Source organism: Undibacterium sp. MH2W, from assembly GCF_049340215.1.
Classification (GTDB): Bacteria; Pseudomonadota; Gammaproteobacteria; order Burkholderiales; family Burkholderiaceae_D; genus Undibacterium.
This window is the reverse complement of sequence record NZ_JBMPPA010000013.1, coordinates 1-53,922: the sequence shown is the minus strand read 5'-3', so window position 1 is coordinate 53,922 and position 53,922 is coordinate 1. Positions and strand designations below refer to the sequence as shown.

General features: G+C 48.7%; 48 protein-coding genes and 2 tRNA genes. 36 read left to right on the top strand and 14 right to left on the bottom strand.

What is annotated here, in order from left to right; genetic code table 11:
• The first annotated feature begins 282 nt into the window (after positions 1 to 282).
• Both ACO0K2_RS19460 and ACO0K2_RS19455 read left to right on the top strand, forming a co-directional pair.
• Positions 283 to 358 (top strand) — tRNA-Val (locus ACO0K2_RS19460).
• A gap of 36 nt (positions 359 to 394) precedes the next feature.
• Positions 395 to 471: transfer RNA gene (locus tag ACO0K2_RS19455), tRNA-Asp, on the top strand.
• 369 nt (positions 472 to 840) lie between these two features.
• Here the strand turns inward: ACO0K2_RS19455 and ACO0K2_RS19450 are convergent.
• On the bottom strand, positions 841 to 1,749 hold the full coding sequence (locus ACO0K2_RS19450; protein WP_423021719.1) for a recombination-associated protein RdgC: 909 nt from the start codon (positions 1,747 to 1,749) through the stop codon (positions 841 to 843).
• 174 nt (positions 1,750 to 1,923) lie between these two features.
• Here ACO0K2_RS19450 and ACO0K2_RS19445 point away from each other — a divergent pair, with 174 nt between their 5' ends.
• From ACO0K2_RS19445 to ACO0K2_RS19420, 6 genes are all read left to right on the top strand, one after another.
• On the top strand, positions 1,924 to 2,439 hold the full coding sequence (locus tag ACO0K2_RS19445; RefSeq protein WP_423021718.1) for a DUF6622 family protein: 516 nt from the start codon (positions 1,924 to 1,926) through the stop codon (positions 2,437 to 2,439).
• 100 nt (positions 2,440 to 2,539) lie between these two features.
• Positions 2,540 to 4,252, top strand: coding sequence for an arginine--tRNA ligase (gene argS, locus ACO0K2_RS19440; RefSeq protein WP_423021717.1), 1,713 nt, complete (start codon positions 2,540 to 2,542; stop codon positions 4,250 to 4,252).
• Between the two features lie 116 nt (positions 4,253 to 4,368).
• Positions 4,369 to 5,052 (top strand): SPOR domain-containing protein, encoded by a 684-nt coding sequence (locus tag ACO0K2_RS19435; RefSeq protein WP_423021716.1) that lies wholly within the window; start codon positions 4,369 to 4,371, stop codon positions 5,050 to 5,052.
• Positions 5,053 to 5,067: 15 nt separating this feature from the next.
• Positions 5,068 to 5,781 (top strand): thiol:disulfide interchange protein DsbA/DsbL, encoded by a 714-nt coding sequence (locus ACO0K2_RS19430; RefSeq protein WP_423021715.1) that lies wholly within the window; start codon positions 5,068 to 5,070, stop codon positions 5,779 to 5,781.
• A 63-nt stretch (positions 5,782 to 5,844) separates the two neighbouring features.
• Entirely contained in the window at positions 5,845 to 6,633 is a 789-nt protein-coding gene (locus ACO0K2_RS19425; RefSeq protein ID WP_423021714.1) for an SDR family oxidoreductase, read from the top strand.
• Positions 6,633 to 7,427, top strand: coding sequence for a helical backbone metal receptor (locus ACO0K2_RS19420; RefSeq protein WP_423021713.1), 795 nt, complete (start codon positions 6,633 to 6,635; stop codon positions 7,425 to 7,427). Before ACO0K2_RS19425 ends, ACO0K2_RS19420 begins: the two co-directional genes overlap by 1 nt.
• A 113-nt stretch (positions 7,428 to 7,540) precedes the next feature.
• Here the strand turns inward: ACO0K2_RS19420 and ACO0K2_RS19415 are convergent, their stop codons facing one another.
• The 6 genes from ACO0K2_RS19415 to ACO0K2_RS19390 form a co-directional block, all read right to left on the bottom strand.
• Positions 7,541 to 7,960, bottom strand: coding sequence for a response regulator (locus ACO0K2_RS19415; protein ID WP_423021712.1), 420 nt, complete (start codon positions 7,958 to 7,960; stop codon positions 7,541 to 7,543).
• Positions 7,961 to 7,989: 29 nt separating this feature from the next.
• On the bottom strand, positions 7,990 to 12,798 hold the full coding sequence (locus ACO0K2_RS19410) for a response regulator (RefSeq protein ID WP_423021711.1): 4,809 nt from the start codon (positions 12,796 to 12,798) through the stop codon (positions 7,990 to 7,992).
• Positions 12,799 to 12,950: 152 nt separating this feature from the next.
• Entirely contained in the window at positions 12,951 to 13,619 is a 669-nt protein-coding gene (locus tag ACO0K2_RS19405) for a methyl-accepting chemotaxis protein (protein WP_423021722.1), read from the bottom strand.
• Between the two features lie 771 nt (positions 13,620 to 14,390).
• On the bottom strand, positions 14,391 to 15,296 hold the full coding sequence (locus ACO0K2_RS19400; protein WP_423021710.1) for a DMT family transporter: 906 nt from the start codon (positions 15,294 to 15,296) through the stop codon (positions 14,391 to 14,393).
• Positions 15,297 to 15,370: 74 nt separating this feature from the next.
• On the bottom strand, positions 15,371 to 16,147 hold the full coding sequence (locus ACO0K2_RS19395; protein WP_423021709.1) for an alpha/beta fold hydrolase: 777 nt from the start codon (positions 16,145 to 16,147) through the stop codon (positions 15,371 to 15,373).
• Positions 16,144 to 17,154, bottom strand: a complete 1,011-nt coding sequence (locus tag ACO0K2_RS19390; protein ID WP_423021708.1) for a M14 family zinc carboxypeptidase — start codon at positions 17,152 to 17,154, stop codon at positions 16,144 to 16,146. Before ACO0K2_RS19390 ends, ACO0K2_RS19395 begins: the two co-directional genes overlap by 4 nt.
• Before the next feature lie 251 nt (positions 17,155 to 17,405).
• On the opposite strand from ACO0K2_RS19390, the gene ACO0K2_RS19385 reads away from it, so the two are divergent.
• A complete protein-coding gene (locus tag ACO0K2_RS19385) occupies positions 17,406 to 17,681 on the top strand; it encodes a hypothetical protein (RefSeq protein WP_423021707.1) in 276 nt (91 codons plus the stop codon).
• Positions 17,682 to 17,807: 126 nt separating this feature from the next.
• Here the strand turns inward: ACO0K2_RS19385 and gshA are convergent, their stop codons facing one another.
• Positions 17,808 to 19,400, bottom strand: a complete 1,593-nt coding sequence (gene gshA / locus ACO0K2_RS19380) for a glutamate--cysteine ligase (RefSeq protein ID WP_423021706.1) — start codon at positions 19,398 to 19,400, stop codon at positions 17,808 to 17,810.
• A gap of 428 nt (positions 19,401 to 19,828) precedes the next feature.
• On the opposite strand from gshA, the gene ACO0K2_RS19375 reads away from it, so the two are divergent.
• From ACO0K2_RS19375 to ACO0K2_RS19365, 3 genes are all read left to right on the top strand, one after another.
• Positions 19,829 to 20,578 (top strand): ABC transporter ATP-binding protein, encoded by a 750-nt coding sequence (locus ACO0K2_RS19375; protein ID WP_423021705.1) that lies wholly within the window; start codon positions 19,829 to 19,831, stop codon positions 20,576 to 20,578.
• 1 nt (position 20,579) lies between these two features.
• Entirely contained in the window at positions 20,580 to 22,178 is a 1,599-nt protein-coding gene (locus tag ACO0K2_RS19370; RefSeq protein ID WP_423021704.1) for a hypothetical protein, read from the top strand.
• Between the two features lie 352 nt (positions 22,179 to 22,530).
• Positions 22,531 to 23,625, top strand: coding sequence for a catalase family protein (locus ACO0K2_RS19365; protein ID WP_423021703.1), 1,095 nt, complete (start codon positions 22,531 to 22,533; stop codon positions 23,623 to 23,625).
• Between the two features lie 29 nt (positions 23,626 to 23,654).
• Here the strand turns inward: ACO0K2_RS19365 and ACO0K2_RS19360 are convergent, their stop codons facing one another.
• The gene (locus ACO0K2_RS19360; RefSeq protein ID WP_423021702.1) at positions 23,655 to 24,140 is read right to left on the bottom strand and encodes a PH domain-containing protein; all 486 of its coding nucleotides are present in this window, start codon (positions 24,138 to 24,140) and stop codon (positions 23,655 to 23,657) included.
• 362 nt (positions 24,141 to 24,502) lie between these two features.
• Between ACO0K2_RS19360 and ACO0K2_RS19355 the strand changes: the two genes are divergently transcribed.
• Together ACO0K2_RS19355 and ygiD are read left to right on the top strand one after the other, a co-directional pair.
• Entirely contained in the window at positions 24,503 to 25,198 is a 696-nt protein-coding gene (locus tag ACO0K2_RS19355) for an aspartate/glutamate racemase family protein (RefSeq protein WP_423021701.1), read from the top strand.
• Positions 25,199 to 25,324: 126 nt separating this feature from the next.
• A complete protein-coding gene (gene ygiD / locus ACO0K2_RS19350; protein WP_423021700.1) occupies positions 25,325 to 26,170 on the top strand; it encodes a 4,5-DOPA dioxygenase extradiol in 846 nt (281 codons plus the stop codon).
• Positions 26,171 to 26,226: 56 nt separating this feature from the next.
• Here ygiD and ACO0K2_RS19345 read toward each other — a convergent pair whose 3' ends face one another.
• Positions 26,227 to 27,303: an MBL fold metallo-hydrolase gene (locus tag ACO0K2_RS19345; protein ID WP_423021699.1), complete on the bottom strand. Its 1,077-nt coding sequence runs from the start codon at positions 27,301 to 27,303 to the stop codon at positions 26,227 to 26,229.
• Positions 27,304 to 27,502: 199 nt separating this feature from the next.
• On the opposite strand from ACO0K2_RS19345, the gene ACO0K2_RS19340 reads away from it, so the two are divergent.
• The 22 genes from ACO0K2_RS19340 to ACO0K2_RS19235 all read left to right on the top strand — a co-directional run bounded on the left by ACO0K2_RS19340 (position 27,503) and on the right by ACO0K2_RS19235 (position 50,882).
• The gene (locus ACO0K2_RS19340) at positions 27,503 to 27,937 is read left to right on the top strand and encodes a MerR family transcriptional regulator (RefSeq protein ID WP_423021698.1); all 435 of its coding nucleotides are present in this window, start codon (positions 27,503 to 27,505) and stop codon (positions 27,935 to 27,937) included.
• A gap of 269 nt (positions 27,938 to 28,206) precedes the next feature.
• A complete protein-coding gene (locus ACO0K2_RS19335; protein WP_423021697.1) occupies positions 28,207 to 29,391 on the top strand; it encodes an isovaleryl-CoA dehydrogenase in 1,185 nt (394 codons plus the stop codon).
• Between the two features lie 95 nt (positions 29,392 to 29,486).
• Positions 29,487 to 30,416, top strand: a complete 930-nt coding sequence (locus ACO0K2_RS19330) for a pyridoxal-phosphate dependent enzyme (RefSeq protein ID WP_423021696.1) — start codon at positions 29,487 to 29,489, stop codon at positions 30,414 to 30,416.
• 9 nt (positions 30,417 to 30,425) lie between these two features.
• Positions 30,426 to 32,195: a bifunctional isocitrate dehydrogenase kinase/phosphatase gene (gene aceK, locus ACO0K2_RS19325; protein ID WP_423021721.1), complete on the top strand. Its 1,770-nt coding sequence runs from the start codon at positions 30,426 to 30,428 to the stop codon at positions 32,193 to 32,195.
• Between the two features lie 127 nt (positions 32,196 to 32,322).
• Positions 32,323 to 33,504 (top strand): acetyl-CoA C-acetyltransferase, encoded by a 1,182-nt coding sequence (locus ACO0K2_RS19320; protein WP_423021695.1) that lies wholly within the window; start codon positions 32,323 to 32,325, stop codon positions 33,502 to 33,504.
• A 148-nt stretch (positions 33,505 to 33,652) separates the two neighbouring features.
• Positions 33,653 to 34,324 carry an SDR family oxidoreductase gene (locus ACO0K2_RS19315; protein WP_423021694.1) on the top strand — a complete coding sequence of 224 codons (672 nt, stop codon included), beginning with the start codon at positions 33,653 to 33,655 and terminating at the stop codon, positions 34,322 to 34,324.
• Between the two features lie 36 nt (positions 34,325 to 34,360).
• Complete coding sequence (locus ACO0K2_RS19310) at positions 34,361 to 35,497, top strand: acyl-CoA dehydrogenase family protein (RefSeq protein ID WP_423021693.1); 1,137 nt, start codon at positions 34,361 to 34,363, stop codon at positions 35,495 to 35,497.
• Positions 35,498 to 35,583: 86 nt separating this feature from the next.
• Positions 35,584 to 36,189: a 2-hydroxychromene-2-carboxylate isomerase gene (locus ACO0K2_RS19305; protein ID WP_423021692.1), complete on the top strand. Its 606-nt coding sequence runs from the start codon at positions 35,584 to 35,586 to the stop codon at positions 36,187 to 36,189.
• Positions 36,190 to 36,226: 37 nt separating this feature from the next.
• Positions 36,227 to 36,622 (top strand): rhodanese-like domain-containing protein, encoded by a 396-nt coding sequence (locus ACO0K2_RS19300; protein ID WP_423021691.1) that lies wholly within the window; start codon positions 36,227 to 36,229, stop codon positions 36,620 to 36,622.
• A 2-nt stretch (positions 36,623 to 36,624) separates the two neighbouring features.
• Positions 36,625 to 37,056, top strand: coding sequence for a YchJ family protein (locus ACO0K2_RS19295; RefSeq protein ID WP_423021690.1), 432 nt, complete (start codon positions 36,625 to 36,627; stop codon positions 37,054 to 37,056).
• A 127-nt stretch (positions 37,057 to 37,183) separates the two neighbouring features.
• Positions 37,184 to 38,791, top strand: coding sequence for a carboxyl transferase domain-containing protein (locus ACO0K2_RS19290; protein ID WP_423021689.1), 1,608 nt, complete (start codon positions 37,184 to 37,186; stop codon positions 38,789 to 38,791).
• 12 nt (positions 38,792 to 38,803) lie between these two features.
• Entirely contained in the window at positions 38,804 to 39,727 is a 924-nt protein-coding gene (locus ACO0K2_RS19285; RefSeq protein WP_423021688.1) for a dienelactone hydrolase family protein, read from the top strand.
• A gap of 7 nt (positions 39,728 to 39,734) precedes the next feature.
• Entirely contained in the window at positions 39,735 to 40,517 is a 783-nt protein-coding gene (locus ACO0K2_RS19280; RefSeq protein WP_423021687.1) for an enoyl-CoA hydratase/isomerase family protein, read from the top strand.
• 249 nt (positions 40,518 to 40,766) lie between these two features.
• Positions 40,767 to 42,098 (top strand): adenosylmethionine--8-amino-7-oxononanoate transaminase, encoded by a 1,332-nt coding sequence (gene bioA, locus ACO0K2_RS19275; RefSeq protein ID WP_423021686.1) that lies wholly within the window; start codon positions 40,767 to 40,769, stop codon positions 42,096 to 42,098.
• A gap of 38 nt (positions 42,099 to 42,136) precedes the next feature.
• Positions 42,137 to 43,348, top strand: a complete 1,212-nt coding sequence (gene bioF / locus ACO0K2_RS19270) for an 8-amino-7-oxononanoate synthase (protein WP_423021720.1) — start codon at positions 42,137 to 42,139, stop codon at positions 43,346 to 43,348.
• Positions 43,348 to 44,103, top strand: coding sequence for a dethiobiotin synthase (bioD, locus tag ACO0K2_RS19265; protein WP_423021685.1), 756 nt, complete (start codon positions 43,348 to 43,350; stop codon positions 44,101 to 44,103). Before bioF ends, bioD begins: the two co-directional genes overlap by 1 nt.
• A 32-nt stretch (positions 44,104 to 44,135) precedes the next feature.
• The gene (bioB, locus tag ACO0K2_RS19260; RefSeq protein WP_423021684.1) at positions 44,136 to 45,164 is read left to right on the top strand and encodes a biotin synthase BioB; all 1,029 of its coding nucleotides are present in this window, start codon (positions 44,136 to 44,138) and stop codon (positions 45,162 to 45,164) included.
• Positions 45,165 to 45,417: 253 nt separating this feature from the next.
• Positions 45,418 to 45,978 carry a hypothetical protein gene (locus tag ACO0K2_RS19255; RefSeq protein WP_423021683.1) on the top strand — a complete coding sequence of 187 codons (561 nt, stop codon included), beginning with the start codon at positions 45,418 to 45,420 and terminating at the stop codon, positions 45,976 to 45,978.
• A gap of 63 nt (positions 45,979 to 46,041) precedes the next feature.
• On the top strand, positions 46,042 to 48,039 hold the full coding sequence (locus ACO0K2_RS19250; RefSeq protein ID WP_423021682.1) for an acetyl/propionyl/methylcrotonyl-CoA carboxylase subunit alpha: 1,998 nt from the start codon (positions 46,042 to 46,044) through the stop codon (positions 48,037 to 48,039).
• A gap of 251 nt (positions 48,040 to 48,290) precedes the next feature.
• Positions 48,291 to 49,031 (top strand): pyridoxine 5'-phosphate synthase, encoded by a 741-nt coding sequence (locus ACO0K2_RS19245; protein ID WP_423021681.1) that lies wholly within the window; start codon positions 48,291 to 48,293, stop codon positions 49,029 to 49,031.
• 8 nt (positions 49,032 to 49,039) lie between these two features.
• The gene (locus tag ACO0K2_RS19240) at positions 49,040 to 49,972 is read left to right on the top strand and encodes a 2-hydroxyacid dehydrogenase (RefSeq protein ID WP_423021680.1); all 933 of its coding nucleotides are present in this window, start codon (positions 49,040 to 49,042) and stop codon (positions 49,970 to 49,972) included.
• A 1-nt stretch (position 49,973) separates the two neighbouring features.
• The gene (locus ACO0K2_RS19235) at positions 49,974 to 50,882 is read left to right on the top strand and encodes a hydroxymethylglutaryl-CoA lyase (RefSeq protein ID WP_423021679.1); all 909 of its coding nucleotides are present in this window, start codon (positions 49,974 to 49,976) and stop codon (positions 50,880 to 50,882) included.
• 66 nt (positions 50,883 to 50,948) lie between these two features.
• On the opposite strand, the gene ACO0K2_RS19230 is transcribed toward ACO0K2_RS19235, so the two are convergent.
• The 4 genes from ACO0K2_RS19230 to ACO0K2_RS19215 all read right to left on the bottom strand — a co-directional run.
• Positions 50,949 to 51,239: a DUF427 domain-containing protein gene (locus ACO0K2_RS19230; RefSeq protein ID WP_423021678.1), complete on the bottom strand. Its 291-nt coding sequence runs from the start codon at positions 51,237 to 51,239 to the stop codon at positions 50,949 to 50,951.
• 29 nt (positions 51,240 to 51,268) lie between these two features.
• Positions 51,269 to 52,486 (bottom strand): ergothioneine biosynthesis protein EgtB, encoded by a 1,218-nt coding sequence (gene egtB, locus ACO0K2_RS19225; RefSeq protein WP_423021677.1) that lies wholly within the window; start codon positions 52,484 to 52,486, stop codon positions 51,269 to 51,271.
• Between the two features lie 12 nt (positions 52,487 to 52,498).
• Positions 52,499 to 53,464, bottom strand: coding sequence for an L-histidine N(alpha)-methyltransferase (gene egtD / locus ACO0K2_RS19220; protein ID WP_423021676.1), 966 nt, complete (start codon positions 53,462 to 53,464; stop codon positions 52,499 to 52,501).
• 197 nt (positions 53,465 to 53,661) lie between these two features.
• The coding region (locus ACO0K2_RS19215; protein ID WP_423021675.1) for a hypothetical protein at positions 53,662 to 53,922 on the bottom strand (261 nt) is incomplete at its 5' end.

Here is a 53,922-nt window from a genome sequence, read left to right as displayed (position 1 = left end):
CCATCCCGAACAGGACCGTGAAACGACTCTGCGCCAATGATAGTGCTGCAACCAGTGTGAAAGTAGGTTATCGTCAGGCTCCCTATTGCTACCCCTCTCTGCTATCGCAGTGAGGGGTTTTGCTTTTAAGTGAGAATGCTAGATTTTTGTAAGTAGTATCCGGGAAATAAACGAAATTACTTACAAAGGTACTAGACAAATAGCAGTAAGCGTACTATAATATTGCTTCTGTTGATGTTGGTGACACAGCATCGTAGTAATTATCTGACTAAGCAAGAATATGGGTGCTTAGCTCAGTTGGTAGAGCGGCGCCCTTACAAGGCGTAGGTCGGGAGTTCGAGCCTCTCAGCACCCACCACAGATAATTACATGCAGAACAAGGTTTTTAGGTTTAGGAGTGGTAGTTCAGTTGGTTAGAATACCGGCCTGTCACGCCGGGGGTCGCGGGTTCGAGCCCCGTCCGCTCCGCCAGTAAAAGAGAAAACGAGTTACTTAGGTAGCTCGTTTTTTTTCGTCTATTGCTTTGTTATCCTACGGTCAGGCACTTCCGTGCTTTAAGACCTTAGCTCGCCAGCAAGCGCAGTCCAAAATTCCAAATTCTTGAATTCTCAGAATCTTAGAATCTCAGAATCTCAGATGCCAACACCCAACACCCAACACCCAACACCCAACACCCAACACCCAACACCCAACACCCAACACCCAACACCCAACACCCAACACCCAACACCCTCCGACTATCTCTTATCCTGCCCCATATGCTCAACCGCAGGTAAAAAAAGAGACGGTCATCGCCGTCTCTTTTTAGCATGCCAGCTAAGTTTGCTGAATGGTCGTAATCTATGCCACTTTCCCCGGCTCGATTTCACCGTCTAACGCAAAAACGATGTCATCCAGCATTTTAGTGAGCTCTGCTGTCATTAACATGAAGTCTGCATCAAAGCGCTCTTCCTCATTCGTCCCTTTATCTTTTTCTTCGTCAAGGATATCAAGTGGCTTGATGCGTTTGATCGTCAAGGTGTCGGTGAGGACAAAGCTGATACGGTCATCCCATGTCAGGGCGAGCTTTGTGCATTGTTTGCCTGCGGCGATGTGTTTTTGAATGTCATCTGGCTCTAGGGTATAACGAACGTAGCGTACGGTCGCTTTATCTTCAGTCGATGATTTCAATTCAGTATCTTGGTCGATGGTGAAGCCTTTTGGCGCTTCGTTCCCAGCCAACCACGATGTCATTGCCGCTTGTGGGGAAGATTTTACACGCAGGCCTTCAAGCGGTAATTTGTCGCAGCATTTTAAAAGCAGCTTTACCACTTCGTCAGCGCGCGCAGGACTGGACGCGTCGATCACTACCCAACGATTGATCGGGTCAATCCATACTGATGTATGACGTTTGACTGCAAAGGCACGTGGCAAGAGCTCATCGGTTACGCGCTCTTTGAGATCCTTCATGGCTTTACGCCCCGGTGCGAACCCTTGCTGCTCTTCTAACTCTGCGGCGCGTGCTTTCGTCACTTGGTTGATCACGCTGGAAGGTAACAATTTTTTTTCAGTCGCTAATGAAATTAAAAATTGTTTATTGACGCTGTGGACCAACAGTTCGTTGTTCCGCGGTGGTGCCCATCCTTGGCTTTGCATTTCATTGGAAGCGCATTGTGAAAACGAAAGACGTGAGAGTTGAGTGTGTAATTCGTCAGCAGTAATTTGCCATGGCGTGCTTAAACGGAAAATCTGTAAATTCTTGAACCACATAGCGTTTCCAAACAAAGAAAACCTGACATTCTACACGCCTCATTACTGCAACTCACGCTACGGGATACTCCTTTTACGACTTTAATTGACGCTCCGTCGCAAAGTCAGTTTCTTCCTGTGCCGCGTTTGACATACTAGGGACTTGATCTACTGTGTCTATCGAGGGAGAAGATAATGTTGCAAGAAATATTGACGCACACACCTATTTGGGTCTGGTTCATCTTATTGTTCTTGATCTCGCGGGGGATCAAGGCGAGTCAAGATCGCTATGTCAGTTTGAAGACCATCCTTATTTTGCCCGTCTTGATGCTTCTGTGGTCGCTGCAAGGACTATTACAGCATTTTGGTGCCACCATCGACGTGTTGATGGTCTGGTTATCTGGCATCGGATTAGGTTTAGGGGCGATGATGAAGTTTGGAAACAAGAATGCGGTCACCTTCGCTGATGACGGTCAATTTCATTTGCGAGGAAGTTGGATACCGATGATCTTTTTGGTGAGCTTGTTTCTGATGAAGTACGCAGAAAACGTGTTGGTTGTCATGCTTCCAGCGTTAAAAGTTGATCTCCGCTTTGTCATCGTGGTCAGTGTGGTCTATGGGATCATGAATGGTGTATTTTTAGCTAACTTTGTGAGAGCAATCGTGCTGCTGAAAAAGAAGAAGTTGAATACCGTGCCAGAAACTGTGTGATAAGGACAATAAGCTAACGGACATGGCGCAGGGGAGACAGTATAATGAACGCTGTCCTTATTAAGATTTGTTGCGCGAAACGCAATGAAACCGATGCGCTATGTTAGCTGAACAAAAACAAGAAATTCTCAATCTCCTTAAAAATGCCGTTGCACCGTTACTCGAAGGCAGCGACTTAACGCCGACCATTCTGCTTGAGCGTCCTCGTGACCCGGCCCATGGTGATGTCGCTTGCAACATTGCAATGCAGATTGCAAAACCTTTGCGTAAAAATCCACGGGATATCGCAACAGCGATTGTGGCTAGCCTCCAAGCTCAGCAGGATCCGCTCATTGCTGCAGTGGAGATTGCAGGCCCCGGCTTTATCAATATTCGCGTAGCAACCGCGGCGAAACAAGCCGTAGTAAAAACAATCCTGCAACAAGCAGCGCAGTACGGTAAGAGCCAACGCGGCGTTGGTCAAAAAGTCGTGGTGGAATTTGTTTCTGCAAACCCGACTGGACCATTGCACGTCGGTCATGGTCGCCAGGGTGCACTGGGTGACGCATTAGCCGCCTTGCTGGATGTTCAGGGATATGACGTGAGCCGCGAGTTCTATTACAACGACGCAGGCGTTCAAATTGGTAATCTCGCGTTGTCTGTTCAGGCACGTGCGAAAGGTCATGCACCAGGCGATGCAGCGTGGCCTGAGTCGGCCTACAACGGTGACTATATTGCTGAAATCGCACGAGATTTTCTGGATAAGAAAACAGTTTCTGCGAGCAACGGTTCTCCGGTGACAGCCAGTGGCGATGTCGATGACTTGGATTCGATTCGTGAATTTAGTGTCACTTATCTTCGCCGTGAACAAGATACCGATTTGTTAGCGTTCGGTGTCAAATTTAATAACTATTATCTCGAATCTTCGCTTTACACCGACGGTAAGGTCGAATCGACAGTGAATGCGCTGACTGCAGCGGGTAAAACCTACGAGCAGGACGGTGCGCTCTGGTTGCGTACGACCGAGTATGGGGATGACAAAGACCGTGTTATGAAAAAAACGGACGGCACTTATACCTATTTTGTGCCTGACGTTGCATACCATGTCACTAAATGGGAACGTGGCTATCGCCAAGCGATCAATATTCAGGGTAGCGATCACCATGGAACAATCGCGCGGGTACGCGCTGGTCTTCAGGCACTGAATGTCGGTATCCCACAGGGTTATCCTGATTATGTGCTGCACAAAATGGTCACCGTCATGAAAGACGGCGCGGAAGTGAAGATTTCTAAACGTGCAGGCTCTTATGTGACAGTGCGTGATCTGATTGAGTGGTCTGGTAACGGTGATATCGTTAAGGGCCGTGACGCAGTCCGCTTTTTCTTGATTTCACGTAAAGCAGATACAGAGTTTGTATTTGATGTGGACGTCGCGTTGGCACAGTCCGACGAGAATCCAGTGTACTACGTGCAATATGCGCATGCCCGTATTTGCTCCGTGCTGGCCCAGTATGCAACAGATGAGGCACAGTTTGCCCCACTGACAGAGGTCGATTTGTCACCGTTGGTCGCACCGCGTGAAGCGTCGTTGTTAGCGAAACTGGCAGAATATCCAGAAACACTGGAACGTGCGCTCGATGAATTGGGGCCACATCAGGTTGCTTTCTACCTGCGTGATCTCGCCGGTGAGTTACATAGCTATTACAACGCGGAACGTGTCCTGGTCGACGATGAGGCGACCAAGTTGGCGCGTCTGGCGTTGATGCTGGCGACACGTCAAGTGATTCGTAATGGCTTGGCATTGATCGGTGTGTCAGCGCCAAATAAAATGTAAGGATGCAAACACCAAGCCTTTCTGCCCTGATTGAATACCGGTAGAAAGGCTTAGCTTGTTGAATAATGTTTCATTTAGTAATGACGACAGCGTAAACATATCTTATTCGGAAACGCATGAAATCTCACTCTTCACGGCTGCAGCGCCAACACGGAAACACCTTAACAGGATTGGTTATTGGTCTGGTTATTGGACTAGCGATTGCCGTTGCCGTCGCCCTCTTGATTACCAAGTCGTCCACGCCTTTCACCAATAAAGGGATGAAATCGGATAAGCCCGACCAGCCTACGACACAACTGCAAGACCCGAATAAGCCGCTATATGGCAATAAGGATGCGACGAAAGAGGCAGCGAAAGAGTTTGCAAAAGACCCGAATGCACCTCAAAAAGCGGCTGATAACGTGACGGCAGCGGTAGCGCCAGCTCCGGCACCCGCGCAAGTCGTAGCCCCTGCCACACCAACGCCAAAAGCAGCTGAGGTCAAAGCTGAGACGAAGCCAGCGCAAGAAAAAGTCGCCGCAGACAAGGCCGCCGATAGCACAAAGAGCGATGTGGCAGACGAAAAGTACATTTATTTCTTACAAGCAGGCGCCTTCAAAGATCAGGCTGATGCCGAAAGTGCACGCGCAAAACTTGCCTTGATTGGCTTTGAGGCGAAGGTCACCGAGAAAAATTCGGATACGGGTACTATGTACCGTGTTCGCGTGGGACCATTTAATAATGCAGAAAGTATGAACCGAATTCGTTCAAAATTGTCTGACAATGGCGTTGATGTTGCGGTGGTACGCACCGTTAAGTAATTGAAAAGGAAAATTATGCGTTTATTGAGTCGTATTGTAGGTAGTGTCATGTTGCTTGGCTTAGGTCTGATGGCAACAGGTGCTGGTGCATCTCCAGCAGCGCCGCAAAATGGAACCGAATACCGTGTCTTGAGTCGTCCGCAAGGAACAGACAGCGGGAAAAAAATCGAAGTTCTGGAATTTTTCGGTTATTTTTGTCCGCACTGTAATGCCTTAGAACCTGTCATCGAGGCATGGGCGAAAAAGCAAGGTGATAACATCGTATTTAAACGTGTGCATGTCGATTTTCATGATCTGGTGACACAACAGAAGTTGTTCTTCACCTTAGAAGCGATGGGGAAAGTCGATGAGTACCAATCTAAAGTTTTTGCCGCTTACCATGTCGACCACAATAGCTTGCGTACAGACGACGACGTGATGCGTTTTGTTGCGAAATCCGGTTTGGATAAGCAGAAGTTTTCTGAAATTTATAATTCTGTATTTTTCACACAAAGCAAACTCACACGTGCTAAACAATTGATGGAAGCCTATCAGATCGATGGTGTTCCAACGATTGCAGTGGATGGGCGCTATGTCACATCGCCATCACAAGCAGTGAGTTCCATGGGGCGTACTTCTGAAGATACACAGAATGCCGCGGTCACGCAGGTGCTGGACTTTTTAGTTGCTAAGGCACAGAAAGAAAAAGGCATTACCCCTGCAATGAACGACGCGTCGAAAAAGAAATAATCCGACGCATCAACTGACAAAGTCCGCCGCGCTTTTTTACGGCGGATTTTTTTATTGGATTCTATGAAAAACGTTTTTATCACCGGCGCATCGTCTGGCATTGGTGCCGCACTAGCGAAAGTCTATGCGCAACAAGGAGCAAGCTTAGGCTTGGTCGCACGACGCAGAGAGCATCTCGAACAACTACGTGCCAGCTTACCGCATCCGGAACGTCATTCGATCTATGTCGTTGACGTCACCGACCACCAAGCATTGGCAGCGGCTGCCGCTGATTTTTTAGCCCGTTGTTCCAAAGTGCATATTGTGATTGCCAATGCAGGTATTTCTGTTGGAACCTTAACCGAACATTTGGACGATTTGCCAGTTTTTGAGCGTGTACTGAGTACCAATGTGACCGCAACGGTCGCCACTTTCGCGCCATTTATTGCTGCGATGAAAACCTATGCAGATACCGATGGATGTCGGCTTGTCGGCATTGGTAGTGTTGCAGGTATCCGCGGTTTGCCCGGGGCAGAGGCATATAGTGCGTCAAAGGCGGCCGTCATTAGTTATTGTGAATCCTTGCGTGTGGAACTTAAAAAGACCGGCATTCGTGTGGTGACAATCGCACCAGGATATATTGATACGCCGATGACACAGGTCAATAGCTACCGTATGCCGTTCTTGATGCCTGTTGAGACATTCGCCACCAAAGCGGTTGCCACCATTGCTTCGGGTCGTTCGTACCGCGTTATTCCGTGGCAGATGGGCGTCGTCGCGAAATTATTGCGCCTGCTACCGAACACACTGTACGACCTATTTTTTTCTCACGCACCGCATAAAGCCCGTGCAAAATCGACGGAAAAAGAGTGATGAACGCTTCTTTGATCGACGCCGCTGGACAACATCACGTACCTGCAGACATCACTGCGACGCGCATTGTGAGTCTAGTTCCTTCTATCACGGAATTGTTGTGTGATCTTGGTGTGGAGCACTTAGTGGTGGGACGGACAGGGTTTTGCATTCATCCCGCTGAGACCGTGGCTACGATTCCCAAAATTGGCGGCACCAAAGATGTGAACATCGAGAAAATCCGCCGATTAGCGCCCACCCATCTGATCGTCAATATCGACGAAAATGAGAAGCCCACAGTCGATTTATTAGCTGAATTCATCCCTCATATCATCGTCACTCACCCAATTGAACCCACGGACAATATTGGGCTATATCGTTTGTTGGGGGCTATTTTTGATGCGAAGGACAAAGCGGAGAAACTCGTGCAGGCGTTGAATGACGCCATGAATACACTGGCGAGCAACCCCTTTCAGTCAGAGCGCGTGCTCTATTGCATCTGGCAAGATCCTTGGATGACCATTTCTAAAGAGACCTATATTTCGCGTATGTTGCGTTTGATTCATTGGCATACTTGGGCGCCGACGGACACCGAAAAACGCTATCCGGTTTTTACATGGAATGACGCACTGTGCGATCAGATCGACCGCATTTTGCTCTCTACTGAACCCTATCGGTTCACTGAAGCACATGTGGATGCATTAGAACGACAAACGGGGAAACCAGTGCAGTTAGTTGATGGTGAAATGATCTCTTGGTATGGCAGTCGTGCGATTGCTGGGATACGTTACCTGACAACGCTTGCCCAAAAGTAGGAAATTTTTTTATCAGCAAAAAAATATCCCTCCATCAAAACAGCAAGGAGGGATCTGGGGAAAATCGGTTGTGTGGAACGAGAAGACGACAGAAGAAAGAATCCGAGAGCGGACTAAGTTTTGCCTAACATTTTCTCAATCGCGGCAAGTAAGGCATCTTTTTGTAATGGCTTCTCAATGGTGCCTAAAAAGTTTTGCCGTGCTAACTGCGCAACGAGCGAGGCCGAGTACAGCACTTTCGCACCTTGTCCTGACATGAGAATGACCCCGCCGGTATAGTGTCGATCGCTGAGTTTTTTCATCAACGCAAAACCGTCAATATCTGGCATCTGGATATCACATAACAATAAATCTGGTTTCTTTTGACTACGGTCGAATTTAGATAGACCGATCTCGCCACCGAGTGCAGTGGTGATATGTGTGATCCCTAATTCATTGAGTAGATCAGACACGAATTCAATTTGAAAATCATCATCATCGACAATCATCACATGTAAATCTTTGATCTCAGTCGGTGTTAAAGCGGTATCCATTTCTTTTCCCTATGTCATGACAAGTAAGCTTAATGAGGTTGCTGCGCGTCCTGCTTGAGTTGAAGGTCCCACGCTAACTTCCATTCGATAAATTCTTTCGCTGCCATGGGCTTCGCAATGAAGTAGCCTTGTACCTCGTCGCATCCCGAACTCGCGATCAGATCCCAGTCTTGTTGTTTCTCGACGCCTTCAGCAACGAGATTCAATCTGAAAATTTTGCCTAATTGAATACTTGATCCGAGAATCGCACGTGCTGCCTCATCCTTCGTTGCACCATTAACGAAAGCACGATCCACTTTTAGCTCAGTAACAGGAAGTTGCTTTAGGTTTTCCATGGTAGAGAATCCTGTGCCAAAGTCATCAATCGATAGACCAAACCCCTTTAAGCGTAATCGCGTGAGGATTTCTAGGCTGACTGTGAGGTTTTCCATCAGCCGACTTTCAGTTAATTCGAGCGTAATCTGTTGCGGTTGCACGCCCGCGTGGCAGACAATGCGCTCAAACTCTTCGGGTAGATCTAACTGATCGAGATCATCCATGGAGACGTTAACAGACAACTTAAAATCGTGCCCCTCTTTTAACCATTCACCTAATTGCTGAGACCCTTTTTTTAAAATTTCATGTGTGAGAACATCGATCATTCCATGGGCTTCCATCACGGGAACAAAGGATCCCGGACCGATAATGCCACGTTCATGATGACGCCAGCGGGCAAGGCATTCTGCGCCCACAACTTGCTTATTAAAGACGGAAACTTTGGGTTGGTAAAACACCTCGATACATTCATCAGCGATCCCTTGTTGCAGCTCTGCGAGGGTCAACATCGCTTCTTTTTTATACTGAACCCGCTCAGGTTTAGAATGTCGTTGATGCGCAAGTGCTAGCTGAAGTGTGTCTGGAAGTAATGGCTTTTTGATCGCAGCGAGTAAGTTTAATCCGTATGCTTTCACTAAACTTTCTGCGGCCTTCAATAGATTATGATCGACAGCACTGAGTAATATGACCGACCCACTGTAGCCATGTTCGGCGACTAACCTCAAAAAGGTGATACCGTCCATTCCGTGCAGGTGGAGATCGCACAACAACAGATCTGGGTTGTAGGTACGGATCATCGTCAATGCTTGGTTACCGTCCATGCAAGACATGATTCTGGTCACACCGAGTTTGCGCAAAGTGGTACTCGCAATTTCAATATGACTTGGGTCATCTTCAAGTACCAAGACATGAAGATCCGTGTGATTCATCGCTTGTTGATGTTCACTATGGACTGGTGGTGAGTACGGCAGCGGATTTTCTTTCGCGTGAAGATACGCGGTGACAAAGGCATCGATTTTGTCGAAACAGTCATGTAACTCTTCGACGATCTCCACTGAGCGATGGATATCCGGGGACAGCTTTAAATCTTCTAATGTTTGGCAATGCGCAGCAAACAGATTCGCCCCGACCGTCCGCGCGCTCGATTTAAGCCGGTGACCAATTGCCGATATCGTGATCTGATCTTGCTTAGCGCATGCTTCATCTAACTCGACTAAACCTTTGCGTGCGGAATCGACAAATTTTGCAGCAAACTTACCGATTTTTTCGGGCACGGCGCCGAGCTGTTTTTCTAAAACACGCAGATCGATACACGCATTGTCATCCGAGGGCAGTGGTTGCTCTGGTGAATGCGATACTTCGTTGTCAACGTGATCATGGGTATTGGTCAGCCAACGAATCAGGGTGTTGTAAAGTACTTCCGGAACGAAAGGCTTTGCCATAAAATCGTTCATACCCACACCAAGACATTGCAACCTATCCTCGTTCATCGCATTGGCAGTCATGGCAATGACAGGCAGACGTGCAAACTTTTCCATGCTGCGTAACTTACGTGTGGCCTCTAGACCATCCATAACAGGCATTTGAATGTCCATCAAGACACAGTCGACCGGCTTTTTCTTCAATACATCGATGCCTTGTTTACCATTGTCCGCAAGTAAGACAGTGATGCCAGCAGCCTCTAATAATTCAGCAGCAATCTGTTGATTAAATTGATTATCGTCCACGACAAGCACAGTGATGCCGCCACGCTCTTTGGCCAGTAATTGGAGGTGCGTGTTATTGAGTGATTCGATTTGCGCTTCGGGAAGGCTTCCGGCTTCTTTTGCTGCTGACAAATGGACGGTGAACCAGAACGTACTGCCTTTTCCTAATTCACTGCTGACGCCCACATCGCCGCCCATCAGTTTGGCGAGCTGCTTACTAATGGCGAGTCCCAGGCCTGTTCCACCATATTTTCGTGTCGTCGAATTGTCTGCTTGTTGAAACGATCTGAACAATTTACTTTGCTGCGCAGCGGACATACCGATCCCCGAATCCTGCACCTCAAAGCGGACCAACCATCCATCTGCTGCATCGTGGACTTTGCGTACACGAACAATAATTTCACCGTGCTCTGTAAATTTAATCGCGTTGTTGGTGTAATTGATCAGGATCTGGCTCAAGCGATGCGGATCACCATGCAGATGATTTTGCAGATCAGGGTCTACATCAAAATTGAGGGTAATGTTGCGACCAACCAGTTTGTTACTCATCATGCTAGAGAGATTATTTAAAATCTCCTCAAGCCAGAAATCCACCGATTCCAAGGTCATTTTTCCGGCTTCTATCTTAGAAAAATCCAGAATGTCATTAACGATATGGAGGAGGTGCTGTCCAGAGAGCTGAATTTTTTTCAAATAATCTCGTTGCTTCGGATCGCTGGTGGAGGCCATGGCAAGATAAGTCATGCCTAAGACACCATTCATTGGCGTACGTATTTCATGACTCATGTTGGCAATAAAACTGCTCTTTGCTTCGTTTGCCGCTTCAGCCAATCGTTGTGCCTCGACTAATTGCGCAGTGCGGCTGACAACCAGTTCTTCGAGATGATGACGATGTTTATCGAGCTCTTCTCCTAGTCGTTTTTTGTCCGTTATATCTTCTTGTACTGCAACGTAATGACTAATGGTGCCATCTGGTTTGCGTAGCGGAGTAATGATTGCATATTGGATGATGGGCGTGCCATTTTTACGCTTATTGTAGAACTCCCCCTTCCAGATCTGACCTTGCGAAATCACGGGGACCAGTGATGATAGATGCTCATTCATCTTGTTATCATCACGGATAATTTTTGGATCTTGACCGAGAATTTCCTCGCGTGTGTAGCCGAATGTTTTTAAGAAAGACTCATTGACATATTCAATATGGCGATTGACGTCGGTAATGATGATGGTTTCTGGACTTTGCTCGACCGCCAGCGACAATTTATGAAGCTGTGTCTCGGCAAGTTTGCGCTCGGTAATATCCTGAATCTGAAAAACAAAATGCAATGCCTTACCAACTTTGTCGCGGACAACACTGACATTTAAGTGTGTCCACACATCGTGTTGTAAGCGATGTAAATAGCGTTTTTCAAGTTGATATGTTTGGCGTTCTCCGTTGACAATTTCAGCGATGATTTGCTGGTCGAATCGCAAGTCTTCGATCGGCGTAAAAAGATCAAAGCCCTGCTCGAGTATCTGCTTTTCTGACCATCCGAGCATGTCGCAAAAAGCATGATTCACTTTGAGAAATGAGAGATCGAGTCCGACGAGTGCCATGCCAATTGGTGAGGCGACAAATGTTTGCTCTAGTCGCTCTTCACTTTCATGCCGAACGGCTTCGGCTTGTTTTCGTTCTGTGATGTCTTGAACAATGCCGGTAAGGCGAACAACCCGACCGCTGGCGTTCACAATACGGTTTCCAGGTCTTGCCCAGATGTGACGTATGCTCATATCAGGTAAGATAATCCGATATTCAAACGCTGATGCGAGTCGATGCCGTTTAAATGTATCTTCCTGACGAAGGATAATCAGTTCCTGATCGTCCGGATGAACTGTATCCAGAATCATTTGCGTGATGTTGCTTCCATAAAGGGTCAAATCACGTTGCCATATCCTCTGCATTTCATCGGACCATGTTACTTTATTGAGATCCGGTTCCCACACCCAATGTCCCACATGCGCAAGGTTTTCGGCTTCGCGTAAGTCGAGTTCGCTTTGCCGTAAGGCTTCTTCAGCGCGCCGTCTTTCGGAAATATCCCGAGTCACGCCCAGCATCATGACATTGGCGTTGGTATTGTCACGGATCGGAACGGCATGGGTTTCTAGCCATCGTCTTGTGCCGCGTAATCCAGTGATTTCAAATTCCATCGTTCCACTGTTACCAGCGATCACCGACTCAAAGAGTTCTTGAAATCGCTCTCGGTACGTTGGATGAATGAACGATACCAGACCATGTTGGCGTACTTCGTCGATGTCTTTGGCTTCTAACATGCGAAAGCCCGCATAGTTCATCTCTACAACATGACCGTGCTTGTCGAGTACTTTGACACATTCGGGTTCTGCCTCAAAAATGGCCCGCAAGCGTTGTTCACTTTGGCGGAGCTTTTCTTCAGCACTGTGTTTGTAGAGGGCGAGTTCCAGACCTGCGCGTAATTCTCGATCGGTGAATGGTTTAATGATGTAACCAAATGCTTCTGATTCTTTGACGCGATTGAGAATGTCGTCTTCCGCTTGCGCGGTCAAAAATACTACCGGGATGCCAGTATTTGCGTGGATATGATGCGCGGTGGTAATTCCATCCATTTTGCCTGCTAGCATGATATCCATTAAAACGATATCAGGTGCTAAATCGAGGGCGAGTTGCACTGCTTCTTCGCCATACGCGGTGGCGGCGACTGCCTGATAGCCAAGTATCTCCAGCTTGATCTGGATTTGCAAGGATACCAGTTCGTCATCTTCGACGACCAGCACCCTTGATTTTTGTTGATTTGAAAGCATTTTTTACTCCACTTCACAAATAGCAGGGGCTAGCAAACAACTGCCAGCCCCTATGCTAAGGACGGATGCAAAACTGCGAAATTCAGCTATCGGTGTTAATTAACGTAATACAAAGGTGGTCAGTAACATCGTTCTATTGGCGGTGTTCATGATCAGAAGAAGGTGATTTCTGACGCTTGGTTTTCACTGGCTTTTGAATCCCCGCCATGATTTTGATACTCATCATGCATCGTATAGGTTCTTTGTAGTTCTTCTAGCCATTGTTGGGTCAAGGGCAACTCCGTGTCATCTCCTGCAAAAGCGACGTTTTCATGGAGTTTACTGATGTCGCCGCGGACGACATCCAACATTTGTGCGATACGGTCTTGGAACTGCAAACTGACGAGTAACTCTTCGATATCTTTTCGGATGATGTTACCGTGTGCTCGCATCTGGGCAGCAGAGTCGCCCATTGTTTCAACGTGAGACAAGACGTCACGCACCACCGCACCAGAGATTTCCAGTACCTTACTGTCTTGGACCGAGGCGCGGTCGGCAGTGGCTAATGCCGTTTTCATGACACTGGAGACATTTTTTACCCGTTCGCCCATACGTCGCCCCGTCTCTGCGGACATTTGTGACAGCTTGCGTACTTCTCCAGCCACCACGGCAAAGCCACGTCCGTGTTCACCCACCCTGGCCGCCTCAATCGCAGCGTTAATGGCTAACAGGTTTGTTTGGGCTGCAATCTGACCGACCTCCTGTGCCATTGTGTTCAGTTCGTTGGTTGACGCCGCTAAATCACGAATGCAGTGCAATAGTTCGTCTTTACTTTGAATCATTGTTCCGAGTGAATCAATGACGGGCGTCAGCTCTTTTTTGCATAGCTGCAGCAGCGAAATGGTGGCGTCTGCATCTTTGGACTGGTTGATATCAGTGACGCTGCCAAAACCGGCGGCGTCAAATTCGTTCACCATCGATGAGAAACTACGGATGAGCTCGTTTGCTGCTTGCTCTGTTTGTTCTTTGACAGAGCTAACATGGGCGCTCCAGAGGGGTAATACATGATGCAGTAAATTCGGCAGCTCGGTCGTGATCGACGCGTCGCTAGTCTGCTCTTTTTCAGCTGCCGCCTCCGCTTCACGGACACGGATTTGCGATACTTCCCACAGGAGATATACCCCAACGGACAAAATGACAACTACTGCAATCAGGGTCGATATGCTGAAATTGCTCCATACGATCACCACGATGCTTAACAGCAGCAAGAGGAATGACAGAAGCAAGTCGCGATGTGTACGTAGAGAAATATTCAGCATGTTACATATCCCAAATGAATTGCAGCATGGACTTCTAAACTTATAAAAAAAATACTTTTGTAAGTTAATGTTAATACACAATGACTATTTTGGACGGATTATGATTAATTGCAATGATTTTGTTATAAAAATGCGCATATAATTGCAATTTTGCAACTATTTGTTTTATCTTGTTATAACCGTAACCAATTTTTGTTCAGAATCACGTTTTTTTGAAAAATACCCCCATTGTTATCAAAAAAATGTCGAAACGTATACATTTTCCGCTGTTTTAAACAAAAACATTGTTCGGATTTACCGATTCGTCAACAAGACGCCCCCAATCACCAAGATACCCCCTGCTACCATGGAGATGAGGATCGGTTCGCCTAAGAGCAAAGCGCCCAGACCAATACCAAACACGGGAATAAGATTATTAAAGACAGCAGTACGAGCAGGTCCGATTGCTTTGACGCCCTCGTAATACCAGACGAAACCAATGACCGTTCCGACAGCACCGAGGTAGAGCAGGGCGGCAAGTACTTGCCAACTTAGATGGCGTGGCTCGAATTGATGCCATTCAGTAGACGCGCCGCACATCAGTAGTAATAAGCCCCAGAGCGACGCATAGGTTGTTGCCGCAATAGGCGATAAACCTTTTAAAGCGTGTCTACCGATGATCGTGTAGGCAGCCCAGCCGCAAATGGCGCAAATCATAAACAGCTCGCCTTGACCGACGGATTGCGAAAAATCTGCTATCGCGCCACTGAGGTCGCCCTTCGTAATGACCACACTTGCACCGACAAAGGCGATAAAGATCCCTATCCAGCGACGTGCGCCTAAACGTTCGCCAAAGAGCGCGGCAAGAATCAGCGCGGTGACGATAGGATTGAGTGCCACAAACAAGGCGGTGCGGCCTGCTGGCATACGTTCTAGGGCAGCGAAAAAACAAATGTTATACAAAAAAATACCCGTGGCGCCGAGTGCAAACGTGGCGTGCAACTGCGCGCGGTTCAGTTTAGGCAGTCCCCCTTCTACTTTCCATGCTAGTGGAACGAGAAGCGCGCAGGCGACCATGAAACGTAACGCCGCTGCCGTCATATGCGGAATTTGTGGTGCCACAATGCGACCGGCGATAAAAGTGCCACCCCAGAATAAGGCGACAGCAAGAAGCTTAAGATAAATAGTGAGTGTATTTTTTTGCACGGTGAGTACGTTCATTGCGAAGTGAAACGAGGATGATAAATGAATTGTGCTGCACAGGCTGAGGCACGACCGACTTGGCGATTCGTTTGCTATCCTTCGCCCGATGGGGTGAAGAAAGCTTCATCAAGCCAGTGTTTCACTTGATCAATGACCCACGCGCCCTCATCGAGCGGCAAGTCGTGCCCTGCTGATGGGTGGACACGGAGTGGACTACGCCAACGATCGGCCAGGATCTGTGAGCAAATTGGATTGACCAGACGATCTCCTCCACCCGCCAACAGCAATAGAGACGGATGTGGCTGCTGGTATGGCGCGCGGTATCTCATCGCGGCTATTAATTGCCGTACGATATTGGTGCGACTGATCGGATACTGTTGTGCGTAGCTTACCCATGCGTCAACGAGCGAGGATGCAATAGCAGCATCGGTTGGATGACAAGTCAGATCGCGTATCAATTGCTCGCGTTGGCGTACAGAGCCGAACAACATGGTGACAAGTAACCGTGGATAGTTGCGCGGACGTAGTCGTTGGTAGAAACGATTATGCGGGGCGAGACTCGTATTCATCAGTACCAAGCGATTGACCTCTTGTGGATAGGTCTGCGCCCAAGAGACCGCTGCCATGGCACCTAAAGAAATCGACAGTACGTTGAGACGATCGGTGATGCCAGCAGCACGTACCTGCTCTCGCGCCGCTTCGACCATCGCTGCAATCGTGCTGGCGCTGGCGTGCTGGCAGAGTGCTCCGTTGCCGGGAAAATCAATCGTCAACACGGTCTCATCAGGAAAAGCAGCCTGAAAATCCGTTAAAAATTGCCCCCAATGCCTTTTTTCACGCATCAAGCCGCGCAATAACACCCAGGTCATGGTCGGTACCACCTTGCTACCGCACGTTCCTGAAGACGTAGCCGTGTTGGTCCTTGGGCGATCCATTCGCGATGTCCACTGGTAGCCCGCATCAGGAAATCGAGCCATGACGTATGACGTCTAAGTACCCGGTGGAGGCGATGTTCTGCAACCGGATTAAACATGCCATGTCGTGAAAATAGCTGGCGCGGATTCTTTTTCACCCAGATCCATGACCCCATTTCCAGCGTCAACGGTAAAAACGTTTTCTCAGGCGTATGCTGGGCTTGTAAGTAAAGGTAGTCCCAGACATCACCATGTGTTTGGTATTGCAGGCTTTGCGGTTCAAACAGATAGTGATGATTAGGATGGGTTTGCTGAAACAGCTCTTCTAGGGCGAGGATATCGGCCAGATGTGGAATAGGATGGACGCTATGGGCATGCGGAAACCAGACCCGGTCCCTCAGCCCAAAGCCAGAGTGGCAATCGATGGCGATACTGAACTGACGAGATAACAGCTCATCGACGACGGTGCGGCATAGAGCGATATTTTCTGCTTCCATGTCTGCGCCATCTGGCCCGCGATACCAAGGTAAATGTTTGCTAATCCGGTGGCCACCCAGCAGAAACGGCACCTTATCAATCGCTTCAACGGGCGCATTACGCATCAAATCCACGCCATTTGGGTTACTACGGGTGGTCTGCCACATGCCACCTGGATTGATCAGTGGCATGAACACGAGGCGCACTTCTTGCAAGAGGTGCTGCAGGCTTTTATCCCAAGAGAGACGTGAGATCAGCCCGCGTAAAAAAGATAACAGAACCTGCGTTCCTATCCTCTCGAGCCCGTGAATACCACCAAAAAAACCGATTGCTGGCACATCGGGGGCAGGATTTCCCAACGCCAGCTTATAGACCGGGAACCGTTTGTGCTTCACATCGACTTCACACATCACATCGACTTCTAGATGTGCATGTCCAAGCTTAATGATCCGTTCTAACTCTCGTAATTCGGGCAGTGCAGGCATGGGAACTGACGCTAGAAAATTAACTTGCCCATGCTATTGGAGGCGGCCTCAGAAAGCAAGAAGATCGGCTCAGAATTGAGATGAAACGGATTAACGACACTTTTGCAACTCAGAAGGGCTGTGGTGTCTGATCGTTGGCAGGTTATATGCTTTAATACTGCTAAACAAAACGCATTAAAACAAATGAGTCCGATTTAAGTCTGAAGACAGTGTGATCATCTGCAAAGACGTTGATAATAGATAGGTGCAGAATGAATAATTTGAAAATTGATGAGGCAATGGCCTATGTTCGTAAGCTCGCAGCAAAAAATAATGGCGATGTACCTGATTGGACTAAATACGAACAATTACTCAAAGAGCATTTGAAAGACCCATTTAACCTCAAATTCAAGATGCCGAAAGAGTACTACTATGCGTATTTACGTGGCAAAAACATGAGCCATGAAGAAGCCTTGGAGCGCATGGGGCTGCCTGTTAAATCAAAAGCAAAGCCCAGCAAGAAAAAGAGTTTTTGGCAATTCTGGTAATACCCAAAGGCAGCACACGGGTCGCGCTGTGAGATCAATTATCTAAGCTGCTGCCCCAAACGGCAGCGCAGCAGCTTCTTTTCAACACATCAAACGGCGGTTGACGCCATCTCGAGCTGAGGTTGCTCAATTATCACAACAGATCTGGCTTGACGTGCGCGAACGATAGTCAGTAATAAATTCTTCAAACGTTCCGCTCTGCGACGTCTCCATCTCTGTTTGTTCGGCGAGAGATTGGCTTGCTAGTTGTTCAAAGTAAGCCTGATCCTCTGCATCCAGAGGGCGTGCACGGAATTGGGCGGCCAATTGGCTGCTTTGTTTGAGAGCGAATTGTGCGAAAGAACCATTCTCATGGCGAATTTCTCTCAGCACGCGAGCCGATGGGGTTAGTTCGCTATCGAGTAACTTGTCTTTCTGTACTTGCATAGAGTGCGTATATTCATTGTTGCCACGTTGCTTATCGAGTAAGGCAGCGACTGGCGCGATTTTGTCGAGCAATGCTAATCCCCATGATTGCAGCGTGATGGCTTCACCTTGATTGTGGAGGGTGAGTCCTGGGCGACGGCCTTCTTTCACAGCAAGCGCAAAATTTGCAGTATTTTCGGCACCTTCTGCTTCGTTGGTGAGTGGACTGTCTTCTAGTGCACAAAATAACAAAAAGGCGTCGAGGAAACGGGACGTTTCTAGGTTAATGCCCAAAGGATCGAAGGGATTGACGTCCATGCAACGAACCTCGACATACTGAACACCACGTGCACACAAGGCTTCGATGGGACGTTCGCCGCTCCGTATCACGCGCTTTGGACGAATCGTCGCGTAAAACTCGTTTTCGATCTGCAACACATTGGTGTTGATTTGTACCCATTCTCCATCGATTTTTGTACCGATTTTTTCGTAATCGGGATAGGGCTTACGCACGGCGATAGACAAGCTGCGCATGTACTCCATCAGACTGTTGTACGGTGGCACTAAGCCATCTTGCGCATTGTTCTGGTATCCGAGGTCACTCATGCGCAGACTCGTGGCATAAGGAAGGTACAGCGTATCGGCAGACAAGGTTTCCAACTGGTGAGGGCGACCCCGCAAGAATGATGTCGTTAAAGCGGGTGATGCACCAAATAGGTACATCAATAACCAGCTATAGCGCTTGAAATTACGGATCATAGCGATGTAGCTTTCGGACTGCATCGTCATGCTATCGCCAGGTGTATTTTCGGCTTGTTGCAATAGTTTCCAGATGTCTTCGGATAGCGAGTAGTTGTAATGAATGCCAGCGATACATTGCATACTCTTACCATAGCGCAACGCAAGGCCGCGGCGATAGACATGCTTGATCATGCCAATGTGGGAGGTGCCGTACCAAGCGATCGCGATGTCTTTTTCGTCTGGCAATGGACATGGCATGGATTGGCTCCACAGCATCTCATCACCTAGCTTGGAATACGCAAAACGATGAATTTTATCCAGCTTATCTAAAGCTGACGCAATATCAGGCTCTGCTGGCGTGATGAATTCTAATAAGGCTTCCGCGTAATCCGTTGTGATTTGCGGATGAGTGAGGGTTGCTCCTAGGGATGCTGGATGGGCCTGTTGAGAAAGGTGTCCTTGGACATCTACCCGCAAAGTTTCACGCTCGATGCCTCGTAAGCCTTGTTCAAGCAAGGGACGATGCGCAGTGCTATCGAGTAGTGCAAGACGTTGGTTTAACAGATTACTCACAGAATTTCCTTCAGGATATGATGCCATTGCGTAGGCGCATGACGTAAATTTGGAGCAAGCATAGCCGAAATTTGCATTTGACATCGGGCGGTCGCCTATTTTGCAGGGCGATAGGGCGTTACTTCAGCAACAATACCGCTTAAAACAACGAATAGTTCAGGCATGCAATTTTGTTTATTGGTAAGATTGTAAATAAATGTGAAATAATGAAGTTCGTTAGTGATGGTAGGTGATCGTTGTTTGTCGCTGTTAGTCGCTTCATGTCTATTCGTGGAAGATTGGGGCATTCAAGGCGTTTCTCTAGCCACGCTATCTCTTTTTTTTGATTTCTAAAGGCAACTGTGTTGGTACCATGTACCAACGAAGCCGGTTCGAAGCCCCTTCTCATTGCGCAGAGCGGGTAGTACGCCACCAATAAAGGAAGCACTATGTCAGATGTTGCCTTACAGCTTGTCGGATTGAATAAAGCTTTTGGACGTCCGGCAGTCGATCATCTTGATCTGACCGTCAACAAAGGAGAGCTATACGCTTTGCTGGGCCCCAATGGCGCGGGAAAAACGACGACCTTAAGGATGGTCGCTGGTTTATTGTTGCCCGATAGTGGCAGCATTCATATTCTGGATGCCGATTTGCTGAGTCATCCTGCCGCGGCCAAGCAAAAACTGGCCTATTTGCCTGATGACCCACTTCTGTACAACAAACTCAAACCCTATGAGTACCTCGAATTTGTTGCTGGGTTGTGGGGAATGGCCCCAGACGTCGCTCAGCGAAAAGCTACCGAATTATTAACGTGGTTAGATTTAACGAAGCACGCCGACGAGCTCACTGAGGGTTTTTCTCGGGGAATGAAGCAAAAACTTGCACTAGCAGGTGCATTAATTCATGAACCCGAGTTAATCATTCTCGATGAACCCCTCACCGGGCTCGACGCCGCAGCCTCGCGTCAAGTCAAAGATTTACTGCTGGCGCATGTGAACAAAGGCGGCACCGTTATTTTGACGACACATATTCTCGAAGTCGCAGAACGGATGGCGCAACGCATCGGGATTATTCAGCACGGCAAGTTGATTGCCGAAGGAAGTCTCGATCAGCTACGTGGAATCGCACAACGACAGGATCAAAGCCGAGACGCGGTGACACTAGAGCAGGTCTTCTTGCAATTAACGGAATCTGCCTGATATGCGCCTCCTTCAATTTCAGCCGGGCAGTGCCTTGTGGCTCTTTGTGCACGAATGGCGGATGTTTTTTTATGAAATGGGGGAAAGCTCCAAATCAACGTCTGCGAACGATGCGCATGCCAACAGAAAGACGCAGAAGAGAAAAATAGCGCGTGGGATCTCGCTGAAAGTGGGTCTTTTTTTTGCTGCGCTCTGGCTAGCTGCGCACTACCTCGCATGGCGAGTACTCGCCGATGTGCCTGTGTTCGATGTCGCGACGATGGCACCGGTTCGATGGATTACGACGTTTGTTTTAATATTGATCGCAACGTTTATGTTGTCATCGGCGCTTAACCGTAGTGTGAAAGCGCTTTTTGAACGCGGGGATCTTGATTTACTTTTATCCTCGCCGCTGCCAACAAAAACGATTTTTTCAGTTCGACTGGCTGCCATCGTTGTTGGTATCAGTGCTTTATATGCGTGTTTTTTCTCACCGGTGATTAATGCGGGTGCAGCGCTTGGACATATTGGCTGGCTTTCAGCCTATCCAGTGTTATTGAGTATCGCGATGTTGAGCGCTTCTGCTGCGATGTTGCTCACCTTAAGTTTGGTAAAGCTCATTGGTATTCAGCGCACCCATACTGTCGCCCACTTGCTGAGCGCCCTGACAGGGGCCGTCATGTTTCTGATGTCGCAAAGTATGTCGCATATTAACCCGCAGTTGCGCGAGAAGTGGATGTCAACAGCGTTCATATTCCTCGACCAACACCGCTTGCTGGCGCCTGATAGCTGGTTGTGGTTACCAGCACGCGCTGTTTATGGGGATGTGGTTAGCGCTGCCGGGTTCTTAGGACTTGGGGTCATTTGCTGTTGGCTCACAACCCGATACACACATCATTTTTTTGTGCGGGGTGTCCAACAGGCAGGTGGTACGAGCCAATCTTCAAAGACGACAAGTGCTCTACGTCAGCCCGTATCGCGCGATCGCCAGCGACGTTTCACAAGCAATATTTGGCTCGTCGTGCTGAAGAAGGAGTGGCGTCTCTTGTTTCGAGACATCGAGCTCTTAGCGCAGATAGGTTTACAATTACTGTACATGTTCCCACTTTTCTTCGTGATTTTTAAGCAGGGAGTCATGTTGTCGGGTGTCGTTTCCGGATTGACTTACCTCTCCATTTCTCTTGCTGGATCATTAATATGGGTCATCGTGTCGGCAGAAGATGCGCCTGATCTACTCCACAGCGCACCCGTAATGGCAGCACAAATCGGCTACGCAAAGTTGGTTGCGGCCATCGCGCCAGTGTATGTGCTGATGAGTCCTGTGCTCGTGTGGTTGTGGTTACATGACGTCAAAATGGGCGCCACGCTCACCCTGTGCAGCCTGGGTGGCGTGACGGGCACGGTACTGGTCTATCGTTGGCTGGGTAAATCGACGACTCGTGACCGCTTTAAGCGCCGAGGACAGGGCAATGTGATACCGACGCTGCTTGAAACCGTCAATGCCTTGTCTTGGACTGCTGTATCAGCCGGTCTGCTGGTTTCAGATCACTTTACCAAGTTTGGTATTGCTGGCGTGGCGGGCGTCATCATCGTGGCATGGGCGCTACGTAGCAGACGTTAAGCAGACGTTAAGCGGATTCGATTTTCGTTGTTCGCTCATCATCTGACAGGAGGTTGAGGGCATATTTTCGTTAAATCGTCTTTATCTTCGAGGTTTGCGCGTTAAATTGTTTCAAATTGCTACATGATGCAATCATTGATTGCTTAGCAACATCTTGGTAGGTAATATGCAGAGTGCTTTTTTGATATGCATTAACGCTTTTCGCTTTTTCAATCATCAACTTACGGTGAGATGACGTCACAACGATGCGAGCTTGGTTTTTAACGGTAGTATCAACTCCACCTTGCAAAGCTTTAATGCGTGATTTAACGATAGAAACCCGTGGTCGATATTCAGCGTGAAGAGGAAATCTATGGCGTCCCCACTACCCCTTGCAACCGAAACCATTCCTCCCGATGAGGAAAAGTATGTTCGTGAATTACGAAAGCGTTTGCAGGCGAAAATGCAAAGGGATTACCCGAAAGGCATTATGCGTCGCGAGGCGCATCCTAAGATGCATGGATTAGTGCGTGCCTACTTTATTATCGAACCTGACCTGCCACCTGATCTACGCGTTGGTGTATTTCGCGATAATCGTCGCTATAAGGCGTGGATTCGATTTTCTAATCAAAGTGGGACTATTCAACCAGATATCAAAAATGATATTCGGGGAATGGCCATTAAGCTCTTGGGTGTACACGGGAAAAAATTGCTTGATCCGGATGCGGATGTGCAGACACACGATTTTGTCTTGATCAGTACGGATGTGTTTGTCGCCGCCAACGTGAAAGAATTTGCAGAGCTATTCAAGGCACTGACGTCGGGTGCTTTTTCGATGATCGGATTCTTTTTAACGCATTGGCGCGCGGCGTATAATTTCTGGCATTCGATGCTGAAATGCGCTAATCCGCTACATATCAGTTATTTCAGTACGACTCCGTATTTGTTTGGCGATAAGGCGGTGAAATACGCGGTGTTTCCGAGTACACAAACCATCGATAAAATCCCATCGCCACCGAAAGCAAATTATTTGCGCGACGCCATGGTGACGCAGCTATCACAAGAAGATGCGGTCTTTGATTTTTGTATTCAGGTACAAACAGATGCGACACAAATGCCGATTGAAGACCCCGGTAAGTTATGGCCAGAGTCGTTGTCACCATTCAGAAAAGTAGCCACCATCCGAATTCCTCGGCAACAATTTCATAGCGAACTACAGCGTGAGTTTGGTGAGCATATGTCGTTTTCACCTTGGCGTGTGCTGGCTGAGCACCGTCCTTTGGGGGGAATCAATAGAGCGCGCAAAGTGGTCTATGAGGCGTTGTCTCAGTTTCGTCATGCGTATAACCACATGGAGCAGGAAGAGCCAACCACCTGGGAAATTCCTGGCATGGATCTCAATGAGCAACAATATCAGAACAGCCGCTTTCAATGGGGTAACACCACTTCATTTCAAGTCAACGAGTAGTCGCTCGTTTGGTGTGACAGGGATTGCCATTATACCGAGCCACAGCTCAGTCCCGCTTGTGGCTCATTATTGAGCTTATGCACTCGTTCAATACGAGCGAAGATATCTTTGCAGAAGGTGATCCGGTTTGAAGGTGAGATCAGGATTTCACTTGCGCCATGGACGTCGTTATACGTGATTTTTAGTCGGTCAAGCGACAGCGCTGGTGACGATGCCGTGTCGTTGCTGGCTTCGATCCTACTGATTTTCACAAGAGGGATGCTTTCGTCTTTAAAACCCGTACGGATAGTCACCATCTCATCGCTCACCGTATATTTAATGCCAAGCACAGCGTAGCCCATAAAGGTAATGATAATGCAGGTCAACATGACGGGAAATGTTGTCGCAAAAATGCCGTATCGACGTTTTAGAGAGATAGCTGCATGCACATTGGTGAAGATAACCAGCACAACAGAGATAAGTAAAGCGGCAATTAACCAGAAATCGATTTTTGAAAAATACTCACTGACTTGCATCTACTACTCCACCCTGTATCCAGACGAATAATCGATCGTCGAGGATGAGGCGTATCCCGACGTACTGTTTCTATTTCCATCATAAATTGGTGTGACAAATTTTACAATGAATATTCAGAGACAACGTCTCAATCCGATTGTGATTATGAGTGAATATGTTCAGAGGAAAGAAATGAATGCTCGAGAGTAACCGTACTGGCGGCATTGCCGTGCCACGATGGCATGTTTATCGAGGCTTTATCTGTCTTTCCATCCGTGAGCAACATTAAGATAGATGACTGATTAGATGACTGATGCATACGACATCACTAATCGGCAATCAAGTGAGACGTATTGCTCTAAGAAAAAAACAGGGGGTGAAAGTGAAAACAATAGGCTTAATTGGCGGCATGAGTTGGGAGTCAACGATTCCTTACTACCGTACGATCAATCAACACATCAAACAACAGTTGGGCGGTCTACATTCCGCCAAAATCGTGTTGGTCAGTGTTGATTTTCATGAGATTGAACAATTCCAACGTCAGGGTGACTGGGATGCCGCCGGTCGTGCAATGGCAGATGCCGCCAAGCGCCTTCAACACGCGGACGCGGACTTCATCGTGTTGTGTACGAATACTATGCACAAAGTGGCGCAGGATATTGAAGATGCGGTTGCTATTCCTTTGTTGCATATCGCTGATCCTACGGCCATTGCAATAAAGAAAGCTGGCTTACACAAAGTGGGATTGTTAGGCACGCAATTTACGATGGAGCAAAATTTCTATCGTGAACGCTTGATTGATCAACACGGACTCGACGTTGTGATTCCAGAGCCTGAAGAACGAGCCATGATTCACCGCGTCATTTATGATGAGTTATGTTTGGGAATAACATCCGCCTCATCTCGGCATGCGTATCAACAAGTGATTGAACATCTCCAACAAAAAGGTGCACAAGCCATCATTCTGGGATGTACTGAAATTGGCTTGCTAATCAGCCAAACGGACGCTTGTGTGCCTCTCTTTGATACGACGGCGCTTCACGCGAAGGCGGCTGCTGATATGGCATTGGCCCTCTGATAGATAGTTGGGAAGTGTGGTCTCACCAACATATTTTTTGCGGAACTGTTATTGTCATACAAAAAGGAATGCTAGGCGCGCAGCCTAGTCATCCAGTCATATCACTTGGTTCGATAGAAATTGATCATGAATAGTCTGAATTCACCTACAGAAAACGCCGAGCACACAGCCCGTGCCGCCACGCGGATGCCTGTGATTTTTGTTGGTCATGGTAGTCCGATGAATGCCATCGAAGACAATACCTACACGCAGCATTTGGCCGCGTGGGCGAAACGATTGCCGAAACCTAAGGCGATTCTTGCGGTATCTGCACACTGGTTGACACCTGGTAGTACGCAAATCGATGCTCAACCAACCCCGCCGACCATCCATGACTTTGGTGGCTTTCCAGAGGCCTTATTTGCGGTCCAGTACCCTGCGCCTGGTGAGGAGTCGCTGGCGCAGACCACGCTCGCATTATTGCAAAACGCGTTTCCAACTGTGCGCCTATCGCGTGAATGGGGACTAGACCATGGGACATGGAGTGTCCTAACGCATATGTACCCTGAAGCAGACGTCCCTGTATTTCAGCTGTCGATCAATTATGCAGAGGCTGGTGCTTATCACTACGCAGTAGGTCGACAATTATCAGCATTGCGTGACCATGGTGTTTTAATTTTTGCGAGTGGAAACATCACCCACAACCTGCGCGCATTGGATTTTCATGCGCCGGAAAGCACCCATGCCAGCCAAGTGTGGGCGCAATCGTTTGATGATGCCGTTTGGCAAGCGATAAGCGTTCGTCATGACGCCGCGTTGATTGACTATCCATCTCTCGGCCCAGCTGCTCGGATGGCCGTTCCGACCCCCGACCACTATTGGCCTTTGCTCTACATACTAGGCGCTGCTGATCCGGAAGAGCAAGTAAAGCAAACATATCAAAGTTTTCAAGCAGGAACCATCAGCATGCGTTGCTTCCAGTTTGGTGGATAACTCATCGCGATTGTCTTATTTTGTTACGTGGCTCTTGTTGGCCCTCTCCAGATTGATCAGGAAGCAGTGACGAAACGTATCACGCCATCGTCTCCGAGATGACGCTGCAAAACGCCATCGAACCATAGTTTATGCAAATGGGCGAGTGCTTCGCCGATAGCAAACGTGAGTTGGTGCGCGTCGAGCGGACGACGGAACATCATAGGGACGATGTCACACGCCGATTGTGGCGTGGCGCAGGCAAGGCGTACTTCTTCTAAGCGTTCTGTATGATGGTCTTGCAATTGTTGGATGCGGGTATGCATGCCGCGGAATGGTTTTCCGTGGGATGGCAAGATCAGTGTGTCAGAAGGAAGGTGGCTATATTTTTGCAGAGAATCGACATATTGCTGCACGGGATTGGCTTCAGGTTCGATGGCAAATACCGACACGTTCGTCGAAATCCGTGGCAATAGCATGTCGCCTGAGATCATGAGCCCGAGTTCAGCGCAGTAGAGGGATGCATGTTCTGGGGAATGTCCGTAGCCAGTAATGACATCCCAGCGACGACCGAGAATGGTCAGCGGAACGCCTTCTTGCAAGCGACGGTACGCCGCTGGTACCGTTGGTACGAGGCGGGTGTAATGGTTTTTTCTTTCTTGGATTTGTTCCAACAGGGCGGGATCCGTCAAGCCATGCTTACGAAAGTGCGGGAACATGGCCGTTCCGTCTGCACCGGGAAGGCTGGCTGACATCATTCTGGCGAACGCATATTCTCCAGCCGTCATCCAAAGAGGCACTTTCCAGCGGCTGCATAAGAAATCAGCGAGGCCGACATGATCTGGATGGCAATGCGTGACAATCACACGGACAATCGGTAGCCCTCGCAAATGGTTATTCTTGTCGCCGAGCAATACTTCCCAACTATCCCGCGTTGTATCGCTGGAAATGCCGCAGTCAACCACGGTCCAACCATGAACGCGACCTGTTTCCGTCTCGACTTCATCTTCCAGCAACCAGAGATTAATGTGATTAAGGGCAAATGGCAGGCCCATACGTATCCACAGGACACCTGGCGCGATTTCCATTGTTTTGCCGGATTCTGGTAATTTTTCGCCGAAAGGGTAGTCGAGTTGCTGTTCAAGCTGATTCATGGTTGTCTCTATGTGCGTACTTCACTGGGACTGTTGTCACAAAGTTAATGTGATTTTCCGGTGGCGGGAATTATTTTTTTTAGTCCAAACTATCTTGCGATAACACCGTGGCTGGAATAGCCTACAATGCGTTTTGTTTAATTGACGTTAACGTCAATGTGAGATTGTAATCAGAAAACTGATTTTTGTATCTAAAACTATGGCCACCTACACCATTACCGAATTAGCACGTGAATTCGACATCACGCCACGAGCGATCCGATTTTACGAAGACCAGGGCTTACTCAGCCCCACACGCGAGGGACCGAGCGGACGAAACCGTGTCTACACGGCGCGCGAGCGTACGCACCTGAAACTGACCTTACGCGGTAAGCGTTTGGGTTTAAGTCTATCGGATATCAAAAGCTTGGTTGATATGTACCGTTCTCCCAAGGACACCGAGGCACAGCTGCAAAGTTTTTTGGTTGTTTTGGCAAGGCATCGTGCGGCATTAGAGCAACAACGTGAAGATATCGAAGTGATGCTCGCTGAAATTAGTGCGCATGAAGAAGAGAGCTGCCGATTGTTGGCGCAGAGCAATATGTCCGTAGGCGAGCCGTCATTTGACCCGTCTCGGGCAGAAGAAGCGAATTGACGTTTACGTAAACGTCAATTCGAAGTATCATTTTTCGCTAAAAGCAATTTTGATGTGGTCATTGTGAATGTTACAGAAATGGAGCGGTCACAGTGACAGAGTACGCTGGTAGTACGCTTAATGATCTTGCCACTGCACACCAAGTCATCCACCATGCTGAGCATGCGCAATGCGTGTTGAAGGATGGCGGATCGGGTGAGGTGTGGCAAAGAACAAGACGATGTATTCGATGTACAAAATAACTAACTCCAACAATCAGTGAGGACGACATGCTTCATCTCCCAGGTTTAACTTTTGATCACGGCGAAGACATCGCCGCCTTGCGCGAAGCTATTCAGCAATTCGCCGCTGCCGAAATCGCACCACGCGCCGCAGAAATTGACCGTAACGACCAGTTTCCAATGGATTTGTGGCGAAAAATGGGTGACCTAGGCATTCTGGGTATCACGGTCGGTGAAGAATACGGTGGCGCGAATATGGGCTATCTGGCGCATATTATTGCCATGGAAGAAATTTCCCGTGCGTCCGCTTCAGTGGGTTTATCCTACGGTGCGCACTCTAATCTGTGCGTTAACCAGATCAAACGTAACGGTACGGAAGAACAAAAACAAAAATACCTGCCGAAATTGATCTCAGGGGAGCATATCGGCGCGCTGGCCATGTCTGAGCCAAATGCCGGTTCGGACGTGGTGAGTATGAAATTGCGGGCCGATTTCAAAGGTGATCGCTGGGTACTGAACGGGACCAAAATGTGGATCACCAACGGTCCTGATGCAGATACCTTGGTCGTTTATGCCAAAAATGATATCGAAGCGGGTCCACGCGGTATGACCGCTTTCTTGATCGAAAAAGGCTTCAAAGGCTTCAGCATTGCGCAAAAGCTCGACAAATTGGGCATGCGCGGCTCCCACACGGGTGAACTGGTGTTCGAAGATTGTGAAGTGCCAGCAGAAAACGTCCTAGGCGGTTTGGGCAAAGGCGTTAATGTGCTGATGTCAGGTCTGGATTTTGAACGTGCGGTCTTGTCGGGTGGTCCGCTGGGCATTATGCAAGCCTGTATGGACTCTGTCGTGCCCTACGTCCACGATCGTAAACAATTCGGTCAGCCCATTGGTGAATTTCAATTGATGCAAGGTAAGTTGGCCGACATGTATTCCACGATGATGGCGTGCAAAGCCTATGTTTATGCTGTCGGTCAGGCATGTGATCGCGCAAAAACACCAGAAGCATTGCGTGCGCTACGTAAAGATGCGGCTGGCGCAATTCTGTACTCCGCAGAAAAAGCAACGTGGATGGCAGGCGAAGCGATTCAAACTCTGGGTGGTAACGGTTATATCAACGAATACCCAGTTGGCCGCCTGTGGCGCGATGCGAAGTTGTATGAAATCGGTGCTGGTACGAGCGAAATTCGCCGTATGCTGATTGGCCGCGAATTGTTTGCAGAAACACGCTAAGTCACGTAGCAAGCGATCATCGGTGCGTCGATGTCTTCATGGTGTGACGCACCAATGATCCCCTCTTGATCAAACCCGTTTCAGGAATACTCGGTATGCATCCATTACATCTCAATACCCCCTTGTTGTCCCATCGTGCTTTGTCTTTGGCGCTGGATAAGCAAGTGTGGCTAAAGATGGATAACTTGCAACCTTCGGGTTCCTTTAAGCTGCGCGGCATCGGCTTGATGTGTCAGCGCGCCGCCGCAAACGGTGCAAAGCACTTTGTTTGTCCGTCGGGTGGGAATGCCGGATTTGCCGCCGCAGTCGCTGGCGTTGCTCTCGGACTGACCACAACGATCGTCGTACCTCATACCACCAGTGATAGTGTCCGCAATGCGATTAAGGCAATTGGTGCAACCTTAATCGTTGAAGGTCAGGTGTGGGATGAAGCTAACCAGGCGGCGCTGGCGCTGTGTCAACAAACAGGCGCTATTTATGTTCCTCCTTTTGACCATCCTGATATTTGGGATGGAAATGGCACGTTGATCGATGAAGTGGTCGGTCAAGTCGCGTTTGACGTCGTTGTATGCTCAGTGGGCGGCGGCGGATTGATGAGTGGCATTGTGCAAGGACTACAGAGAAATGGTCTGTCCCACGTCCCCGTCATTGCGGTTGAAACGGAAGGTGCTGCTTCATTACATGCAGCGATGCAAGCGAACACCTGTGTCACCTTGCCAACCATTTCAAGCATTGCAACCTCGTTAGGTGCACGACGTGTTGCGCAAAAAGCATTGGACCTGACTCACGAGCACGATATTCGTAGCGTGTTGGTGAGTGACGCCGACGCTGTTGACGCGTGTTTGCGTTTTGCAAACGACACAAGAGCGTTAGTGGAACCCGCTTGCGGCGCGACCTTGGCTGTTGCTTATCAGAACTTACCGGCTCTGCATTCATTTAAACAACCACTTTTTGTCGTTTGTGGTGGTATTGGCGTAGATTTGGTTAAACTAGAATCATGGAAACACCAGTTTAACCTTGCCTGAGTAACGATGATGCCAAACGCCCATTTCCCTAAGTTACTGTCCTCCCAAATTGCCTTTGATATCGCACGGATGATATTGGACGGCTTTGATAAGCATTACCGCTTGTTTAGCGCCAGTAGCCAGGGGGCGAAAAAGCATTTTGAAGAGGGTGATTGGAAAGCGGCGCAAATCGCCGCCAGAGAACGTATCCAGTTTTATGATACCCGTGTTCGTGAATGCGTACAGGCGCTCGAAGACGAATATGCCGAAGAAGATCTCACTGATGAAGTCTGGCGTGAAGTCAAACTGCACTACATGGGCTTATTGACAGACCATTTGCGACCAGAGTTAGCCGAGACATTTTTTAATACGGTGTGCACCAAGTTGCTGCACCGGACGTATTTTCATAACGACTTTATTTTTGTCCGACCAGCGACGTCGACGGAATATCTTGAGCGTGAAGACACGCCACCGACCTACCGTGTCTACTACCCAGCCACAGACGGCTTGAATTTCACGATTAAGCGCATCGTGACGAATTTTCAACTCAAAGCAGAGTTTGAAGACCTTGATCGCGACGTCGCCTTAGTGGAAGCGCGTTTGCGGGAAAACTTTGGTGGCGAACGCATCGAGCCGAACCATCAGATCCAAGTACTTGCTAGCCTTTTTTACCGCAACAAATCGGCCTACATCATTGGTAAAGGTATTAACGGTAACCGTGAATACCCGTTTGTGATCCCGATTATGCATAAGCACAAAAAGACCTTGGTGCTTGATACGGTGTTGTTTGACACGATGCAGATTACCGTTCTGTTTTCTTTTACGCGCGCTTACTTCATGGTCGATATGGAAGTGCCTTCGGCGTATGTGCAGTTTATTCGCAGTATTCTGCCAAAGAAACCGCGCAGTGAAATCTATACGATGATCGGTTTGCAGAAACACGGTAAAAATTTGTTCTACCGCGATTTCCTACATCATCTGAAATACTCATCAGACCAAATCGCCGCTGCACCGGGGATTCGTGGCTTGGTGATGTTAGTGTTTGCCTTACCGTCGTTTCCGTACGTCTTTAAATTGATTAAAGATAGCTTCCCACCACCAAAAGAAACCACCAAAGCATTAATCAAAGAAAAATATCTGCTGGTGAAAAATCATGACCGCGTGGGACGTATGGCCGATACCTTGGAGTATTCGGACGTCGCCTTTCCTCGTTCACGGTTTTCTGAGGATTTACTTAACGAGATTAAGCAATACGCCCCATCCTTGCTAGAGGTCAGCGATGATGAGGTGGTGATTAAGCATTTGTACATCGAACGCCGCATGACTCCACTCAACATCTACCTGACCGAAGCAGAACAGCGCGGTGACATGGAAGCGATGGAACATGGTGTGGTGGAGTATGGCAATGCGATTAAAGATTTGGTCGCCGCCAATATTTTCCCCGGCGATATGCTCTATAAAAACTTTGGCGTGACACGCCATGGTCGTGTCGTTTTCTACGATTACGATGAAATTGAATACGTCACCGATTGCAAGTTCCGCACGATTCCGGCACCGCGTAATGAGGAAGACGAAATGTCCGCCGAGCCGTGGTATCCGATTGCGAAGAACGACGTTTTTCCGGAGCAATTTGGCACTTTCTTGCTCGGCAACGCCAAAGTCAAAGAATTTTTTATGAAACACCATGCTGATTTGCTGACGGCAGAGTATTGGGATAGTCGCAAACAGCGGATTGTTGCGGGTAAAGTGGATGACGTCTTTCCATATCCGCAAGAGATTCGGTTCTGTCATCAGACCTGATCCGAGTTCTGTATTGAGTGTTAGGTTTTGAAGATTGTTGTAAGACACTTTATGTTGTTCATCCCTATGTTTGTGCTTTGTATCTGACAACGGGTTGAACGAATTATTTTTTATTTTGGAGAACAGAATGAACGACCCTATCGTTATCGTTGGCGCAGCCCGTACCCCAATGGGTGCTTTTCAAAGTGATTTTTCTTCTCTGACAGCGAGTCAACTCGGTGCTGTTGCGATCAAAGCAGCCGTTGAGCGTGCTGGCGTAAAACCCGAGTTGGTCGAAGAAGTTTTGTTCGGTAACTGCTTGATGGCTGGACAAGGTCAAGCACCAGCCCGTCAAGCTTTGTTGGCAGCAGGATTGCCCATGTCCACAGGCGCGGTCACGCTGTCTAAAATGTGCGGCTCGGCGATGAAAGCCACGATGATGGCGTTCGATTCCATCTCTGCAGGTAGCAACGACGTCTTGGTAACAGGTGGTATGGAATCCATGACCAATGCTCCTTACCTGATTCCAAAAGCACGTGGTGGCTACCGTATCGGTCATGGTCAAATTTTTGATCACATGATGCTCGATGGTCTGGAAGATGCGTACGACAAAGGTCGTTCCATGGGTACTTTCGCAGAAGATTGCTCTGCAAAATATCAATTCACTCGTGAAGACCAAGATGCATTCGCTATCGCTTCTGTGAAGCGTGCGCAAGCGGCCACAGCCGATGGTTCTTTTGCGTGGGAAATTGCACCCGTTACCGTCTCTGGTCGTGCTGGCGACGTCGTTATCGATAAAGACGAAGGTCCACTGAAAGCGAAACTCGACAAAATCCCATCGTTAAAGCCCGCCTTCAAAAAAGACGGCACGATCACTGCTGCCTCTTCTTCTTCCATCAATGATGGCGCTGCCGCTCTGGTGTTGATGCGTGAATCCAAAGCCAAAGAACTCGGCTTGACGCCGATTGCCAAAATCTTGGCACATGCATCGCATGCACAAGAACCAGGCTGGTTCACGACAGCACCTGTTGGCGCGATCGAAAAGCTGTACAAAAAAACCGGCTGGACAACTGACACAGTTGACCTGTTTGAAATCAATGAAGCGTTTGCAGCAGTGCCAATGGCGGCGATGAAAGAACTTGGTATTTCTCACGACAAGGTCAACGTGCATGGCGGTGCATGTGCGTTGGGACACCCAATTGGTGCTTCCGGTGCACGTATCATCATTACCTTGATTGGTGCGCTGAAAAAACACGGTAAAAAGCGTGGCGTCGCGTCGTTGTGTATTGGCGGTGGCGAAGGCACTGCCATGGCAATCGAACTCGTTTAACGCGGTTTTGGCGATAGCACGGCAGGCGATTGCACTTGATTACGCAGTCGTGTGCCGTGATCGATGCTGACCCCGTGTCAGCGACATCAACTTTGTACATCATCATGTGCAATGGAAGTAGTGAAATGAACGTCGTAAAGGAAGCAAGATGCCGACTGCATTAATTATTGGTGCCTCACGTGGAATCGGTCACACCTTGGCATTGCAATATAAGGCCGCTGGATGGCGTGTGATTGCAACGGTACGTGGTGCGGATCACTTGGCTATGTTGCAAGCCGAGGGATGTGAAGCATTGCCCTTAGATGTGAATAATTTGAACGACTGCGCAGGACTCGGCTGGCGTCTGGATGATGAAAAAATAGACGTCGCAATTTTAAACGCTGGCGTCTATGGACCACATACCAATGGATTAACATCGCCACAGCAAGAACAATTTGATGATGTCATGCATACCAACGTGTTAGCGGCGATGCGTATTTTGCCTATCGTTTTGCCGTTGGTTGAAAACGCGCACGGTAAGCTAGCGGTGATCTCTTCGCGTATGGGATCCATTGCGCACCGCGCTGCAACACAAGGATGGTTATATCGCGCCAGTAAAGCAGCTTTAAATTCTGTGCTCAAAGATGTGTCCCTCACTACAAACAAGGCGATCTGCGTTGCCTTGCATCCTGGTTGGGTGAAAACCGATATGGGCGGTGCGGGTGCTGATCTCGACGTCAGTGATAGCGCACAACGTATTCGCGGCGTGTTAGAACGCCTCACGCCAGAAAATAACGGCAGCTTTTTGAATGCCGAAGATGGTTCCAGTATGCAGTGGTAAGAAAAAATACAGATCAAAGATAGAAAAGAGACAGTTATGTTACTCACACCAGAACACGAAATGATCCGCGATGCTATTCGTAGCTTCGCACAAGAGCGCTTAGTGCCAAACGCAGCGCGTTGGGATAAAGAGCACCATTTTCCAGCGGAAGAATTAAAAGAGTTGGCGCAAATGGGTGCCTACGGTGTTGCGGTACCAGAAGAATTTGGTGGCGCAGGCATGGATTATTTATCGTTGGCACTGGTGTTGGAAGAAATTGCTGCGGGTGATGGTGGGACGTCAACGGTGGTCTCTGTTAATAATTGTCCTGTCTGCAGCATTGCAATGATGTATGCCAATGATGCGCAAAAAAAGCAATGGTTAACCCCGTTGGCACGTGGTGAAATGTTGGGCGCTTTTTGCCTGACGGAACCCCACGCTGGGAGTGATGCTTCAGATTTAAAAACAACTGCACGGCGTGAGGGAAACGAATACGTCCTCAACGGCGTCAAGCAATTTATCACCAGCGGCAAACATGCTGATGTCGCGATTGTGATGGCTGTCACCGATAAAGCTGTGGGGAAAAAAGGGATCAGCGCATTTTGGGTGCCGACAAAAACGCCCGGTTATATCGTTGCTGGCTTAGAACATAAAATGGGACAGCATTCATCTGATACCGCACAGATCGTCTTTGAAAATTGCCGTATTCCTGCTGACAACTTGATCGGCGAAGAGGGCATGGGATACAAAATTGCGCTGTCAGGTTTGGAAGGTGGACGCATCGGTATCGCCTCGCAATCGGTCGGGATGGCACGTGCTGCTTTTGAGGCTGCGATGGCTTATGCCAAGGATCGCCATAGTTTTGGTAAGTCAATTTACGAGCATCAGGCGGTGCAGTTCAAGTTGGCGGATATGGCGACTCAGATCGAAGCAGCGCGTCAATTGATTTGGCATGCAGCAAGCATGAAAGATGCTGGAAAGCCTTGTCTCAAAGAAGCGGCGATGGCGAAATTATTTGCGTCAGAAATGGCGGAGAAAGTGTGCTCCGACGCGATCCAGATTCATGGTGGATATGGCTATGTCAGTGACTTCCCTGTCGAGAGAATTTATCGCGACGTCCGTGTGTGCCAGATCTATGAAGGAACCTCCGAGATTCAGAAAATTCTGATTGGTCGTGCTTTGGCGGCAGGATAAAGCAGAACGCTGATAGTATCTTGTGAGCGCAGGTGTTGTTGAGGTAGTAAAAACGATAAAAAAGGTGTGCCATCTAGGAGACAGCAATGAGCAAGACAATTGAATTTTGGTTTGATTTTGTTTCACCGTATGCCTACATCGCCAGTCAATCGATTGAGGCGCTTGCAGCAAAGTATGATCGTACCGTTGATTGGAAACCTGTCTTGCTCGGTGCTGTGTTTAAAAGCACGGGATCGGGGCCGCTGACTATGCGACCTCCTATCATGACGAATTACTACAAACATGATTTCGAGCGCTCAGCACGGTATGCAGGCGTCCCCTTTGTACTGCCAGAAGTATTCCCTATCGGCACACAGAACACCGCCCGTGTCTGTTTGTGGATCAAAGAGACAGCACCAGAACGCGTCGGTGATTTTGTGCGTGGTGTGACTCGTGCTTATTTTTCTGGCCCCGCTGCGATTAATGATTTAGCGTGGCTGGCAAATTTTGTCGATCAATTAGGATTGGATGGCACGCAAGTGGTCGCTGCATGTAACGATGCTGATCGCAAAGAGCGTCTCAAGCAAGCCTGTGAAGCTGCGGTTGAACAAGGTGTTTTTGGTGCGCCGTGGATTGTTGTGGATGGCGAATCATTTTGGGGTAATGATCGGTTGCCACAAGTTGAAAAGTGGTTAGCGACCGGCGGATTTTGATTCATTGATTGACTGATACTTTAACGGAGACAAAGAAATGAAAAAAGGCTACAAGCAATTAGTGGACGAGGCAACCGCACAGATCAAAACTTACAGCGTTGCTGAAGCACAGGCGAAACTGGCTGACCCTCAGGTTCAGTTTGTCGATGTCCGTGACATCCGAGAATTAGAGCGCGAAGGAATTGTGCCTGGTGCTTTTCACGCACCACGCGGCATGATTGAATTTTGGGTTGATCCTGATTCCCCATATTTCAAACCCGTTTTTGGCGAGCCCAAAGAATTTATTTTATTTTGTGCCGCTGGCTGGCGCAGTGCGTTAACAACCAAAACTGTACAAGATATGGGACTAGAAAATGTCGCACATATCGAGGGTGGTTTTGGCGCATGGAAAGCGGCTGGTGCACCTGTTGCAGTGAAAGAAAGTAAGAAGTAAGTATGCAAAGTAAAAGTAGTAAAGCAGGTCGAGAAGGGAAAAAAAAGGGCAGCGATTCGACGAAGGACGCTTGCCCTTGTGGTTCTGGAAAGCAAAGTCAGGAGTGCTGCACACCGTATCTGAATGGCACGGCGGTGGCCCCCACTGCTGAGGCCTTAATGCGGTCACGTTATACGGCATATACACGTAACGATGAAGCCTATTTAAGGGCGACCTGGGATGAAAGAACGTGTCCTAAGGAATGCATTGCACATGATGATCCGACCCAATGGCTGGGTCTTGAAGTGAAGCAACACAGCACAGACGGTGATACTGCGACGGTAGAATTTGTTGCACGATACAAAATCAATGGACGCGCGCACAAATTGCAAGAAGTCAGCCGCTTTGTGCGTTATGACGGTCGATGGTTTTATGTCAGCGGTGTGATTAATTAAGATAGAACAGTGGACCGCGAGCCGATGATGGTTGCAACCAGGCGGTCATTGCAGAAAAGGCGTTACGGTCGTCACGCAGTACCCGTTCAGCATCAAAAAACAAAATAGATTTTTGGATAAATATCATATGACAACTTTAGATTCCAAATTAAATTCTCGCTCAGAAGATTTCAAAGCCAATGCCGCTGCGATGCAGCTGGTCGTTGATGATCTGAAATCAAAGATCGAAAAAATTGCGCTGGGTGGTGGAGACGACGCGCGAAAAAAGCATCTTGCTCGCGGTAAGTTATTGCCCCGTGATCGCGTACAAATGTTATTGGATCCGGGTACGCCATTTATGGAATTTTCCCAGCTCGCTGCGTATGACATGTACGATAACGCGGCCCCCTCTGCAGGTGTCATTACAGGAATCGGACGTGTTGCAGGTCAGGAGTGTGTGATCGTGTGTAACGACGCTACTGTCAAAGGTGGGACCTACTATCCGATGACAGTGAAAAAGCATTTACGTGCACAAGAAATTGCTGAGCAAAATAATTTGCCATGTATTTATCTCGTTGATAGCGGCGGTGCAAACTTGCCGAATCAAGATGATGTATTTCCAGATCGTGACCATTTCGGACGCATCTTTTATAACCAAGCAAACATGTCTGCAAAAGGCATTCCACAGGTTGCAGTGGTGATGGGTTCTTGCACGGCGGGCGGCGCGTATGTCCCTGCAATGAGTGATGAATCGATTATCGTTAAAAATCAGGGAACGATTTTTCTTGGCGGTCCACCATTGGTCAAAGCGGCAACAGGAGAGGTGGTGACCGCAGAAGACCTCGGTGGTGGTGATGTGCACACGCGCTTGTCTGGTGTCGTCGATCATCTGGCGCAGAACGATACGCACGCTTTGTCTTTAGCTCGCACGATCGTTTCGAACCTGAATCGCCAGAAGCCACAGACGGTGGTGATGAAAGAAGTGGAAGAGCCAAAATTCCCTGCAAGCGAATTGTATGGCGTGATCCCAGTGGATACTCGTAAACCGTTTGACGTGCGTGAAGTGATTGCTCGCGTGGTAGATGGTAGTCATTTTGACGAGTTCAAAGCCCGCTACGGAACGACATTAGTCTGCGGTTTTGCTCATATCTACGGCATGCCGGTAGGGATCATCGCTAACAACGGTATTCTGTTTTCCGAGTCCGCATTAAAAGGCGCGCATTTCATTGAGCTCTGCTGCCAGCGCAAAATTCCTCTCGTGTTTTTACAGAATATCACTGGCTTTATGGTCGGTCGTAAATACGAAAACGAAGGTATCGCCCGTAACGGTGCAAAAATGGTGACAGCAGTTGCGACTGCGAACGTACCTAAATTCACAGTCATTATCGGCGGCAGCTTTGGTGCGGGTAATTACGGGATGTGCGGTCGTGCCTATTCACCACGGTTTATGTGGATGTGGCCAAACGCCCGTATTTCAGTGATGGGCGGTGAACAAGCCGCAAGTGTATTAGCCACTGTGAAGCGCGATGGTATTGAAGCCAAGGGCGGTACTTGGAGCGCGGAAGAAGAAGCTGCATTCAAACAGCCAATCAAAGATCAATACGAACATCAAGGTCATCCCTACTATGCCTCAGCACGCCTGTGGGATGATGGCGTGATTGATCCCGCTGACACACGGATGGTGCTTGGTTTGGGCTTGTCTGCCGCACTGAATTCGCCGATTCCTGATGTGAAATTTGGTGTGTTCCGAATGTAATGAAGGATAGTCATGCGACCATTCATCCGAAGTTTATCGCTCGTTAGTTGGTGCGCGATGATGTTTGTGGCGACGAGTGTTGGTGCGCAAGACCGACTCTCGTGGTCATCATTCTTGCCATCGCGATTGCACGAGACGGTGGAAAAAATGGATGTGACAGTGACCAATTTATACGGTCGCCAAGCCACGGGAACGGTCGTGATTACTAAGTTTAAACCTGATGGAGATGGGCCTTTCCCTATCGTCATCATCAATCATGGTCGTAGTGGTTCAAACCGAGGACAGCCAGCGCGTTTTAGGTACACCGCGCAGGCAAGCTATTTTGTTGATCACGGTTTTGCAGTGTTTGTCCCGACGCGCATTGGCTATGGTGAATCCGGTACCGAGCCCGATCCTGAGGATAGCGGTCCGTGCAAAAGTAAGAGCTATGCACCTTCCGCTGAGGCGGCATCCACGGAAGTGCTAGCAGTTCTCAATTATGCACAGCGTCAGAGCGATGTTGATCCAAAACGCGTCGTGATCGTTGGTCAGTCTGTTGGTGGTTACGCGACCGTTGCAACCGCTGCGAAGAACCCACCTGGTGTCGTTGCAGCGATTAATTTTGCGGGTGGTGCGGGTGGTGATCCAGACAAACATCCGGGCGAGCCATGTGAAGCGAATAAGCTCGAACAGATGTATGCCAAATTTGGCACGACTAGTAAAGTGCCGATGCTTTGGATTTACACCGAAAACGACTTGTATTTTGCACCGCCTTATAGCCAAGCGTGGTTTAACGCCTATACCAAAGCCGGAGGGGTGGCTCAGTGGAAGTTATTACCTCCCTTTGCTAAAAACGGACACACTTTATTTGTTGATGGCATGAAGCAGTGGACACCGATCGTTGATCGTTTTTTGGACACGTACGGCTTTGCTATGACAAAAGATAAATCGCAATGAGGAAGATATGTTTGAAACTTTGAGTCTCCAGATCGACGCGCACGTCGCGACGGTTACCCTTAACCGTCCAGATGTTCGTAATGCCTTTAACGAAACCACGATTGCGGAAATCACCCAAGTGTTCCAGCAACTTGATGCCGATTCTGCCGTACGTGCAGTCGTCCTAGCAGCCAATGGGGTGGCTTTTTGCGCCGGTGCAGATCTGAACTGGATGAAAAAAATGGCCGACTATACGCATGCTGAAAACTTGGCAGATGCAGGTCAGTTAGCGGCGATGTTGGCAGCGATTTATTGTTGCAGTAAGCCTGTCGTGGCGAAGGTACAAGGTGATTGTTATGCGGGGGGAATGGGGCTCGTGGCCGCCTGTGATATTGCTGTGAGCGTTGATAGCGCACATTATTGTCTGAGTGAAGTGAAATTGGGGTTAATCCCAGCGACCATTTCTCCTTACGTGATCAAAGCGATGAGCGAGAGCGCGGCGCGTCGTTATTTTATTACCGCTGAACGTTTTTCTGCACACGAGGCGCAGCGCATCGGTTTTGTTCACGAGGTGGTTTCTGCCGAAGCACTCGATGGCAAAATCGCGGAAATAGTGAAAGCGTTGGTGTCGAATAGCCCGAACGCCGTCAAACAGGCAAAAAAGCTGGCACAGGACGTGGCGAGTCGCGAGATCACACCGGCATTAGTTGCGGCGACCGTTGAGGGAATTGCGCAGATCCGTGCTTCTGATGAGGGACGTGAAGGCGTACGGTCCTTCTTAGAAAAACGTAAACCCGCGTGGTTACTGTGATGTTGTGATGTTTTCGTATTTTGATGCTTTTAAGCAATCATTTTTTCGCTGCGTACCGTTAGGGTGGCAGGTTAACGCCCATTGAATGCAGTAGGTAGCCTGAATTTGGGTCGCATTCAGGCTGTCATTGCGCATGAAATCCGATGTCGTAGGAAAAGTCGCATAAAATACGCGTCTTCTTTAACCAGACCCGTCTTCATGATTGTTTTTTATGCATGAAACTGGTTTGCCTTGTAGTCTGGAGTCATTTTGGAAACACAAAATAACTGGGTCGCACGTAGTTTGCAGCACGTCTGGCATCCGTGCACCCAGATGCAGCATCATGAAACCGTACCGCTGATTCCGGTCAGCCATGGACGCGGTATCTGGCTGTACGACATGGATGGCAAACGCTACCTCGATGCGATCAGCTCGTGGTGGGTGAACTTGTTTGGTCATGCCAATCCACGTATCAATGCTGCACTAAAAGATCAATTAGACAAACTCGAACACGCGATGCTGGCTGGATTTACCCACGCACCGGTGATTGAGTTGTCAGAAAAATTATCTGCCCTCACTGGCCATGCTTTGGGTCATAGCTTTTATGCGTCCGACGGTGCATCTGCGGTCGAAATTGCATTGAAAATGAGCTTCCATGCGTGGCGCAACGGTGGGCAGACCGAGAAACAAGAATTCGTCTGTATTCAGGGAAGTTATCACGGTGAAACGGTTGGTGCGCTCGCCGTGACTGATGTCAGCTTATTCCGAGAAGCGTATGGTCCGATGTTGCAACGAGCACATGTCGTTGCCTCACCAGATGCCCGTTTGGCGCAAGAAGGTGAAACGGCTGCCGATGTGGCTTTACGCGCAGCAGCTGATCTAGAGCGAGTTTTACAAGAACGCCAAGGGAAGGTGGCGGCCGTGATTATCGAGCCGCTGGTGCAATGTGCTACAGGGATGGCGATGCACGATCCGGTGTACTTGCGCCGATTGCGCGAGTTATGTGATCAGTATCAAGTCCATCTCATCGCGGATGAAATCGCAGTTGGCTGTGGTCGAAGCGGTACCTTCTTTGCTTGCGAGTCGGCACAGATTTGGCCCGATTTTTTATGTTTGTCAAAAGGGATCAGTGGTGGTTACTTGCCATTGAGCTTAGTCATGACAACCGATGCGGTTTATCAGGCTTTTTATGATGCAGATGTTCGCCGTGGATTTTTGCATTCGCATTCGTACACCGGCAACCCACTGGCTTGTCGCGCTGCGCTGGCCACTTTGGCTATTTTCGAAGAAGAAAATGTGATCGCTACGAATCGTCAGAAATCGCAGATGATTGCCCAAGCGTTTGCCGGCTTACACAACGATTCGCGTGTGAAGCATGTGCGTCAGCAAGGAATGATCTTTGCCTTTGACGCGGTGGTCGATGATCCAGCGAAAGCATCGACATTCTCGCGACGTTTTTTTAGCGCAGCGTTACAGCAAGAATTATTAATGCGTCCGATTGGTCGCAGCGTCTATCTGATGCCACCGTATATTCTCAATGAAGAAGAGATCACGTTGCTGGCACAGAAAACCATGAATGTATTTGAAGAGGTTATGGCATGAGCGGCAATCGTAGTAACCTGCATGTAGCAGCGACCAGAATGCCGCTGTTGCAGGCGTTGCAGGATGAATTAACAGCTTTGGAGCAACAGCACTTGATTCGTCGTCGACGGACAGTCGATAGTGTTCAAGGTGCAAGCCTGCAGGCGGATGGCAAAGACTTATTGGCATTTTGTAGTAACGATTACCTAGGTTTAGCAACACATCCTTTGGTTGTTCAGGCATTACAACAGGGGGCTAGCTTATACGGTGCTGGCAGCGGTGCGTCGCATCTCATCAGTGGTCATAGCCGTGCTCACATGGCTCTGGAAGAGCGCTTAGCAGAGTTCATGTCTCCACACATTGAGCATGCACGTGCCTTGTATTTCTGTACTGGTTACATGGCAAACCAAGCCATTATCACTGCGTTGGCTGGCAAGGATGCTGCCGTATTTTCAGAAGAGCTGAATCATGCCTCGCTGATCGATGGTGTGCGTTTATCCCGCGCTACGACCAAAGTGTTTCCGCATAAAGATTACGCGGCACTCGAGCAGATGTTGAAAGAATGCACTCATCAAAAACGTGTTGTCGTGACCGATAGCGTGTTTAGTATGGACGGTAACATTGCTGATCTGCCTCCTTTGCTTGCCTTGTGCGAACAATACGATGCATGGTTGATCGTTGATGATGCCCATGGCTTTGGTGTCTTAGGGGATACCGGACGTGGCGTCTTAGAGCATTTCAGCCTCAAGTCACCAAACCTAGTGTATATGGGCACCTTAGGCAAAGCGGCTGGCGTAGGTGGAGCCTTTGTCGCCGCCCATGAAACCGTCATTGAGTGGTTAATTCAGAAGGCACGTGCGTATATCTATACGACGGCTGCTGCACCTGCGTTGGCTCATGCACTCCTCACGAGTATTGATATTATTGCTGGTGAAGAAGGGCAAGAACGCCGGGCGCATCTGAATAATCTGATTCGTCAGTTCAGTGATGGCTTACATCTGCAACAATGGAAACTCATGCCATCCCTGACAGCCGTACAACCTGTTGTCATTGGTGAAAACGCAGCGATGCTCAATATCGCGGGTAATTTATTGGAGCAAGGCTATTGGGTTGGCGCTATTCGTCCGCCTACTGTGCCGCTGGGAACAGCACGTTTGCGCGTGACATTGTCTGCGGCGCATACAGAAATACAAGTTCATCAGCTGGCACAAGCAATTAGTCGCTTGGATCAGATGAGTTATGTCGCCCAGTGTTTCGCGGAGGTGGCCTGATGAACAACGCGCGCGCTCGCGATTTTTTTGTGACAGGCACCGATACCGAGATCGGTAAAACCTTTAGCAGTAGCGCGTTGTTGCAAGCCTTTGCGCAACGGGGATACAGTGCTGTGGGGATGAAGCCGATCGCCTCTGGGGCGGTACTGCGCGATGGACAGTGGCATAACGATGATGTTGATAGTTTGATTGCCGCATCCACGGTGCAAGCTGATCCGATGTGGGTATGTCCTTATCTAATGCAAACCCCTGCAGCACCGCACATCGTGGCCAAACAAGAAAACGTCACGATCTCTTTGCCGCACATTCTGTCGGGCTATCAACAGCTAACAACATTGGCTGATACGGTCATCGTAGAGGGCGTGGGCGGTTTTTGTGTGCCATTGAATGACGACACAGATACGGCACAGTTAGCACAGCAGCTCAATTTACCGGTCATTTTAGTTGTTGGGTTACGACTCGGATGTATTAATCATGCCCTGCTGACCGCCGAAGCCATTCGGGCGCGCGGACTGCATTTGGCCGCGTGGATTGCCAACACAGTGGATCCACACATGCTTTATCAGCAAGAAAACATCGATGCGATCCAACAACGGATAGGTGCTCCATTGTTGGGACATATTCCGCGTTTGGCATCCGTTTCAGCGCACGTAAATAGCCATGAAACACACGATGAAACAAACAATGAAACAGTGAACACCATCGAGACCATGAAGACTGCAGCGACATATCTCAATGTCGATATTCTCAAGTAATGAAGACGATTTTTTGAAGTGAAGGAAGACCTATGCAAGCGAACGACATCCCGCAACAAGCCGTACAGTTTCAAGCACCAGTGAAAAAAATTGAGGCAGAAACATGGCCGGTCGAGGACGTACTGGCATTATTTGATCTGCCCTTTAACGACCTGATGTTTCAGGCGCAAAGTGCGCACCGCGCGAACTTCCCTGATGGCGACGTCGAATTAGCGACATTGTTATCGATCAAAACGGGTGGCTGCGAAGAAGACTGCGGTTACTGCCCACAAGCAGCGCGCTATGACACGGGTGTCGAAGCGAAAAAAATGCTGGATGTCCGTGAAGTACTCGACGCAGCCAAAGCCGCTCGCGAAAACGGTGCAACCCGTTTTTGTATGGGGGCAGCATGGCGCTCACCGAAAGACCGTGACATGGAAAAAGTCGAAACCATGGTGCGCGAAGTCAAAGCGATGGGATTAGAAACCTGTGCCACATTGGGCATGCTCAAAGAAGAGCAAGCACAGCGTCTTGCTGATGCTGGACTCGATTATTACAACCACAATCTCGATACAGCACCTGAGTTCTACAGTAACGTGATTTCAACACGTGACTATCAGGATCGTCTCGATACGTTAGGTCACGTACGCAATGCCGGCCTCAAAGTCTGCTGCGGTGGTATCGTTGGCATGGGTGAATCCCGTCGTCAGCGTGCGGGATTAATTGCCCAGTTAGCGAATTTGAATCCTTATCCTGAATCCGTCCCCGTCAATCATCTGGTGCAGGTAGAAGGCACGCCATTACACGGTCTTGATCCACTCGATCCACTGGAATTCGTCCGCACGATCGCAGTCGCTCGCATCACCATGCCAAAAGCCCGCGTCCGCCTCTCTGCCGGCCGTCGCCAAATGGGTGAAGCCGTACAAGCAATGTGTTTCCTGGCGGGTGCGAATTCGATTTTCTACGGTGACAAATTGTTGACGACACAAAACCCAGAAGCCCAAGACGATCGCGTTTTACTCGAAAAATTGGGACTGAAAACACGTGGCAAGGTGGAAGCCAAAGCGGGTAGCTGCAGCTAACGGATCAATTGGATAATTTGTTTCGGTGAAATTGGTGAAGGCTATGTGTATTTTAAGGCTGATGTTGTTATGCGTCTTATTTGCATTAACTTTGCCTCTTCACGCGCAGACCAACGATAACAATGCAAGTCAGGTTGTCGTATCCGCTAGGCCCAATTTTTGGACGAAGTATGCCGCACTGAATGATTTGAGAAGCTACGTAAAGCCAATACTAAGCCTTAGTAATCGCTATACGTGGTGTTTGAAATTAAAAGTGAAGCCTGAATCAAAGCGACCAATAAACTGGAAAGTCTGGTTAGAGCACGATAGAGACCAAGTTGAATTAGCTCTTTTAGAAGACGATTGTGTTGTGCTTCCAGAAGATGCTGACCGGTATCAGTCGTGGGGCCTCGAGCTTAACGTATCGGTAAAGCATAGAGGTTCCGGTGATGGCGATAGCGATGGCTGCAAGTCGGAGAATTGTATTGAATTGATGAGTGAAGTGAGAAATATTTACGATAAACGTCCCGACGACTATCAAACGTTATGGGGAAATATTACTCATTTTCCAGAAGATAAAAAATTGAATGCGAGAGTAAGTGACTTGTTCACGCAGAAAAAACCATTTCGTTTTATTAAATCGCTCGAGTTAAGAGTTGTTTCTGGAACTGTATTACGGTTTGCAGACGCTGGTGGTGTGGTAAGGGAGCAGAGAGAACAAGATGGTTGGATTCATGTTTTACCAGATCAAGATTTATTGAAATTAAATCCGAAAATTTACTTGAGCGATGAACCTCACTATGCGGTCGTTGCAATGGCGAAATCGCCTAACTGAATCATTGGTTGACGATACGCTGAACACCGCAGACTACAATATATTTTAAAGAGAGACGAGAATATGTTCACCAAAATCCTGATCGCCAATCGTGGCGAAATCGCCTGCCGGGTGGCTGCTACCGCACGACGCATGGGCATTAAAACGGTTGCTGTGTATTCTGAAGCCGATGCCAACGCGAAACATGTGGCGGTTTGTGATGAGGCGGTCCTTATTGGGCCAGCGCCTGCAAAGGAAAGTTATTTGCGGGCGGATAAAATCATCGAAGTGGCCTTGGCGACAGGTGCGCAGGCGATTCATCCGGGTTATGGTTTTTTATCTGAGAATAGTGAATTTGCCGAAGCATGCGCGAAGAACGGTATTGCATTTATTGGACCTCCTGCATCCGCTATTGAAGCAATGGGAAGCAAATCCGCCGCGAAATCCTTAATGGAAAAAGCCAATGTTCCATTGGTTCCCGGCTACCACGGCGATAATCAAGACGCCGATTTCCTGCATGAGCAAGCGGACCGTATTGGCTATCCTGTGCTACTTAAAGCGAGTGCTGGCGGTGGCGGTAAAGGCATGCGGGTTATTGAGAAATCTGCTGATTTTAAAGATGCCTTGGCGTCTTGCAAACGTGAAGCAATTAATTCGTTTGGCGACGATAAAGTCCTCGCTGAAAAATATTTACAACGTCCTCGTCACATCGAAATTCAGGTCTTCGCTGATACACATGGCAATTGCGTTTATTTGTTTGAACGCGATTGCTCGGTACAACGTCGTCATCAAAAAGTGCTTGAAGAAGCACCTGCTCCGGGGATGACTGCGGAGCGCCGCGCCGCGATGGGTGAAGCGGCAGTCGCTGCGGCAAAAGCAGTCGGCTATGTCGGTGCGGGTACGGTAGAGTTCATCGCGAACCAAGACGGTTCGTTCTATTTCATGGAAATGAACACCCGTTTGCAAGTAGAGCATCCAGTGACAGAAATGATCACTGGCACTGATTTGGTTGAATGGCAATTGCGCGTCGCAGCGGGTGAAAAACTGCCACTCCAACAATCTGAATTGCGGATTCACGGTCACGCTATTGAAGCGCGTGTTTATGCAGAAAATCCAGAAAAGGGATTTCTGCCTTCAATTGGCACTTTGCGTCATGCACTTACACCAGCAGCTGTGAATTTCGAATTGGGTGGACACAGCGATCCAGCGGCGTTCCGTATCGACAGTGGCGTGCGTGAAGGGGATACGATTTCACCTTTCTATGATCCGATGATTGCGAAGATGATTGTCTGGGGTAAAGACCGTCAGGAAGCACTGGCTCGGATGTCGCAGGCGTTATCGCAGTATCAGATCGTCGGATTACATTCGAATATCGCATTTTTATCGCGATTGATTCAAAGCACGGCGTTCTCATCCGCCGATTTGGATACGGGTCTGATTGAACGTAACCAATCTGCCTTGTTCCCAGCGGTGACCCCCGCATCGATGCCATGTTTAGCGTTGGCCGTCGTTGCTTTGTTATCGTCAGAAAAAGCAAGTGGTAGTGATCCATGGCAAAGCAGTCATGGTTGGCGCATGAATAGCCAGATGCAACGTGGTTTGCAATTCACTGAAGAAGCGACGACGCATGATGTGTTGGTGACGTATTTCGCTGATGGTTGGATCATTCGACGCGGTGAACAAACGGCGCAAGTGAAATTAGTGTCATCGAACGATCATGATTTTGTATTGGCGGTGGACGATCAAACAGTGACTGGCACGGTGGTACGTGATGGTGAACAGTTCCATGTCTTTCATCAAGACAAACACACCCCATTACATTACCTTGATGCACTTGCGCATGCTGGCGAAAGCGAAGCAGAAGGCGGTCGCCTGACCGCCCCGATGCCAGGAAAAATCGTCGCGGTGCTGGTGAGCAAAGCGCAAGAAGTTAACAAGGGCGATGCTTTGTTGATTATGGAAGCGATGAAGATGGAGCATACCATTTCCGCTCCGCACGATGGTGTGATTGATGAAGTGTTGTATGCCGTAGGTGATCAAGTGAGCGAGGGTGCGCAGCTCTTAGCGTTCGCTCAGTCTTAAAGATCGCAATACCAAAGAACCCTTTTCCCGATGACGGGAGAAGGGTGGGGCATAAGACGATGATATGCAGCGTGATTCATTTCTGCGTCGGAAATTGATCCACGTTTTGCGCTTGTGGAATGATCGAAGAATGATCAAAACTGAGACACTATGTGCAGTGATTTACAACGCAGAGCAAAGCAAACGCATACAATACGCTTATCGCCCACTTGCCATGTGCAGTTGTACGCATGGTGCTATAAGGATTTGAGATGACCTTGCTCTCTATTAATATCAATAAAATCGCGTTGTTGCGCAATTCGCGCGGCCGTAACTATCCAGATGTCGATGCCTTCGCGGCACGCTTTCTTGATCTGGGCGCGTCAGGGATTACCTTGCATCCGCGCCAAGATCAACGCCATGCACGTTATACAGATGTCGAAAGCCTGGGCGCATTATGCAAACAACGTGGTGCTGAGTTGAATGTTGAAGGCTATCCAGCCAAAGAATTTATCGACGTCGTTAAACGCTACCGTCCCGCGCAATGTACCTTGGTTCCTGATGCGCCTGATCAATTGACTTCCGATCACGGGTGGGATTTTAAAAAAGATGGCGAGATGTTGCGTAGCGTGATTACTGAGTTAAAAGCACTCAATATCCGCACTAGTTTGTTCGTCGATTTTGACAATCCAGATATTCCGGTGGCAAAAGAACTTGGTGCTGATCGTGTGGAGCTTTACACTGAACCGTATGCTGAATTTGTCGGAACAACGTTAGGTGAAGAGATTTTTAAAGGATTCCAAGCGGCTGCAAGTTTAGCGCAGCAAGCTGGTTTGGGTGTGAATGCGGGTCACGATTTAAATCTTAACAATCTCAGTAAGTTTTTACAGATCCCCGATATTTTAGAAGTTTCTATCGGTCACGCTGTGATTGTAGAAAGTCTGGAAATGGGTATCGACAGTGTCATGAAGCAATACATGGATATTATTCGTCGATCGCAGCGACATACTTAAGTGCAAGTATGACCAGCATCCTCTTTTACGCTGACAGTCAGCACGCACAGGAATGGTTGCACACCCTGCATCGGGCGTTTCCACAATGTGCCATTCGCACTTGGACGCCCGGCGACGATGCGCCTGCGGATTATGCGATCGTATGGAAACCACCTGCCGCCATGTTGGCAGGTCGTACGCAATTGAAAGCAATATTTCTTCTCGGTGCCGGTGCTGATGCCATACTGCAATTGGGATCGGCGTTGCCAGCAGGCGTACCCATCGTTCGCCTCGATGATGCTGGTATGGGCGTACAAATGGCCGAATATGTGTGTCATGCTGTCTTGGGTTATTTTCGTCGTTTTGACCAGTATGCGTCGCAGCGAGATCAACATCAATGGCAGTTCCTGATGCCTTATGAGAAAAGCGAGTTTCGTGTTGGTGTCTTAGGTCTTGGTGTCTTGGGTCAGCGTATTGCGGAATCCGTTGTACAGTTTTCGTTTCCGGTGCTGGGGTGGAGTCGCACGCCGAAAGTGATTGACGGCGTCACTTGTTATTCTGGTGCTGATGGTCTTGATGTTTTTTTGCGTGAGAGTCGCGTGGTCGTGTGTATTTTGCCATTGACCAATGAAACGCGCGGTATATTGCATCGAGATAATTTGTTAAAAATGCCGCGAGGGGCATACCTGATCAACGTCGCTCGTGGAGCGCATGTGAACGAAGAGGACTTGCTGACCCTCGTGCAATCTGGTCACATTGCCGGCGCAACATTAGATGTCTTTCAACAAGAGCCTTTGCCTGCAGATCATCCGTTTTGGCAAGAGTCGCGTATTCAAATCACGCCGCACATGGCGGCAATGAGTTTATTTAAAGAAAGTGTCGCACAAATTGCCGAAAAAATGGCCGACCTCAAACAGGGGTTGCCTATCCGCGGCATCGTCGATCCATTAAGGGGATATTAATATGTCGTTACCACAACAGGTCAAAATCGTCGAAGTGGGACCACGTGATGGTTTGCAAAATGAAAAAGAAAGTATTCCTGCCGAGGTGAAAATTGCGTTAGTTGATCGACTGACAGCAGCAGGTTTTCAGAACATCGAAGCTGCGTCGTTCGTGTCGCCAAAATGGGTGCCGCAGATGGCAACGTCTGCAGAGGTCATGGCTGGCATTACGCGGAAACCTGGTGTGGTGTATTCGGTATTGACCCCGAACATGAAAGGCTTTGAAGCGGCGTTGGCAGCAGGTGCGGATGAGGTGGTGATTTTTAGTTCTGCTTCGGAAGCTTTTGCCCAGAAAAATATTAACTGCTCGATCGAAGAGTCGATAGAACGTTTCCGTGATGTTGCCGCTGCTGCTAAACAGAACAACATCCGACTACGTGGCAGTATCAGTTGTTCGTTTGGTTGCCCTTATCAGGGGGATGTTCCCGTCAGCAGTGTGACGGATGTCGTTCGCCGCATGCGTGATCTGGGATGTGACGAGATTGATATCGCTGATACCATCGGTGTGGGAACAGCGCGCCAAGTGCAGCATGTGATGCAAAGTGCAGCCAAGGAATTTTCTATTGCAGGGTTATCCGGTCATTTCCATGACACATACGGTCAGGCGTTAGCGAACATCTACGCTAGTCTTGAAGTGGGGATTTCAATTTTCCATTCCAGTGTTGCTGGTCTCGGTGGATGCCCTTATGCCAAAGGTGCAACGGGTAATGTGTCAACAGAAGACGTTTTGTTTCTGATGCAAGGACTTGGCATTCATACAGGGATTGACCTCAACGCGGTGGTCGACGCAGGTCAGTTTATATCGCACCATCTTGGCCGCAAGGCGGTTAGTCGTGTTGGTAACGCATTGGCAGCAAAGCGCGCAGGCTAGCAAATTGAAGGTGGCGCGTGGTGATCGTATTTTCAGTATCACGCGCCGCATTGACGATCACCTGTTTTAGGCGACGATCGTCACTCCACGCCAAAAAGCAATATAACCCGCGATTTTTTTCGCAGCTTCTTTGGGTTCTAGATACGTCCATGCCGCACCAGCATTGATTTGATTATCAACAACGATATCGTAATAACTGGCGGTGCCCTTCCATGGACAGATCGTGTGTTTGTCACTGTGTGCCAGATATTGTTGATCCACATATTGCGGAGGGAAGTACACATTCCCTTCCAAAGTAATCACATCGTTTTCGGCTGCTTCGGCGATGATTTTGTTCTTCCACATAGCGGTTGGCATGGCTTAGTCCTCGTTGGTGTCATACATGATTAATCATCCGTATCGGATAGGGATCTTGCGAGTCGTATGCCGGTTTTTTGCCAGCGTGCGTGGCTCGGGAAAAAGTTTCGATAGGTACGTCTGCTATGGTGCGGTGGCGTGAAACTTGATGCGCCACGGAGAACATATTGATTCACCATGAACTTGCCGTTATATTCCCCGATCGCTCCCGTTGGTATCTCGAAACCTGGGTAAGGCGCATAGCTACTGCTTGTCCATTGCCAGCAACTATCAAATAGCTGATGTAAATGTGTATCTTGTTCTGCCGCACATTCCCATTCTGCCTCCGTCGGCAGACGGGCACCGGCCCAGCTCGCATAGGCTGCCGCTTCAAAATACGACAAATGGCTAACACTCTGATGCATATCCAAAGGCTGTAAGCCTTCAAGTGTGAATTCTTCCCACTGTTCACCAAGATGCCAGTACAGGGGGTGACGTATTTGTTGTTGACGTAACCAATCCCACCCTTCCGCTAACCACCATGCGGGATCTTGATACCCACCGTCCTGAATGAAAAGTAGATATTCGCCATTGTTAATTAGTCGCGAGGTGAGGGAGAAGGACTCAACAAATTGCCGATGCTGCGGCTTTTCATTATCAAAGCAAAAGTCGGAACCTGTGTGACCGATCTTGATCATTTGCGCATCAAAGCGATGCCATTCGAGCGGCGTGTTACTGATACAGCGATCGCGGAATTCGATTTCTTCGGAAGAAGTATTCGCTGGTAATAATGCCGGGTAGAGGGGATTGCACGAAAGCAGATGCTTGATGTCAGTGAGCATTAATTCCTGATGCTGCTGTTCATGGTGTATCCCTAGTTCGATACGATCCAACATTTTTTCTGCGCTGTTTTTCAATAATAGTTGTTGTACACGCAGATCAGTGGCATGGCGATAGGCAAGAATGTCTTCGAGGGATGGTCTTGTCAGTAATCCCCGCTGTGCTCTGGGATGCTTTTCGCCCACGCCGTTGTAGTACGAGTTGAATAACACTTTGAATTGCGGATGAAATGGAATGAACTCTGGATCGAAAGCTTCAAGGACAAAGGTTTCGAAAAACCATGTCGTGTGCGCCAAGTGCCATTTCAAGGGACTCGCGTCTGGCATGGATTGAACGCAGGCATCTTCCGCACTCACGAGCGCTGCAATGCGCAGAGTACGTTGTCTTGTTTGCTTCCAACGCTCTGCTAAGGATGTTGTCCGCATCATCTGACTCCTTACTTATATTGCTTTAGCGTAGACGACAGCAAACCAGTGATTGCTATCGGTCCAGTGTTGCGCGTGTCCAAACCCTGCAGACGCGAGCAAGGTGAGGAAGCTCTCCAAACTGTATTTGTAGCTATTTTCCGTGTGAATCTTTTCACCAGGCATGAAATGGCGTTGCATGTTTTTCCATGTGACCGTTTGTGCCGTCCGCGCCTCTAAATGCATTTCGATACGTGAATGGTGCGTATTAAATAAGGCGTGATGTCGCCATTGGTGTACATCAAAGTCAGCACCGATGATCTGATTGATATGCCGCAGTACATTTAAATTAAACGCCGCGGTCACCCCCAAGGCATCGTCGTAGGCCCGATGTAGTGTCTCGTGATCTTTAATGAGATCAATACCGATCAACAATCCACCGTCCGTATCACATTCGGTTCGTATATGTCGTAAAAAGGCTTGCGCCTGACTCGGTTCGAAATTGCCGATGGAAGAACCGGGGTAGAAAAACAAGCGTTTGTCGGTACGGACCTCGGCCGGTAACGTCCACGGTGTCGAAAAATCCAGACCTAACGCTGTCATCTCAATATAAGGAAACCGTTGTTGCAAGCGCTGCACCGCTTCTTCGAGATACTTAATAGAAATATCGATGGGGACATATTGATTGGGGTGCAACAGGGGAAATAAGCGTGCCGCTTTTCGACAGTTGCCTGCCCCGAGGTCAATTAAGGTGCTGTGTGGACCAATCGCGTGGGTAATCTCGCTCATGTATTGCGTAAAGATTCCTGCTTCTGTGCGGGTGGGATAGTATTCGGGCAATTCGCAGATGGCATCGAAGAGAACGGAGCCGACGGCGTCGTAGAGATATTTAGGCGATGTGTGTGCTGTATCGGCGAGCAGACCAATTTCTAATTCGTGCCGGACGGGAAGCGGGAAAGTGATAACTTCCGCTTCGGTGTTACCTGGAAGTGCAAGAGACATATACCACCCTTTTGAGAGGAAACATCAACAGCAGTGAAACAACAGGTAGAGCAGAGTTGACGACATGGATGATGCGCACGCTGTTATGCGAATTCATCAGTTGTACATCTGCTCATGGTATATGGATTTCATGACTTGCGTTTGACTTGACGATCTTATTTGCTGTAGTCCTGCTTTCGTGCCGTTTTATTATCTATCTAAATTATTTTCATATTCCCTTGCGCCGAGAGGGTTAACTTTGCTATAGTTCGCCTCCCGCTAAAACGGGAAGTTAGAAGAAAGCAGCAGCCAGCAACTCCGGCGGTTTGATTTGATGAAGTTGACGCGAAACCGACAACATCTGCATAAGATGCATCAAAACAAACAGCAAAAGCAGTCAGGGAGTTGACAGGGTAAATAAAGTGCTGCATAATCTCGCTTCTCTGCTGCAAACGAACACAACGCTTCGTTGCTAAATC

Coding starts and splice junctions, on each gene's coding strand:
- ACO0K2_RS19450 (WP_423021719.1), bottom strand. CDS start 1,749: ATGTGGTTCAAGAATTTACAGATTTTCCGTTTAAGCACGCCATGGCAA.
- ACO0K2_RS19445 (WP_423021718.1), top strand. CDS start 1,924: ATGTTGCAAGAAATATTGACGCACACACCTATTTGGGTCTGGTTCATC.
- argS (WP_423021717.1), top strand. CDS start 2,540: ATGTTAGCTGAACAAAAACAAGAAATTCTCAATCTCCTTAAAAATGCC.
- ACO0K2_RS19435 (WP_423021716.1), top strand. CDS start 4,369: ATGAAATCTCACTCTTCACGGCTGCAGCGCCAACACGGAAACACCTTA.
- ACO0K2_RS19430 (WP_423021715.1), top strand. CDS start 5,068: ATGCGTTTATTGAGTCGTATTGTAGGTAGTGTCATGTTGCTTGGCTTA.
- ACO0K2_RS19425 (WP_423021714.1), top strand. CDS start 5,845: ATGAAAAACGTTTTTATCACCGGCGCATCGTCTGGCATTGGTGCCGCA.
- ACO0K2_RS19420 (WP_423021713.1), top strand. CDS start 6,633: ATGAACGCTTCTTTGATCGACGCCGCTGGACAACATCACGTACCTGCA.
- ACO0K2_RS19415 (WP_423021712.1), bottom strand. CDS start 7,960: ATGGATACCGCTTTAACACCGACTGAGATCAAAGATTTACATGTGATG.
- ACO0K2_RS19410 (WP_423021711.1), bottom strand. CDS start 12,798: ATGCTTTCAAATCAACAAAAATCAAGGGTGCTGGTCGTCGAAGATGAC.
- ACO0K2_RS19405 (WP_423021722.1), bottom strand. CDS start 13,619: ATGATTCAAAGTAAAGACGAACTATTGCACTGCATTCGTGATTTAGCG.
- ACO0K2_RS19400 (WP_423021710.1), bottom strand. CDS start 15,296: ATGAACGTACTCACCGTGCAAAAAAATACACTCACTATTTATCTTAAG.
- ACO0K2_RS19395 (WP_423021709.1), bottom strand. CDS start 16,147: ATGACCTGGGTGTTATTGCGCGGCTTGATGCGTGAAAAAAGGCATTGG.
- ACO0K2_RS19390 (WP_423021708.1), bottom strand. CDS start 17,154: ATGCCTGCACTGCCCGAATTACGAGAGTTAGAACGGATCATTAAGCTT.
- ACO0K2_RS19385 (WP_423021707.1), top strand. CDS start 17,406: ATGAATAATTTGAAAATTGATGAGGCAATGGCCTATGTTCGTAAGCTC.
- ACO0K2_RS19375 (WP_423021705.1), top strand. CDS start 19,829: ATGTCAGATGTTGCCTTACAGCTTGTCGGATTGAATAAAGCTTTTGGA.
- ACO0K2_RS19370 (WP_423021704.1), top strand. CDS start 20,580: ATGCGCCTCCTTCAATTTCAGCCGGGCAGTGCCTTGTGGCTCTTTGTG.
- ACO0K2_RS19365 (WP_423021703.1), top strand. CDS start 22,531: ATGGCGTCCCCACTACCCCTTGCAACCGAAACCATTCCTCCCGATGAG.
- ACO0K2_RS19360 (WP_423021702.1), bottom strand. CDS start 24,140: ATGCAAGTCAGTGAGTATTTTTCAAAAATCGATTTCTGGTTAATTGCC.
- ygiD (WP_423021700.1), top strand. CDS start 25,325: ATGAATAGTCTGAATTCACCTACAGAAAACGCCGAGCACACAGCCCGT.
- ACO0K2_RS19345 (WP_423021699.1), bottom strand. CDS start 27,303: ATGAATCAGCTTGAACAGCAACTCGACTACCCTTTCGGCGAAAAATTA.
- ACO0K2_RS19340 (WP_423021698.1), top strand. CDS start 27,503: ATGGCCACCTACACCATTACCGAATTAGCACGTGAATTCGACATCACG.
- ACO0K2_RS19335 (WP_423021697.1), top strand. CDS start 28,207: ATGCTTCATCTCCCAGGTTTAACTTTTGATCACGGCGAAGACATCGCC.
- ACO0K2_RS19330 (WP_423021696.1), top strand. CDS start 29,487: ATGCATCCATTACATCTCAATACCCCCTTGTTGTCCCATCGTGCTTTG.
- aceK (WP_423021721.1), top strand. CDS start 30,426: ATGCCAAACGCCCATTTCCCTAAGTTACTGTCCTCCCAAATTGCCTTT.
- ACO0K2_RS19320 (WP_423021695.1), top strand. CDS start 32,323: ATGAACGACCCTATCGTTATCGTTGGCGCAGCCCGTACCCCAATGGGT.
- ACO0K2_RS19315 (WP_423021694.1), top strand. CDS start 33,653: ATGCCGACTGCATTAATTATTGGTGCCTCACGTGGAATCGGTCACACC.
- ACO0K2_RS19310 (WP_423021693.1), top strand. CDS start 34,361: ATGTTACTCACACCAGAACACGAAATGATCCGCGATGCTATTCGTAGC.
- ACO0K2_RS19305 (WP_423021692.1), top strand. CDS start 35,584: ATGAGCAAGACAATTGAATTTTGGTTTGATTTTGTTTCACCGTATGCC.
- ACO0K2_RS19300 (WP_423021691.1), top strand. CDS start 36,227: ATGAAAAAAGGCTACAAGCAATTAGTGGACGAGGCAACCGCACAGATC.
- ACO0K2_RS19295 (WP_423021690.1), top strand. CDS start 36,625: ATGCAAAGTAAAAGTAGTAAAGCAGGTCGAGAAGGGAAAAAAAAGGGC.
- ACO0K2_RS19290 (WP_423021689.1), top strand. CDS start 37,184: ATGACAACTTTAGATTCCAAATTAAATTCTCGCTCAGAAGATTTCAAA.
- ACO0K2_RS19285 (WP_423021688.1), top strand. CDS start 38,804: ATGCGACCATTCATCCGAAGTTTATCGCTCGTTAGTTGGTGCGCGATG.
- ACO0K2_RS19280 (WP_423021687.1), top strand. CDS start 39,735: ATGTTTGAAACTTTGAGTCTCCAGATCGACGCGCACGTCGCGACGGTT.
- bioF (WP_423021720.1), top strand. CDS start 42,137: ATGCCGCTGTTGCAGGCGTTGCAGGATGAATTAACAGCTTTGGAGCAA.
- bioD (WP_423021685.1), top strand. CDS start 43,348: ATGAACAACGCGCGCGCTCGCGATTTTTTTGTGACAGGCACCGATACC.
- bioB (WP_423021684.1), top strand. CDS start 44,136: ATGCAAGCGAACGACATCCCGCAACAAGCCGTACAGTTTCAAGCACCA.
- ACO0K2_RS19250 (WP_423021682.1), top strand. CDS start 46,042: ATGTTCACCAAAATCCTGATCGCCAATCGTGGCGAAATCGCCTGCCGG.
- ACO0K2_RS19245 (WP_423021681.1), top strand. CDS start 48,291: ATGACCTTGCTCTCTATTAATATCAATAAAATCGCGTTGTTGCGCAAT.
- ACO0K2_RS19240 (WP_423021680.1), top strand. CDS start 49,040: ATGACCAGCATCCTCTTTTACGCTGACAGTCAGCACGCACAGGAATGG.
- ACO0K2_RS19235 (WP_423021679.1), top strand. CDS start 49,974: ATGTCGTTACCACAACAGGTCAAAATCGTCGAAGTGGGACCACGTGAT.
- ACO0K2_RS19230 (WP_423021678.1), bottom strand. CDS start 51,239: ATGCCAACCGCTATGTGGAAGAACAAAATCATCGCCGAAGCAGCCGAA.
- egtB (WP_423021677.1), bottom strand. CDS start 52,486: ATGATGCGGACAACATCCTTAGCAGAGCGTTGGAAGCAAACAAGACAA.
- egtD (WP_423021676.1), bottom strand. CDS start 53,464: ATGTCTCTTGCACTTCCAGGTAACACCGAAGCGGAAGTTATCACTTTC.